55 protein-coding genes (1 of these 55 running past the window's edge) are annotated in these 55,715 nt (G+C 73.3%); 19 read left to right on the forward strand and 36 right to left on the reverse strand.

Annotation, left to right across the window (positions count from 1 at the left end; genetic code table 11):
• Nucleotides 1-149: 149 nt before the first annotated feature.
• Nucleotides 150-806, reverse strand: a complete 657-nt coding sequence (locus ACTMS9_RS29565) for a DedA family protein (RefSeq protein WP_441149461.1) — start codon at nt 804-806, stop codon at nt 150-152.
• A 126-nt stretch (nt 807-932) separates the two neighbouring features.
• Entirely contained in the window at nt 933-1,292 is a 360-nt protein-coding gene (locus ACTMS9_RS29570; protein WP_441149462.1) for a VOC family protein, read from the reverse strand.
• Between the two features lie 160 nt (nt 1,293-1,452).
• Here ACTMS9_RS29570 and ACTMS9_RS29575 point away from each other — a divergent pair, with 160 nt between their 5' ends.
• A complete protein-coding gene (locus ACTMS9_RS29575) occupies nt 1,453-4,305 on the forward strand; it encodes an aconitate hydratase (RefSeq protein WP_441166549.1) in 2,853 nt (950 codons plus the stop codon).
• A 71-nt stretch (nt 4,306-4,376) separates the two neighbouring features.
• Here ACTMS9_RS29575 and ACTMS9_RS29580 read toward each other — a convergent pair whose 3' ends face one another.
• Nucleotides 4,377-4,580 carry a hypothetical protein gene (locus ACTMS9_RS29580; protein ID WP_441149464.1) on the reverse strand — a complete coding sequence of 68 codons (204 nt, stop codon included), beginning with the start codon at nt 4,578-4,580 and terminating at the stop codon, nt 4,377-4,379.
• A gap of 92 nt (nt 4,581-4,672) precedes the next feature.
• Nucleotides 4,673-5,104 (reverse strand): hypothetical protein, encoded by a 432-nt coding sequence (locus ACTMS9_RS29585; RefSeq protein ID WP_441166550.1) that lies wholly within the window; start codon nt 5,102-5,104, stop codon nt 4,673-4,675.
• Between the two features lie 112 nt (nt 5,105-5,216).
• Here ACTMS9_RS29585 and ACTMS9_RS29590 point away from each other — a divergent pair, with 112 nt between their 5' ends.
• Together ACTMS9_RS29590 and ACTMS9_RS29595 are read left to right on the forward strand one after the other, a co-directional pair.
• Entirely contained in the window at nt 5,217-5,984 is a 768-nt protein-coding gene (locus tag ACTMS9_RS29590) for a DUF5753 domain-containing protein (RefSeq protein WP_441166551.1), read from the forward strand.
• Nucleotides 5,975-6,163, forward strand: a complete 189-nt coding sequence (locus tag ACTMS9_RS29595; RefSeq protein WP_377608346.1) for a DUF397 domain-containing protein — start codon at nt 5,975-5,977, stop codon at nt 6,161-6,163. Before ACTMS9_RS29590 ends, ACTMS9_RS29595 begins: the two co-directional genes overlap by 10 nt.
• Before the next feature lie 176 nt (nt 6,164-6,339).
• Here ACTMS9_RS29595 and ACTMS9_RS29600 read toward each other — a convergent pair whose 3' ends face one another.
• The 8 genes from ACTMS9_RS29600 to ACTMS9_RS29635 form a co-directional block, all read right to left on the reverse strand.
• Entirely contained in the window at nt 6,340-6,942 is a 603-nt protein-coding gene (locus tag ACTMS9_RS29600; RefSeq protein ID WP_346533119.1) for a GTP-binding protein, read from the reverse strand.
• Complete coding sequence (locus tag ACTMS9_RS29605) at nt 6,923-7,306, reverse strand: DUF742 domain-containing protein (RefSeq protein ID WP_441149467.1); 384 nt, start codon at nt 7,304-7,306, stop codon at nt 6,923-6,925. The genes ACTMS9_RS29600 and ACTMS9_RS29605 overlap by 20 nt, the downstream gene beginning before the upstream one ends.
• Nucleotides 7,307-7,311: 5 nt before the next feature.
• Nucleotides 7,312-7,734: a roadblock/LC7 domain-containing protein gene (locus ACTMS9_RS29610; protein WP_088961283.1), complete on the reverse strand. Its 423-nt coding sequence runs from the start codon at nt 7,732-7,734 to the stop codon at nt 7,312-7,314.
• Nucleotides 7,735-7,820: 86 nt separating this feature from the next.
• Complete coding sequence (locus tag ACTMS9_RS29615) at nt 7,821-10,427, reverse strand: nitrate- and nitrite sensing domain-containing protein (protein ID WP_441166552.1); 2,607 nt, start codon at nt 10,425-10,427, stop codon at nt 7,821-7,823.
• Nucleotides 10,428-10,518: 91 nt separating this feature from the next.
• Nucleotides 10,519-12,132, reverse strand: coding sequence for a prenyltransferase (locus ACTMS9_RS29620; protein WP_441149469.1), 1,614 nt, complete (start codon nt 12,130-12,132; stop codon nt 10,519-10,521).
• Entirely contained in the window at nt 12,129-13,031 is a 903-nt protein-coding gene (locus ACTMS9_RS29625; RefSeq protein WP_441166553.1) for a terpene synthase family protein, read from the reverse strand. Before ACTMS9_RS29625 ends, ACTMS9_RS29620 begins: the two co-directional genes overlap by 4 nt.
• A gap of 5 nt (nt 13,032-13,036) precedes the next feature.
• Nucleotides 13,037-14,419 carry a cytochrome P450 gene (locus ACTMS9_RS29630; protein WP_441166554.1) on the reverse strand — a complete coding sequence of 461 codons (1,383 nt, stop codon included), beginning with the start codon at nt 14,417-14,419 and terminating at the stop codon, nt 13,037-13,039.
• A gap of 181 nt (nt 14,420-14,600) precedes the next feature.
• The gene (locus tag ACTMS9_RS29635; RefSeq protein WP_441166555.1) at nt 14,601-15,521 is read right to left on the reverse strand and encodes an N-acetyltransferase family protein; all 921 of its coding nucleotides are present in this window, start codon (nt 15,519-15,521) and stop codon (nt 14,601-14,603) included.
• Between the two features lie 84 nt (nt 15,522-15,605).
• Between ACTMS9_RS29635 and ACTMS9_RS29640 the strand changes: the two genes are divergently transcribed.
• Entirely contained in the window at nt 15,606-15,854 is a 249-nt protein-coding gene (locus ACTMS9_RS29640; RefSeq protein ID WP_210776296.1) for a DUF2630 family protein, read from the forward strand.
• Nucleotides 15,855-15,936: 82 nt separating this feature from the next.
• On the opposite strand, the gene ACTMS9_RS29645 is transcribed toward ACTMS9_RS29640, so the two are convergent.
• From ACTMS9_RS29645 to ACTMS9_RS29655, 3 genes are all read right to left on the reverse strand, one after another.
• A complete protein-coding gene (locus ACTMS9_RS29645) occupies nt 15,937-16,866 on the reverse strand; it encodes a serine protein kinase RIO (RefSeq protein ID WP_441149473.1) in 930 nt (309 codons plus the stop codon).
• 186 nt (nt 16,867-17,052) lie between these two features.
• Nucleotides 17,053-17,697: an HAD family hydrolase gene (locus ACTMS9_RS29650; RefSeq protein ID WP_441149474.1), complete on the reverse strand. Its 645-nt coding sequence runs from the start codon at nt 17,695-17,697 to the stop codon at nt 17,053-17,055.
• Nucleotides 17,698-17,757: 60 nt separating this feature from the next.
• A complete protein-coding gene (locus ACTMS9_RS29655; protein ID WP_441149475.1) occupies nt 17,758-18,630 on the reverse strand; it encodes a carbon-nitrogen hydrolase family protein in 873 nt (290 codons plus the stop codon).
• Nucleotides 18,631-18,735: 105 nt separating this feature from the next.
• Here ACTMS9_RS29655 and ACTMS9_RS29660 point away from each other — a divergent pair, with 105 nt between their 5' ends.
• The 6 genes from ACTMS9_RS29660 (at nt 18,736) to mug (ending at nt 23,162) form a co-directional block, all read left to right on the forward strand.
• Nucleotides 18,736-19,308, forward strand: coding sequence for a TetR/AcrR family transcriptional regulator (locus ACTMS9_RS29660; protein ID WP_154936047.1), 573 nt, complete (start codon nt 18,736-18,738; stop codon nt 19,306-19,308).
• 108 nt (nt 19,309-19,416) lie between these two features.
• Nucleotides 19,417-20,325 (forward strand): TIGR04222 domain-containing membrane protein, encoded by a 909-nt coding sequence (locus ACTMS9_RS29665; protein WP_441166565.1) that lies wholly within the window; start codon nt 19,417-19,419, stop codon nt 20,323-20,325.
• Nucleotides 20,322-21,140 (forward strand): DUF692 domain-containing protein, encoded by an 819-nt coding sequence (locus ACTMS9_RS29670; RefSeq protein ID WP_441166556.1) that lies wholly within the window; start codon nt 20,322-20,324, stop codon nt 21,138-21,140. The genes ACTMS9_RS29665 and ACTMS9_RS29670 overlap by 4 nt, the downstream gene beginning before the upstream one ends.
• A complete protein-coding gene (locus ACTMS9_RS29675) occupies nt 21,137-21,622 on the forward strand; it encodes a hypothetical protein (protein ID WP_441166557.1) in 486 nt (161 codons plus the stop codon). The genes ACTMS9_RS29670 and ACTMS9_RS29675 overlap by 4 nt, the downstream gene beginning before the upstream one ends.
• 47 nt (nt 21,623-21,669) lie before the next feature.
• A complete protein-coding gene (locus ACTMS9_RS29680) occupies nt 21,670-22,431 on the forward strand; it encodes an SDR family oxidoreductase (protein ID WP_441149478.1) in 762 nt (253 codons plus the stop codon).
• Nucleotides 22,432-22,640: 209 nt separating this feature from the next.
• Nucleotides 22,641-23,162, forward strand: a complete 522-nt coding sequence (gene mug / locus ACTMS9_RS29685) for a G/U mismatch-specific DNA glycosylase (RefSeq protein ID WP_441166558.1) — start codon at nt 22,641-22,643, stop codon at nt 23,160-23,162.
• On the opposite strand, the gene ACTMS9_RS29690 is transcribed toward mug, so the two are convergent.
• The 4 genes from ACTMS9_RS29690 to ACTMS9_RS29705 all read right to left on the reverse strand — a co-directional run bounded on the left by ACTMS9_RS29690 (nt 23,159) and on the right by ACTMS9_RS29705 (nt 28,449).
• On the reverse strand, nt 23,159-25,138 hold the full coding sequence (locus ACTMS9_RS29690; RefSeq protein WP_358009880.1) for an ABC transporter ATP-binding protein: 1,980 nt from the start codon (nt 25,136-25,138) through the stop codon (nt 23,159-23,161). The genes mug and ACTMS9_RS29690 overlap by 4 nt on opposite strands.
• A gap of 114 nt (nt 25,139-25,252) precedes the next feature.
• Nucleotides 25,253-26,020 carry an enoyl-CoA hydratase/isomerase family protein gene (locus ACTMS9_RS29695; protein WP_441149480.1) on the reverse strand — a complete coding sequence of 256 codons (768 nt, stop codon included), beginning with the start codon at nt 26,018-26,020 and terminating at the stop codon, nt 25,253-25,255.
• 46 nt (nt 26,021-26,066) lie between these two features.
• Nucleotides 26,067-26,294 carry a helix-turn-helix domain-containing protein gene (locus tag ACTMS9_RS29700; protein WP_007462679.1) on the reverse strand — a complete coding sequence of 76 codons (228 nt, stop codon included), beginning with the start codon at nt 26,292-26,294 and terminating at the stop codon, nt 26,067-26,069.
• 550 nt (nt 26,295-26,844) lie between these two features.
• The gene (locus ACTMS9_RS29705) at nt 26,845-28,449 is read right to left on the reverse strand and encodes an ABC-F family ATP-binding cassette domain-containing protein (RefSeq protein ID WP_280840736.1); all 1,605 of its coding nucleotides are present in this window, start codon (nt 28,447-28,449) and stop codon (nt 26,845-26,847) included.
• Nucleotides 28,450-28,693: 244 nt separating this feature from the next.
• Between ACTMS9_RS29705 and ypfJ the strand changes: the two genes are divergently transcribed.
• Nucleotides 28,694-29,608, forward strand: coding sequence for a KPN_02809 family neutral zinc metallopeptidase (gene ypfJ, locus ACTMS9_RS29710; protein WP_441166566.1), 915 nt, complete (start codon nt 28,694-28,696; stop codon nt 29,606-29,608).
• 114 nt (nt 29,609-29,722) lie between these two features.
• Here the strand turns inward: ypfJ and ACTMS9_RS29715 are convergent, their stop codons facing one another.
• Together ACTMS9_RS29715 and ACTMS9_RS29720 are read right to left on the reverse strand one after the other, a co-directional pair.
• Complete coding sequence (locus ACTMS9_RS29715; protein ID WP_441166559.1) at nt 29,723-30,406, reverse strand: TMEM175 family protein; 684 nt, start codon at nt 30,404-30,406, stop codon at nt 29,723-29,725.
• A 57-nt stretch (nt 30,407-30,463) separates the two neighbouring features.
• Nucleotides 30,464-31,123: an acVLRF1 family peptidyl-tRNA hydrolase gene (locus ACTMS9_RS29720; RefSeq protein ID WP_441149482.1), complete on the reverse strand. Its 660-nt coding sequence runs from the start codon at nt 31,121-31,123 to the stop codon at nt 30,464-30,466.
• A 128-nt stretch (nt 31,124-31,251) separates the two neighbouring features.
• On the opposite strand from ACTMS9_RS29720, the gene ACTMS9_RS29725 reads away from it, so the two are divergent.
• The gene (locus tag ACTMS9_RS29725; RefSeq protein ID WP_441166560.1) at nt 31,252-34,530 is read left to right on the forward strand and encodes a penicillin acylase family protein; all 3,279 of its coding nucleotides are present in this window, start codon (nt 31,252-31,254) and stop codon (nt 34,528-34,530) included.
• A 10-nt stretch (nt 34,531-34,540) separates the two neighbouring features.
• Here the strand turns inward: ACTMS9_RS29725 and ACTMS9_RS29730 are convergent, their stop codons facing one another.
• The 9 genes from ACTMS9_RS29730 to ACTMS9_RS29770 form a co-directional block, all read right to left on the reverse strand.
• Nucleotides 34,541-35,164, reverse strand: a complete 624-nt coding sequence (locus ACTMS9_RS29730; protein WP_441166561.1) for a LysE family transporter — start codon at nt 35,162-35,164, stop codon at nt 34,541-34,543.
• A 230-nt stretch (nt 35,165-35,394) separates the two neighbouring features.
• Complete coding sequence (locus ACTMS9_RS29735) at nt 35,395-35,829, reverse strand: metal-sulfur cluster assembly factor (protein WP_210776281.1); 435 nt, start codon at nt 35,827-35,829, stop codon at nt 35,395-35,397.
• Nucleotides 35,826-36,299 carry a Fe-S cluster assembly sulfur transfer protein SufU gene (gene sufU / locus ACTMS9_RS29740; RefSeq protein WP_154943622.1) on the reverse strand — a complete coding sequence of 158 codons (474 nt, stop codon included), beginning with the start codon at nt 36,297-36,299 and terminating at the stop codon, nt 35,826-35,828. The genes ACTMS9_RS29735 and sufU overlap by 4 nt, the downstream gene beginning before the upstream one ends.
• On the reverse strand, nt 36,299-37,603 hold the full coding sequence (locus tag ACTMS9_RS29745) for a cysteine desulfurase (protein WP_210776280.1): 1,305 nt from the start codon (nt 37,601-37,603) through the stop codon (nt 36,299-36,301). The genes sufU and ACTMS9_RS29745 overlap by 1 nt, the downstream gene beginning before the upstream one ends.
• A 20-nt stretch (nt 37,604-37,623) precedes the next feature.
• Entirely contained in the window at nt 37,624-38,397 is a 774-nt protein-coding gene (sufC, locus tag ACTMS9_RS29750) for a Fe-S cluster assembly ATPase SufC (protein ID WP_179805760.1), read from the reverse strand.
• Nucleotides 38,397-38,723, reverse strand: coding sequence for a non-heme iron oxygenase ferredoxin subunit (locus tag ACTMS9_RS29755; protein WP_441166562.1), 327 nt, complete (start codon nt 38,721-38,723; stop codon nt 38,397-38,399). The genes sufC and ACTMS9_RS29755 overlap by 1 nt, the downstream gene beginning before the upstream one ends.
• The gene (gene sufD / locus ACTMS9_RS29760; protein WP_441149485.1) at nt 38,723-39,865 is read right to left on the reverse strand and encodes a Fe-S cluster assembly protein SufD; all 1,143 of its coding nucleotides are present in this window, start codon (nt 39,863-39,865) and stop codon (nt 38,723-38,725) included. The genes ACTMS9_RS29755 and sufD overlap by 1 nt, the downstream gene beginning before the upstream one ends.
• 90 nt (nt 39,866-39,955) lie before the next feature.
• Nucleotides 39,956-41,386, reverse strand: a complete 1,431-nt coding sequence (sufB, locus tag ACTMS9_RS29765) for a Fe-S cluster assembly protein SufB (RefSeq protein ID WP_210776277.1) — start codon at nt 41,384-41,386, stop codon at nt 39,956-39,958.
• A complete protein-coding gene (locus ACTMS9_RS29770) occupies nt 41,383-42,105 on the reverse strand; it encodes a helix-turn-helix transcriptional regulator (protein ID WP_346539861.1) in 723 nt (240 codons plus the stop codon). The genes sufB and ACTMS9_RS29770 overlap by 4 nt, the downstream gene beginning before the upstream one ends.
• Before the next feature lie 128 nt (nt 42,106-42,233).
• Between ACTMS9_RS29770 and ACTMS9_RS29775 the strand changes: the two genes are divergently transcribed.
• A complete protein-coding gene (locus ACTMS9_RS29775; RefSeq protein ID WP_441149486.1) occupies nt 42,234-43,193 on the forward strand; it encodes a COX15/CtaA family protein in 960 nt (319 codons plus the stop codon).
• Nucleotides 43,194-43,503: 310 nt separating this feature from the next.
• Here ACTMS9_RS29775 and ACTMS9_RS29780 read toward each other — a convergent pair whose 3' ends face one another.
• The 3 genes from ACTMS9_RS29780 to ACTMS9_RS29790 all read right to left on the reverse strand — a co-directional run bounded on the left by ACTMS9_RS29780 (nt 43,504) and on the right by ACTMS9_RS29790 (nt 45,972).
• Nucleotides 43,504-44,427, reverse strand: coding sequence for an ATP-grasp domain-containing protein (locus tag ACTMS9_RS29780; RefSeq protein ID WP_441149487.1), 924 nt, complete (start codon nt 44,425-44,427; stop codon nt 43,504-43,506).
• 6 nt (nt 44,428-44,433) lie between these two features.
• Entirely contained in the window at nt 44,434-44,766 is a 333-nt protein-coding gene (locus tag ACTMS9_RS29785) for a hypothetical protein (RefSeq protein ID WP_210779747.1), read from the reverse strand.
• 252 nt (nt 44,767-45,018) lie between these two features.
• On the reverse strand, nt 45,019-45,972 hold the full coding sequence (locus tag ACTMS9_RS29790; RefSeq protein WP_441149488.1) for a heme o synthase: 954 nt from the start codon (nt 45,970-45,972) through the stop codon (nt 45,019-45,021).
• Nucleotides 45,973-46,237: 265 nt separating this feature from the next.
• Here ACTMS9_RS29790 and tkt point away from each other — a divergent pair, with 265 nt between their 5' ends.
• From tkt to pgl, 6 genes are all read left to right on the forward strand, one after another.
• Nucleotides 46,238-48,376: a transketolase gene (gene tkt, locus ACTMS9_RS29795; protein WP_441149489.1), complete on the forward strand. Its 2,139-nt coding sequence runs from the start codon at nt 46,238-46,240 to the stop codon at nt 48,374-48,376.
• Nucleotides 48,377-48,392: 16 nt separating this feature from the next.
• Nucleotides 48,393-49,571: a transaldolase gene (gene tal, locus ACTMS9_RS29800; RefSeq protein ID WP_441149490.1), complete on the forward strand. Its 1,179-nt coding sequence runs from the start codon at nt 48,393-48,395 to the stop codon at nt 49,569-49,571.
• A gap of 72 nt (nt 49,572-49,643) precedes the next feature.
• Nucleotides 49,644-51,293 carry a glucose-6-phosphate isomerase gene (locus tag ACTMS9_RS29805; protein ID WP_441166563.1) on the forward strand — a complete coding sequence of 550 codons (1,650 nt, stop codon included), beginning with the start codon at nt 49,644-49,646 and terminating at the stop codon, nt 51,291-51,293.
• 10 nt (nt 51,294-51,303) lie between these two features.
• Nucleotides 51,304-52,845, forward strand: coding sequence for a glucose-6-phosphate dehydrogenase (gene zwf, locus ACTMS9_RS29810; protein ID WP_441149492.1), 1,542 nt, complete (start codon nt 51,304-51,306; stop codon nt 52,843-52,845).
• Nucleotides 52,846-52,906: 61 nt separating this feature from the next.
• Nucleotides 52,907-53,923, forward strand: coding sequence for a glucose-6-phosphate dehydrogenase assembly protein OpcA (locus ACTMS9_RS29815; protein ID WP_334574529.1), 1,017 nt, complete (start codon nt 52,907-52,909; stop codon nt 53,921-53,923).
• A 124-nt stretch (nt 53,924-54,047) separates the two neighbouring features.
• Nucleotides 54,048-54,818: a 6-phosphogluconolactonase gene (gene pgl / locus ACTMS9_RS29820; protein ID WP_280840720.1), complete on the forward strand. Its 771-nt coding sequence runs from the start codon at nt 54,048-54,050 to the stop codon at nt 54,816-54,818.
• Between the two features lie 52 nt (nt 54,819-54,870).
• On the opposite strand, the gene ACTMS9_RS29825 is transcribed toward pgl, so the two are convergent.
• The 3 genes from ACTMS9_RS29825 to tpiA all read right to left on the reverse strand — a co-directional run.
• A complete protein-coding gene (locus tag ACTMS9_RS29825; protein ID WP_441149493.1) occupies nt 54,871-55,215 on the reverse strand; it encodes an RNA polymerase-binding protein RbpA in 345 nt (114 codons plus the stop codon).
• 130 nt (nt 55,216-55,345) lie between these two features.
• Complete coding sequence (gene secG, locus ACTMS9_RS29830; RefSeq protein WP_441149494.1) at nt 55,346-55,606, reverse strand: preprotein translocase subunit SecG; 261 nt, start codon at nt 55,604-55,606, stop codon at nt 55,346-55,348.
• Nucleotides 55,607-55,701: 95 nt separating this feature from the next.
• Nucleotides 55,702-55,715, reverse strand: partial view of a triose-phosphate isomerase gene (gene tpiA, locus ACTMS9_RS29835; RefSeq protein WP_154943656.1) — the end only. Its footprint extends 778 nt past the window's final position; 14 of the gene's 792 nt are visible here — the last part of the coding sequence; its start codon lies off the right edge, out of view; the stop codon is at nt 55,702-55,704.

Here is a 55,715-nt window from a genome sequence, read left to right on the forward strand (position 1 = left end):
CCAGGCCTCCTACCGGATGAGCGTCGACAACCTCGCCGACTGGATCGCCACCCGCGGCTACTCCGCCACCGCCTGACACCAGCACCACCGACAAGGGCCGGCCCCACCCGGGGCCGGCCCTTGTCGTCGTCTCTGGTGGTGGCGGCGGGTCAGCCGTCGCGGCCGGCCGGGACCGGCTCGGCCGGCTCCAACGCGGGCTCCTGGTCCAGGTGCCGGGCCCGGCGCCGCAGCCACCAGGTGCTGCCCAGTCCGGCGAGCACCGCGAGGACCAGGCCCGCCCAGGAGATGTCCTTGAGCCAGTGCTCGGCGGCCCGGCCGACGGTGTAGAGCAGGTACGTCGTGCCGAAGGCCCAGACCAGGCCGCCGGCCGCGTTGGCGACCAGGAACCGGCGGTACGGCACGTGCAACGCGCCCGCGAGGGGCCCGGCCAGGATGCGCAGCAGCGCGACGAACCGGCCGAAGAAGACCGCCCAGACGCCGTGCCGGGCGAAGCTCTGCTCGGCCCGGGCGAGCTGCGCGGGGCCGAGGTGTCGGGGGAAGCGCCGCCCCAACCGGGCCAGCAGCGGACGGCCGCCGCGCCGGCCCACCGCGTACCCGATGGAGTCGCCGACGATGGCGCCGAACGCCGCGGCGCAGGCCACCCACTCCGGCTCGACCACCCCGGCGGCGGCCAGCAGGGCGGAGCTGACCAGCACGATCTCCCCGGGGAGCGGGACACCCATGCTCTCGACACCGATCACCCCGGCGACGATCAGATAGACCGCGACCGGGGGCAGCGCGGAGAGCCAGTGCTGTACGTCGACCACCCGCCACCCCTTCCGATCCGACCCCGAACCCTACCCGCGCCGCCTCGGCCGGGTGGGGTGCTCGGCGGCCCGGCCGTCCCGCTCACCCCCGTCGGAGCGGGACGGCCGGTGCGGACCGGGCGGCGGTCAGCCGGTGATCGGGGCGACGAACTCCAGCCGGTTGCCGTGCGGGTCCTCGGTGTGGAACCGCCGCATCCCGGGCAGCTCGTCGTCACCCCAGGTGACCGGGTGTCCGCTGGCGGCCAGCCGGGCGGCGAGCTCGTCGAGGTCGGGGCGGAGCAGGGCCGGGTGCGCCTTGCGGGCGGGGCGGAAGCCGTCCTCGACGCCCAGGTGCAGCTCCGCGCCGTACCCGGTGAACCAGCAACCACCGCGGGCGGCGAGGGCCGGCGGTTTGGGCTTCTCGACCAGGCCGAGCAGGCCGGCGTAGAAGGCCCGGGAGGCCTCCTCGGAGCCGCGTGGGCAGGCGAGCAGGACGTGATGGATCATGGTGGCACCTCCTCGTCCCGAACCCTGGCACGAGGTTGCGCGGATAGCAAGACGGACGTACGGTTTTGTTGACGACGAGAATCGGCGGTAAGTGTCACCTAACCTGGGCGGCGCTCCGGCCGGTGCGACAGACTGCTCAGGACTACTCACGGTCGCTGGTGTGAAGGAGTACGACGTGGCGAGCCTCGACACCTTCGGTGCGAAGACCCAGCTACGCGTCGGAGACGCGAGCTACGAGATTTTCAGGATTGACAAGGTGCAGGGCCACGACCGGCTGCCCTACAGCTTGAAGATCCTGCTGGAGAACCTGCTGCGGACCGAGGACGGCGCGAACATCACCGCCGACCACATCCGCCAGCTCGGCGGCTGGGACCCGACCGCCGCCCCCAGCGTGGAGATCCAGTTCACCCCGGCGCGGGTGCTCATGCAGGACTTCACCGGCGTGCCCTGCGTCGTGGACCTGGCCACCATGCGGGAGGCCGTCCGCGACCTCGGCGGCGACGCCGCCAAGGTCAACCCGCTCGCCCCGGCCGAGCTGGTCATCGACCACTCCGTCATCGCCGACCTGTTCGGCCGCGAGGACGCCTTCGCGCGCAACGTCGAGCTGGAGTACGAGCGCAACAAGGAGCGCTACCAGTTCCTGCGCTGGGGCCAGACCGCGTTCAACGAGTTCAAGGTCGTCCCGCCGGGCACCGGCATCGTGCACCAGGTCAACATCGAGTACCTGGCCCGCACGGTCATGGAGCGCAACGGCCAGGCGTACCCGGACACCGTGGTCGGCACCGACTCGCACACCACCATGGTCAACGGCCTGGGCGTGCTGGGCTGGGGCGTCGGCGGCATCGAGGCCGAGGCCGCGATGCTCGGCCAGCCGGTCAGCATGCTGATCCCGCGGGTCGTCGGCTTCAAGCTGCACGGCGAGATGCCGGCCGGCACCACCGCCACCGACCTGGTGCTGACCATCACCGAGATGCTGCGCAAGCACGGTGTGGTCGGCAAGTTCGTCGAGTTCTACGGCCCCGGCGTCAGCGCCGTGCCGCTGGCCAACCGGGCCACCATCGGCAACATGTCCCCGGAGTACGGCTCGACCGTGGCGATCTTCCCGATCGACGCCGAGACCGTCCGCTACCTGGAGCTGACCGGCCGCGACCCGCAGCAGGTCGCGCTCGTCGAGGCGTACGCCAAGGAGCAGGGCCTCTGGCACGACCCGGAGCGCGAGCCGGAGTACTCCGAGCGACTGGAGCTGGACCTCTCCACCATCGAGCCGTCGCTGGCCGGGCCGAAGCGCCCGCAGGACCGGGTGCCGCTGGGCAGCGCCAAGACGCTGTTCCGCTCCGCGCTGACCGACTACGTCGCCGACGACTCCGCGGGTGAGCGTGACCTCAAGCCGGGCGTCGCCCGCGAGCAGCTGCCACGCGGCGCCAACGGCCCGGCCGACGAGGCCAGCGCCGAGTCCTTCCCGGCCAGCGACCCGCCGGCCAACGAGTTCAGCGACCCGGCCGACGAGCCGCGCGACCTGGAGACCGCCGCGGCGGGCGCCGGCGGGCGTGCCACCAACCCGGTCCGGGTGACCAGCGCCGACGGCGTCGAGTACGAGCTGGACCACGGCGCCGTGGTGATCGCCGCCATCACCTCCTGCACCAACACCTCCAACCCGCAGGTGATGATCGGCGCGGCGCTGCTCGCCCGCAACGCGGTCGACAAGGGCCTGGCCCGCAAGCCGTGGGTCAAGACCACCCTGGCGCCGGGCTCCAAGGTCGTCATGGACTACTACGACCGCGCCGGCCTCACGCCCTACCTGGACAAGCTCGGCTTCAACCTGGTCGGCTACGGCTGCACCACCTGCATCGGCAACTCCGGCCCGCTGCCGGAGGAGGTCTCCGCCGCGGTCAACGAGGGCGACCTCGCCGTCGTCTCGGTGCTCTCCGGCAACCGGAACTTCGAGGGCCGGATCAACCCGGACGTCAAGATGAACTACCTGGCGTCCCCGCCGCTGGTGGTCGCGTACGCGCTCGCCGGCACGATGGACATCGACCTGGCCAACGAGCCGCTCGGCGAGGACAACGAGGGCAACCCCGTCTTCCTGCGCGACATCTGGCCGAACAGCGCCGAGATCCAGGACGTCATCGCGCAGGCGATCGGCGCCACCGGCTTCAGCGCCGCGTACGCCGACGTCTTCGCCGGCGACGAGCGCTGGCAGTCGCTGCCCACCCCGACCGGCGACACCTTCGCCTGGGCGGACGACTCCACCTACGTCCGCAAGCCCCCGTACTTCGAGGGGATGCAGCGGGAGCCGAAGGCCGTCGTCGACATCGCCGACGCGCGGGTGCTGGCCAAGCTGGGTGACTCGGTGACCACCGACCACATCTCCCCGGCCGGCTCGATCAAGGCCGACTCCCCCGCCGGAAAGTACCTCGCCGAGCACGGCGTGCCGCGCCACGAGTTCAACTCGTACGGCTCGCGCCGGGGCAACCACGAGGTGATGATCCGGGGCACCTTCGCCAACATCCGGCTGCGCAACCAGCTGGTCCCGGGCGTCGAGGGCGGCTTCACGGTCAACCACCTGACCGGCGAGCAGACCTCCATCTACGACGCCTCGATGGCGTACCAGGAGGCGGGCGTCCCGCTGGTCATCCTGGCCGGCAAGGAGTACGGCTCCGGCTCGTCGCGCGACTGGGCGGCCAAGGGCACCATGCTGCTCGGCGTCCGGGCGGTCATCGCCGAGTCGTACGAGCGGATCCACCGCTCCAACCTGATCGGCATGGGCGTGCTGCCGCTGCAGTTCCCGGTGGACACCACCGCGGAGTCGCTCGGCCTCACCGGCACGGAGACCTTCTCCATCAGCGGCGTGACCGCGCTCAACGACGGCGACACCCCGCGCACGGTGAAGGTCACCACGGACACCGGCGTGGAGTTCGACGCCGTGGTCCGGATCGACACCCCGGGCGAGGCGGACTACTACCGGCACGGCGGCATCCTGCAGTACGTGCTGCGCCGGATGATCGCGAGCTGACTTCGTACCGCCGAAGGGCCGCTCCCCGCGGGGAGCGGCCCTTCGGGCATTCTCCGGTCGCCAGGCGGGCCTCACTCCTCCGCTCGCGCCGAGAGCCGGATGGCCGGTCGGCATCGCGTGGGACCGGTCGGCGCGGGCCCAGCAGCCCGGCGCACCCCCTCGACCAGCACGAACAGCTCACGCTTGGTGGTCGCGAGGCCCCGGGAGTCGAGCTGGTAGCCCTCGATCCAGGTCCACCCGTGGGGCGGGTGCCGGTCGCGCATCTCGCGAATCACGCGGACGATGATCGGTGCCACGAACTGCGGAGAGGCGGCCCGGGACAGCAGAACCACGTCGCCGGCACCGAACCTCGCACGCGGCCCGCTGCTCATCGCAACCTCAGCGCGACCGCACGGGCCTCCTCATCGGTGAGGGGCAGGAACCAGAGGAAGCGGCGGACGACGGCGATCGGGTCCAGGCCGCCGGGCCGGCCGCGAAGGTCGCGGATCGCGCGGCGGGTGATCCGGGAGAACTCGGGGATCAGGGTCGCCCGTCGGGACGCGTCCGTCGGAGTCGCGCGCAGCGTCGGACAGGGCCAGTCCCGACCGCAGGCGTCGCACCTCCACCACGGTCCGCCTGCGGTGTGCGCGGCGAGCGGACCACTCCCGGTCCGCCAGCGCGGTCCGGGCACGACGTCCGTCACCCCGCCGGGGCCACGGTACGCAGGGGTGAGCGGCCCGATCGACCCGGGCACGATCGGGCGGGCCGGTGGCGAATCGCTTCTCGGCTTCGGAACCGGCCGCAGCTTGTCCTCAGGCATCGTCTTTGCTCCTCGACATCGGCTAACCCGCAGCTTGCCGAGGGTTGTCGGACAATCACACAGCGTTCGCTAATCTTCTTCGGACGGTTGTTTTGTTCCTGAGAGGACAGGCATGAACCATGCGTTTGTCACCGCGCTGGCCGAGGCGGGCCACACGGCCGAGAGCCTGGCGGGCCGCCTGGGGGTGCACCCGAAGACCGTCGCCCGGTGGGCCAACCCCGGGCACATCCCGCAGAGCCGGCACCGCGCCACGGTCGCGAGCCTCCTCGGACAGCACCCCGACACGCTCTGGCCGGACGCGACTCACCGGCGCGAGCCCGTGTGGTTCCGGCCGTGGGTCGACATCGAGCGTGACGCCGTCGCACTGCGTGCTTTTCAACTCGCCTGGGTGCCGGGGTTGCTTCAGACCGAGGCGTACGCGCGCGCCACGTTCATCGGCCAACCGCTCACGCCGGACGAAGTCGCCAACCTGGTCGCGGCGCGGATGGATCGGCAAGCGATCCTCACTCGTGAACGAGGGCCCTTGTTCGTCGCGGTGCTCGACGAGCAGATCCTCCGGCGCCCGGCCGCCGGGGACCGGCAACTGATGGCCGCGCAACTGTCCCACCTCGTGGCCTGCGCCGAACTGCCCAACGTTCAGCTACACGTGGTTCCGCGCGACACGCCGACGTATCCCGGGTTGGACGGACCCTTCACGCTCGCGGAGCTACCGGACGGGACGCGGGTCGGGCACGTCGACAGTCAGGCGCGTGCGCAGATCATCGAGCAGGCGTCCGAGATTGCTACATTGGAACGACGGTGGGAACGCATCCGGGGTGAGGCTCTTCCCCGCGGGCGCTCCCTGGACCTCCTCAGAGAAGCGGCAGAGGCATGGACCTGAGCGGTGCCCGGTGGCGCAAGAGCACCAAGAGCGGCGGCAACGGCGGCGACTGCGTGGAGGTCGCGGACAACCTCGCGGGCGTCGTGGGCGTACGCGACTCCAAGGACCCGGCCGGTCCGGCTCTCACCTTCGCGCCGGCCGCCTGGCGGCGGTTCGTGGAGACGACCAAGCGCGGCTGATCCGCCGGCTCCCGACGGCCCCCGGCGATCCGCCGGGAGCCGTCGACGCTTTCCGGGCGCGTACGCGGGTCCCCGCCCGCCCGGCCACGCGCTGTGCCGCACGCGGAATGCGGCGTGTCGCCGTATCCGGGTAGCCGGACACCGCGACACGCCGCAAACGGTGTCGATCGCGCGGGTCAGTCCTCCCGGCGGCGGGCCTCCCGGGTCTTCATGGCGTGCTCCATGAGCGTGACCAGCACGTCCCGGCTGGACTCCCGCTGCCGGGCGTCGCAGAGCAGCACCGGCACGCCCGGGTCCAGGTTGAGCGCCGCCTGCACCTCGTGCAGCTGGTAGCGCCGGGCATCCTCGAAGCAGTTCACCGCCACCACGAACGGGGTGCCCCGCTCCTCAAAGTAGTCGATCGAGGGGAAGCAATCGGCCAGCCGGCGGGTGTCCGCCAGCACCACCGCCCCGATCGCGCCCAGGGCCAGCTCGTCCCAGACGAACCAGAACCGGTCCTGGCCGGGGGTGCCGAAGAGGTAGAGCACCAGGTCGTCGCTGATGGTGATCCGGCCGAAGTCCATCGCCACCGTGGTGGTGGTCTTGTCCTCCACGCCGGACAGGTCGTCGACCCCGATACCCGTCTCGGTCAGCACCTCCTCGGTGCGCAGCGGCCTGGTCTCGCTCACCGAGCCGACCATGGTGGTCTTGCCCGCGCCGAAGCCGCCGGCGATCAAGATCTTGATCGCGGTGGGCAGCGGCGGCGCTCCCGCCGGCCGGTCAGAGTGCCCGTAGTCCATTGATCACCGCCTCGAAGACGCTCTCGTCAGGTAGGTTGGCGCTGCCGCGCGGCGGCCGCACCAAAACCAGTTCGCGGGCCATCAGGTCGCCCAGGAGGACCCGGACGGTCCCCACCGGCAGGTCCAGATGGGCGGCGACCTCCGCCACCGACTGGATCCGCTGGCAGAGCGCGACGATCGCCAGGTGTTCCGGGCCCAGCCCGGACTCCGCGCCGGCGTCCGCGCGGGTCGCCGTCACCAGGGAGATGAGGTCGAACGTGCCGGTGACCGGGCGGGCCCGGCCGCGGGTGACCGCGTACGGCCGGACCACCGGCCCGGCGTGGTCGTCCACCCACCTGTCCTCGGAACCGCCCTCGACCCTCATCGCCGCTACTTCCCGCCGGCCGGCTGGTCGAGCCCCCGGGTCGGCGACGCGACGAACTTGCCCACCCGGGTCACCAGCATCGCCATCTCGTAGGCGATCAGGCCGACGTCGGCGTCCTCGGCGGCGAGCACCGCCAGGCAGGCGTTGCGCCCGGCCGCCGTCACGAACAGGAACGACGACTGCATCTCGATGATGGTCTGCTGAACCTGCCCGCCGCCGAACCGCTTGCCCGCGCCCCGGGCCAGGCTCTGGATCCCGGCCGCCATCGCCGCCAGGTGCTCACCGTCGTCCCGGCTCAGCCCCCGCGACGAGGCCATCAGCAGGCCGTCGGAGGAGAGCGCCACGGCGTGTTCGGCCTGCTTCACCCGACCGACCAGATCGTCCAGCAGCCACGTCAGGTCGGCACTCGAAGCCGTCTTCTGCCCCACTCGTCGTCCTCTTCTCCCCCGGCTGGTGTCGCCGTACGTCGGTGTTGCCGTGCCCCGTCGCGCGGTCGCTTCTCCTCGCGCCGCCGTCAGGTCGCCTGACCGTCCCCGTTCTCCTGCCCGTTGCCGGACCGCGCCCCGGTGGCGGCGCCTCCCAGCAGGCGGGCGGCATCGGTCCGGCCACGCCGGGTGCCCGTCTGGTAGGAGCTCATCATCTTGCGCACCTGCTCCGGCAGGCGCGCCGCCTGCTCGTCGGGCTCGTCGTCGGCCGCCGCCTGCTCAGCGCGCAGCTCCGGCACGATGTTGGCCTGCCGTACCCGCACCGGCAGGCCGGAATCCGTCACCCGGCCGTCCGTGCCGGCCGGCGTCCGCTCGTCCGTGCCGGCGGGCGTCCGGTCGTCCGTGCCGGCGGGCGTCCGGTCGTCCGTGCCGGCGGGCGTCCGGTCGTCCGTGCCGGCGGGCGTCCGCTCGTCAGTGCTCGCGTCCGGCACGGCCGCGTCGACCCGGGTCGGGACCGTCGCGGGCCGCTGCGGCGCGGCGGGCCGGGCCACGGTGGTCGGCAGGCCGGTCGGCACGGTGGGACCGGTCAGGGCACCCTGTCCCGCCCCGGTCCGGGACCGGGTGGGCAGCCCCGACGTGGACGGCGACGGCGCGGTCCCGGCCCGGACCGGCAGCGCCGGAGTGTCCACCGGATCGCCGTCCCCGGCGGTGTCGCTGTCGGCCGCCGGGACCCCGGCCGGCGGCGTGCCCTCGCCTGCGGCGATCGGCGGGGCCGACCCGGTGCCGACCGGGAAGCCGCCGGAGGTGTTCGCGTCCTGGCCGCTCTCCACCAGGTCGAGGGGGATCAGCACGATGGCGGTGGTGCCGCCGTACGCGGACTCCTTGAGCTGCACCTTCACCCCGTGCCGCTCGGTCAGCCGGCTGACCACGTAGAGGCCCAGGCGGGCGGCGTTGGCCAGGTTCAGCTCGGAGCGGTCCGCGATGCGGTCGTTGGCGGCGGCCAGGTCCTCCTCGGTCATGCCGAGGCCGCGGTCCTCGATCTCGAGGGCGAAGCCGTTGGCGACCAGCTGGCCCCGCACCTCCACCGAGGTGTGCGGCGGGGAGAAGGAGAGCCCGTTCTCGATCAGCTCGGCCAGCAGGTGGATCACGTCACCGACCGCCCGGCCGGCGAGCGAGACGGGCCCCAGCGGCAGCACGTTGACCCGGGTGTAGTCCTCGACCTCGGCGACCGCGCCGCGCACCACGTCCACCATGGGCACGTTGCGTCGCCAGGCGCGGCCCGGGGTCGAGCCGGAGAGCACGATCAGGTTCTCGGCGTTGCGCCGCATCCGGGTGGCCAGGTGGTCCACCCGGAACAGGTCCTCCAGCTCCTCGGCGTCCTGCTCGCGGCGCTCCATCGCGTCGAGCAGGGTGAGCTGGCGATGGACCAGGGCCTGGGTGCGCCGGGCCAGGCTGAGGAAGACCTCGCGGACGTTGCGGCGCAGCTCGGCCTGCTCGACCGCGGTCCGCACGGCGGTCTCCTGCACCACGTTGAACGCCTTGCCGACCTGGCCGATCTCGTCGTCGCCGAACTCCAGCGGTGGCGCCTCCGTGGCGACGTCGACCTGCTCGCCGTGCCCGAGCCGCTCCACGACGCCGGGCAGCCGCTCGTTGGCCAGCCGGAAGGCGGCCTCGCGCAGCCGTTCGAGCTGACGGACCAGGGCGCGGGCGGTGGTGATCGAGACGATCACCGAGGCGATGACGGCGATCAGGCCGAGGCCGGCGGCGAGCACCATCCGGACGATCACCCAGATCGCCACCGGGGTGGCCCGGTCGACCAGCGCGTCGCCGCTGGCCAGCACCGTGGCCTCCTGCTCCTGCAACGCCGGCGTGATGGCGGCCTGCCAGTCGTCGGCCTCGACGGGCAGTGGCGCGTTGGGGCGGCCGTCCCGGACCAGCCGGTCCTCCATCGACCGCAGCCGGACGAAGGACTGCCCGTCGGTCATCCGCACGTAGCGTTCGCGGTCGGCGTCGGGCAGCTCGGCCAGCGCCTCGCCGGCGAGGAACCGTTGCGCGCCGACCAGGTGGGCGAACTGGGCGTACTCCCGGTCGTTGATCCGGCCGGCGGCGGCCACCCCGGCGAAGAGGGCGTCCTCCTGCGACATCAGCTCCCGCACCCGGACCAGCTGGGTGAGCGTGGCGGTGTCCTTGGCGATCTGCTCGTCGTCCAGTTTGCCCAGGGAGGCGTACACCCGGAACAGCGAGTCGAGCACCCCCGTGTACGAGTCGACGGCGCCGGCCCGGTCGACGGCCCGGGTGGCCACCGCGTCCCGCACCGCGCCCAGGGCGTCCAGCCGGGTGACCACCTCGTCGATCCGCTCCATCAGCTCGTCGCTGGAGGCGAGCCGGGCCCGCGAGCTGCGGGCCGACTCGGCGAAGTCGGCGGCCCGCTCCTCGCTGCGCCGGCGCTGCTCGCGCAGCTGCTCCGCCTGCTCCTGGCTCGGGCGGCCGAGGTAGGCCGCCGACATCCGGCGTTCCCGCTGGAGTTCGGTGAGCAGCGACTCACTCGGCTCGGCGATCTGCGCGTCGAGCGTCTGCACGCCGAGCACGTTGAGACCGTCGCGCAGGGTCACCCAGGCCGCGAAAGCCCAGAGCGCGGCCAGCGAGACCAGCAGGGCCACAACCTTGGTGCGCAGACTTGCACTGCGGGAACCCATCACACCCGTCCCTCGCCGGTCCTGATTCACGTTTCGGATTGGCCGAATAGCGCGACCCCGGCCCCGGCGCACGCTAGCAGTGTCCGGAAGTTCACTCAAGCAGTGCAGACCAGGGGTCTGTCGGGGTATGGGCGCCATCGCGCAGTCGGTCGCCAGCCGCCTTGCGCGCGGCGATCACGGCCGCCCGTACGATCTGTCCAGGATGGTACAGGTCCTTGTCGTGCCACAGTGGAGGGCGTTCGCCTTGATCGTCCATCACGGACAGTCGGCCCGCCGCTGCCGCCACGGCCGCGTCGAGCGAGGGCGAGGGCCGCCCCGCCAGGAGCACGAGCAGGCCGTACGCGGTCTCCTCCGCCGTGCCGGCCCACCGCCCCCAGGAGCCGTCGGGCTGCTGACTGTCGAGCACCCAGCCGACCGCCCGCTCCACCGCCGGCCGGGCCGACGGGCCGCCGTGGTCGCGCAGGGCGAGCACCGCGCAGCAGGTGGCGTAGTAGGGCGAGGCGTGCCAGCGGTCGGACCACCGGCCGTCGGCCTCCTGCCGGTCGAGCAGCCAGCCGGTGAGCCGGCGCACCACTCCCGCCGCCCGGGGGCCACCGTCGCCGAGTTGCCGGCCCAGCGCCTCCAGCACGTGCGCGTTGGTGGTCACCGACGCGCCGTTCTCCCCCTGCCAGGTGCAGAAGTGCTCCCCGGTGTCGTACCCGGCCAAGCACGCCGGGTCGGCCGGCTGGCCCAGCCGCGCCAGCGCGTAGAGGGTGACCGCGGTGGTGTCGGCGTCGGTGGGCAGGCCCGGCCCGGTGGCGGCGCCGTCCGGGCCGAGCGCGGCCCGCAGCTCGGCGAGGATCCCAGCCGGCACCGACAGGGGTACGCCGACCCGGGCCAGGGTGGCGAGCACCCAGGAGCGTTCGAAGACGGTGATCGGGGTGGCGCAGGGCACCGGGCCCCCGTGGCCGGCGATCGCCTGGCGCAGGTAGTCCACGCTGGCCGGTGGGCTCCCGTCGGGGCCGCCGAACCAGGCGGCCGTGGCGGCCGGGGAGGCGCCGACCGCCCCCGACCCGGTGGGGGTCACGGTGGGCAGCCGCCGCGCCGCCGGGCCGAGCACCTCCAACGCGTGCAACAGCTTCGGCGGCATCGGACGGCCGGACCGGGCGAGCCGGCGTACCCGGTCGAGGCGCTGCGAGTCCATGCCGGCCGGCAGCGGTGGCGGGCCGGCGGCGCGCCAGCCGGCGAGCGCCGCCGGCGGCTCGGCCAGCCGGTCGCCGATCCGCTCGACCAGCGCCGGGACGATCAGGTCCGCGGCCGGCAGGTCCGGCACGGGGTACGTCGCCGGGCCGGCCGCCGGGTCGTACAGCAGGCGCAGCGCCCGATCCACGGCGTTGCGCACGCCGTCGTGGGACCAGCCGACGGGGGCGTCCCGCTCCAGCGCGGCGAGCAGCCCCTCGACGGCGCTCAGCGTGGGCACCAGCGCGTAGCCCTCCGGCCCGCCCCAGCCGCCGTCCGGGCGCTGCCCGGCGAGCAGGAAGCGGATCCGCTCGGCGTGCTGCGGCAGCCAGGGCGCCAGGGAGACCAGCCGGCCGGTCTCGTACGGCGACGCGGACGTACGGCCCGCCGGACGGACGGTCAGCCCGGCGACCAGCTCGCCCGCCGCCATCGCGTACCCGGGATCCTCCGGCGGTGCGGCGTCCCGGGCCAGAGCCTCCGTGCTCACGCCACCCCCCAGAAGTCGGTCGACCGGTAGAAGCCGCTGGTGTAGCCGAGCTGCCGGGTGAGGTAGGCCGCCTCCCGGGGGCAGTCGGGGCGCAGTTCGTCGAGGAGTTCGGTGGCCCGCGCGAGAAGGCGGGTCAGTTCCCGCTCGACGACGGCACGGTCCTCGACCAGCAGGATCGCGTTGAGGTCGCCCCAGCGCAGGTCCCGCTCGTAGGTGGCCAGGTCGTTGACCAGCCGCAGGGCGCGTTGCACCGCGTCGCTGGCGGCGACCAGCCGATCGAGCCGGTCGGGTACGTCCGGGTCGCCGGTGGAGATCCAGTGCCCCACGTTCACCACCGTGCAGGCCAGGTTGTCGGCGTTGGCCAGGTAGTCGGCGAGCGACGGCAGCGGCAGCAGGCCGTCGCGGCCGGCCGTCCGCCAGTGCCATTCCCGCCGCATCGCCTCCAGCGTCCGGCGCACCGCCTCCCGCCACGCCCCGCCCAGCGTCGCGAAGGCCGGCGCGGCGGCCAGGTCGGCGCGGAACTCGGCGAGGAACCGGCCCAGCGGGTCGTTCGCCGTCGCGGGTGCCCCGGCGGCGACCGCGAGCTGCCGGCGCACCAGTTGGTCGACTTCGGCGGCCGAGGTGGCCAGGTGGTCCACCTGCCAGTCCAGCGCGAACCCCCAGAGCACCGCCCGGTTGGTCAACCGCAGCTCGGCGGCGTCGCACTCGGGGGCGCTGAACGCGATGGCCAGGGCGACGCTGCTGGCCAGGGCCGCGTCGAAGGGCCCGACGGCGAAGAGGGCCGGGTGGGCGGCCAGGCAGCGTTGCAGGTCCCGCTGGCCGTGCGCGGCGAGGGCGCAGATCCGTCCGTGCTCGGCGGCCTCCCGCAGCTCGTCGACCGCCCGGATGTCAGGTGCCACGGCGGTCAGGCCAGGGCCGGTTGCCGGTGCGGGGTGAGCATCAGCGGCACCGGCCCCCCGGCTCGCAGGGACGCGGCGAGCTGCGGTGCCGGCATCCCGGGCTCGCAGAGCCGGTACCGGAACCGGCTGAACAGGGTCGCCAGGATCAGCGTCGCCTCCAGCTGGAACAGGTACTGCCCGATGCACTGGTGGGCGCCGCCGCCGAACGGGAAGTAGGCGTACCGGTGCGCGCGCCGGGGCGCGTCGGGGGCGAAGCGCTCCGGGTCGAAGACCTCCGGGCGGTCCCAGAACCGGGCCAGCCGCTGGGTGACGTAGGGGCTGAGGGCGATCGTCGCGCCGGCGGAGATCCGGGTGCCGCCGATGACGTCGTCGGCGACCGCCGTCCGCGGGACCAGCCAGCCCGACGGATACGCGCGGAGCAGCTCGTCCAGCACCATCCGGGTGTAGCGCAGCTCGCCGACCTGCTTCCGGGTGACCACGTCGCCGGGGCCGACCACCCGGTCGATCTCCTCGTAGAGCCGGGCGGCGACGTCGGGCACCTGCTCCAGCAGCGGGAAGAGCCAGGTGAGCACGGTGTACGTGGTCTCGGTGGTGGTGGCGAAGGTGGACACCACGTCGTCGCGGACCCGCCGCTCGTCCAGCTTGTTGCCGTCGGCGTCCCTGGCCCGGGCCAGCGCGGCGAGGATGTCGTCGCCGCCCTCGGGGCTGGCGCGCTCGGCGCGGACCAGTGGGAGCAGGATCTCGTCGATGTTCCGCACGGCCCGACGGAAAGCCCGGTCCCCGGGCATCGGCACGGCGTCCGGCAGGAACGGGGCGAGCAGCCGGAACCGCAGCGCGGTCGCGACGGTGTTCTGCTCGACGACCACCCGTCTGGCGTCGGCAGTGTCGATCTTGGCGCCGAAGAAGACCCGGCTGACGGCCGCGCAGATGATCCGGGAGACCTCGGCGGCCGCGTCGACCGGGGTGCCGTCGCGCGCCGGGCCGGCCAGCTCGCCCACGGCGTCGCTGATCGCCCGGCTCATGTCGGCCACGGCGGCGTCGAGCCGCTTGGGGGTGAAGTGCGGCTGGAGCCGCCGCCGGCTCGCCTCCCACTTCGGGCCCTCGGAGAGGATCCCGTCGCCGCCCAGCTTCCGGACCGACCGCCACAGCATGCTGTCGCCGGCCCGGGTGTAGTTCGCGGCGTTGTCGCGCAGCACGTGCTGGACGTGCGCCGGCTCGGTGACCAGGTACGGCCGGATGGTGCCCAGGTTCAGCCGGACGACCTGCCCGGGCGTCGCGTCGGCGAGACCGACCAGGGTGCCCAGCGGGTCGCGGAGCAGCTTGGGCAACGTGTGGCGGAGGGTGGCGACGTGCGGCTTGCGGTGAACCGGGGCGGTCGATTCAGTCATGGCTCACCTGCACGGGTCCTCCTCCGGTGCTGCGCCGCCTCGCGCTGCGTGGTGCCATGGTGATGGCGCGTGACGGTTGCGGTGAGCATGTCACTGATGAAAAGGCTTTTCCAGATTTTGCGTCCGGAGAAATTCTCACAGTCAACGAAAGCCGTCCACTGTGCACGGTCCCAACCGGACGTTAGCCTGACAGATCGCGCAGGTAGCGCCACTCCGCAGCCACCGGCCGGTAACCTAATCCGCGGTTCAGCGTGAGCATCGGCACATTACCGGCGTCGTTGCTGGTGTACGCGTACCGCAGCCCGGCCGCCCGGGCCCGGCTCAGCGAGCGGTGCTTGACCGCGCGGGCCAGCCCCCGGCCCCGGTGCCCGCGCCGGGTGCCGGTCATCCCCGACCGGTAGCGGGTCCGGCCGTCGGTGAGCGCGAAGCCGAACGCGAGCACCTCCCCGTCCCGGACGGCCACCGTGGTCAGGTCCCGGTCCAGCTCGGGGCGCTCCCAGTAGGCGGTCCGCCAGTCGGCGTAGCTGATCTCGTCCATCGTCACCTCGCCCGGCTCGTCCCGGGAGGCGTCGAGGTCGGCCAGGTAGAGCGGGTGCGGGTCGGGCAGCTCGGCCGCGGCGAGCAGCCGCACCCCGGCCGGCAGCGCCGGGGCCGAAGGCAGCTCCACCTCGGCCAGGTCCAGCAGCAGGAACTCGGCCCGCCGTCCGCGCCGGTAGCCGCGCCGCTCGGCGAAGCCGGTGCTGGCCGGGTCGTCGGCCACCTTCGCGTACGCGGCCACCGCCCCCAGCTCGGCGAGCCGCCGCTCGGCGGCGACGAGCAGGGCGGTGCCCGCACCCCCGCCGCGCCACTGCGGATGCACGGAGATGTTGGCGAAGCCCAGCCCCGGATCCGCGCTCTCGTGCAGCAGCCCGGTCCGCGCCTCGCCGACCACTCTCCCGGCGCTCTCGGCGACCAGCACGCCGAACCGCTCGGCGGCCGGCGCGCCGGTGAGGCGCCAACCCAGCCACTCCTCGGTGATCATCTGGTACGGCGCGGCGGCGGCCAGCACCTCGGCGACCGCCGGCACGTCGGCGGGTCGCAGTGGGCGTACGACAGGGGCCATGGTGGCCGAACCTACCCCGACGCGGCGCCGTCCGGGGGGTGCGAATCCGGGCGCGCCGGGGCGCCCTGTGCCAGGCTCAGGGGCATGGACGACACCACCATCCTGAACCGGATCTCCGAACTCGTCGACGAGGAGCACCGGCTGCGCTCCGCGGCGCAGGCCAACGAGTCCGGCACCGACGACGAGGCGCGCGAGCGGCTGCGCGCGTTGGAGGAGTCCCTGGACCAGTGCTGGGACCTGCTGCGCCGCCGCCGGGCGGCCCGGAGCGCGCACGGCGACCCGGACGCCCAGGGTGAGCGGCCGATCCCGGCGGTCGAGCGCTACCTCCAGTAGCGCGGCACGCCGGGCGGCGATGCCCGGCGGGCGAGGCGGGTACGCCCCGGACGGTCCACGGACCGTCCGGGGCGTGCGCGGCTCAGCGGATCCCCGCCTCGCGCAGCAGCAGACCGGTCAGCTCGGCCGGGTCCACCTCGGCCGCCGGCAGCCCCCGCGCGGCGAACCAGGCGCCCACCACCTTCACGTCCCGGGCCAGGAACTCCGGCCCCTGCGGGTTGGCCACCACGTCGACCACCTGCGGCAGGTCGATCATGACGAGGCGCCCCCGGTGCACCAGCAGGTTGTACGGCGACAGGTCGCCGTGGGCGTATCCGGCGCGGGCCAGCACGACCAGCGCGTCCACCATCTGCTCCCACAGCGAGCGCAGCTCGCCCGCCTCGGGGCGCAGCTGGGCCAGCCGGGGCGCCGCCGCTCCCTCGTCGGCGTCGCCGACGAACTCCAGCATCAGCTCGGTGCCGATCAACTGGACCGGGTAGGGCACGGCGATCCGCCCGGAGTCCGCGCCGATCTCCCAGAGCCGGCTGAGGGCGGCGAACTCGGCCGCGGCCCACTGCCCGGCGATCATCTGCCGGCCGAACGCGGTACGCCCGGCCATCGCCCGGTTCTCCCGGGACCGCCGCACCCGGCGCCCCTCCAGGTAGCCGGCATCGCGGTGGAAGAGCCGGTGCTGGGCGTCCCGGTAGCGCTTGACGGCCAGCAGGCAGGACCGGTCGGTGTCCGGCACCGCGCGGCGGACGAGGTGGACGTCCGCCTCCTTGCCGGTCTTGAGCACACCGAGTTCGGTGTCCCGGGCGGCCAGTTCGGTGACCAGCCACTCGGGGTGAGGTTCGGGGCCGTGGACGGCCTCGTCCCAGGAGGACCAGCGGTCCTCGGGCTCGGGCTCGTCGTCGGGCTCGACGAGGGCCGGCTCGACGTGCCGGCCGTGCTTCAGGAAGTGTGGTTCGTCGTCGTCGAAGCGGCTCTTGCCGCGGCCACGGCGCTGCGGCGCCGGGAGGTCGTGTTCGCGCACGGAAGTGGTGATCCCTTGATCGAGGCTGATGGAGGCAGGTGGAACGACCCTGCAAAGACGGCCATGACCGACCTCCTTCTCCTCGACCGGGCTCGACCCGGCTGCGCACCCGCGCGGGACCATGCTGAACCGACGCCCGATCCGGCGGCAACCGAATTACCGGACCCCGCCCGGGCCGCCCGTGCCTCAGCCGGCGAGCACCGTGGCGACGGCCGCGATCAGCGAGTCGACGGTGCGGGTCGGGGCGAACCGGTTGTCCGGCCAGGTACGCCCCCGGTGCAGCCAGACGCTGGGCAGGCCGACGGCGGCGGCCCCGCCGATGTCCGCCTCCGGGCTGTCCCCCACCACCCACGCCCCGCGCAGCGGCATCCGGGCCCGCTGGGCGGCCAGCGCGAAGATCCGCGGATTGGGCTTGCTGACCCCGGCCTCCTCCGAGATCACCCAGTCGGCGACGTACCGGTCCAGCCCGGTCCGCCGGATCTTGGCGTCCTGCTGGCGGACCGAGCCGTTGGTGACCACCACCGGCACCCAGCCGGCGTCGTCGGCGATCCGCAGCGCGCAGGCGACCAGCGGGTCGAGGCGGGTGTTCGCCACCACCCCGTCGTGCAGTTCCTCCACCAGGTCGATCGAGGGGATGCGCAGCGCGTACCGGTCGCGGATGGCGTCGGCGACGTCCCACCGGTCGGTGAGCCCGTCGGCGTCGATGGAGAGCAGCCAGTCGATGTCGGTGTGGGGCGCGCCGATGCTGTCCAGGAACCGCTCACCCCAGGCGCGGAACGGGCCCGCCCGGTCGAGCAGGGTGTTGTCCAGGTCGAGCAGGAGCAGCGGCACGCGGGCACCTTACGGGAGAGGGGGTCGCCGTCGACAGGGCCGGGCGGTCGGCGACGTCCGTCAGGCCGGCAGCGCCGTTCGGGGGAGCCCCTGGTCGGCGGGCCGGTCGGCGAGCATCGAGTGGGCCGAGCGGGTGGCCGCCAGCGCGGCCGGGTCCAGGGTGGCGACCAGCACGGCCTCGCCGTCGTCGGCGCCGCGCACCAGCGGCCGCCCCTCCGGGTCGTAGACCGCCGCGCCACCGTTGAACCGCCACGGTTCGGCGCCCCCGACGGCGTTGGCGAAGACGACGTACATGGTGTTGTCCAGGGCCCGGGCGGCGTAGTAGAGGTCGCGCCGGTGCGCCGACCCGGCGAGGTAGCCGCTCGGGCAGAGGTAGCCGTGCGCGCCGTCGGCCGCGGCGGCCCGGGCGTGCTCCGGGAAGCACCCGTCGTAGCAGATGCCCAGCCCGAGCCGCCAGTCGTCGACCAGCAGGGTGGCGCCCCGCCGGCCGGCGTCGAACAGCTCCCGCTCGCCGCCCCAGAGCTGCTGCTTGTCGTACCCGACCCGGATCACGCCGGTCGGGTCGGCGATCAGGGCGGAGATGGTCCGGCGGTCGTCCGGGTGGCGGACCGCGGCACCGACGACCAGGGTGATCCGGTTGTCGTGGGCGGCGGCCCGCAGCGGGTCGAGCCGGGGGTCGTCGACCGCGCCGTCGCCGGTCGCGGCCACGTCCGTGCCGGCCGGATCGGCGGCCAGCGTCGGCGGATGGTACGCCGGCAGGAACAGCTCCGGCAGCACCGCGACCCGGGCGCCGGCACCGGCGGCCCGGGCGGCCAGGCCGGCGGCGACCCGCGCGTTGCCGGGCACGTCGCCGGGGACCGGGTCGGCCTGCACGGCGGCGACGGTCAGCGGGGCGGACGGAAGGGGGGCGGAGGCGACCGGGGGCGTCGTCACCCGCCGATCCTAACCGGAGCGCCCCGGCCGGCCCGTCCCACCACGCAAGATCCCAAGCCGTACGTACGGTTTGCGTAACGCAGGGTCAGCTGGAACGATCGACCCGTGCCCAGAGTAAGTCAGGACCAGCTCGACGCGCGCCGACAGGAGATCCTCGCCGCGGCGCGGGCCTGTTTCGCCCGGCACGGCTACGAGGGAGCCACCGTGCGCCGGCTGGAGGAGGCCACCGGGCTGTCCCGGGGCGCCATCTTCCACCACTTCCGTGACAAGGACTCGCTCTTCCTCGCCGTGGCCGAGGACGACGCGGCGGCCATGGTGGAGACCGTGGCCCGCAACGGCCTCGTCCAGGTCATGCGGGACCTGCTGGCCCGGGCGATCTCGCCGGACACCACCGGCTGGCTGGGCAGCCAGCTGGAGGTCTCCCGCCGGCTGCGCACCGACCCGGCGTTCGCCCGCCGCTGGGCCGAGCGCTCGGCCGCCATCGCCGAGGCCACCCGGGACCGGCTGGTCCGGCAGCGGGAGGCCGGGGTGCTGCGCGAGGACGTCCCGATCGACGTGCTGGCCCAGTTCCTGGAGCTGGCGTACGACGGCCTGGTGCTGCACCTGGCGATGGGCCGGCCGGCCGGCGACCTGGGACCGGTGCTGGACCTGGTCGAGGAGGCCGTACGCCGGCGCTGACCGCCGGACGTATCGGCTTGGTAACTCGGTCCGCACGGCGGTCGGCGCGTGGCGGCCCTGCTCCACAATGAGGCCGCGGTCCCCTCGCGTGACAGGAGCAGAGCCATGATGCTGGCGGCCGACACCTGGGGCATTTCCGGCCCGACGTTCCTCCGGTTCTATCTGCTGGCGGCCCTGGTGGTCGTCGTCGGCTCGATCGTGTACCGGTCCCGGATCCTCGCCGGTCAGCCGGCGGCCGGGGCCGGCCAGCTCGGGCCGCAGCAGGTCGCGTACCTCAACGGCGGCGACCAGCTCGCGATCTGGACGGCGCTGGGCGGCCTGCGCGGCTGCGGCGCGGTCGGGGTGCGCCCCGACCGGCGGCTCACCACCGGCGGCCCGCCGCCCAGCGGCCTCACTCCGCTCGACCAGGCGGTCCTGCACGCCGCCCGGAACGGTCTGCACACCCGGGAGCTGGCCCGCGAACAGCGGGTGTCCCGCGCCCTCACCGAGCTGCGCGAGGGCCTGCAGCGGCAGGGCCTGGCGCTGCACCCCGAGCAGCGCACCGCGGCCCGACGCGGCGCGTGGCTGGTGGTCGCCCTGATGGCGCTCGGCGCGGCCCGGATCGCCGCCGGGCTGGCCAACGGCCGACCGGTCGGCTTCCTGCTGCTCGCCGTCCTCGCCCTGATCGTCCCGCTGGTGCTGCTCTCCCGGATGCCGTGGCGGACCCGGGCGGCCGACGCCGCGCTGCGTGAGCTGCGCCGGAGCAACATCCACCTCTCCCCCGCGTCCGCACCCGCCTACGCCACCTACGGCGCGGCCGGGGCGGCCATGGGGGTGGCTCTGTTCGGCACCGCCTCGCTCTGGGCCCTGGACCCGGGCTTCGCCGAGCAGGCGGAGATCCAGCGGCAGGCACTGAACAGCAGCGGTGGCAGCGGCGGCGGCGGGTGTGGCGGCGGCAGCTCCTGCGGTGGTGGCGGCAGCTCCTGCGGTGGTGGTGGCGGCGGTGGCGGCTGCGGCGGCGGTGGGTGCGGCGGATGACCGGTCCGAGCGGGGTGGGCATCGGCTGGCGGCCGGAGATCGCCGGGTTCGTCGCCGAGCTGCCCGGGCTGCGCTTCGTCGAGGTGGTGGCCGAGTCGATCCCGTCGACCGGCCCGCTCCCGCCGGGGCTCGCCGAGCTGCGCGGACGCGACGTCACCGTCGTACCGCACGGGGTGCGGCTCTCCCTCGGCGGCGCGGAACCGGTCGACCCGGCCCGGGTGACCCACCTGGCCCGGATCGCCGAACTCCTCGACGCGCCGCTGGTCAGCGAGCACATCGCGTTCGTCCGGGCCGGCGGCCTGGAGGCCGGCCACCTGCTGCCGCTGCCGCGCACCCGGGAGGCGGTGGCCGCCGTGGTGGCCAACGTCCGACGGGCGCAGGCGCAGTTGCCGGTGCCGATCGCCCTGGAGCCGATCGCCGCGCTCTTCGACTGGCCCGACGACGAGCTGGACGAGGCGGACTTCCTCACCGAGATCCTGGACGCCACCGGAGCGACGCTGCTGCTCGACGTCGCCAACGTGCACGCCAACGCCCGCAACCGGGGCGGCGACCCGCTCGCCCTGCTCGACCGGCTCCCGCTGGACCGGGTCGCCTACGTGCACGTGGCCGGCGGTGCCGAGCGGGGCGGCTTCTACCACGACACGCACACCGACCCGGTGCCGCCGGAGGTGCTCGACCTGGTCGGCGCGCTCTGCGCCCGCCGCCGGCCCCCGGCGCTGCTGCTCGAACGCGACGGGCACTACCCGCCCGCGCCCGCCCTGCGGGTCGAGCTGGATGCGCTCGCCGCCGCCTCCGGATTCCCGGTGGTCACATGAGCGACCGGACGGTCGCCGGTCCGCCCAGCGCAGCGCCGGGCGGCGAACTGGGCGCCCGGCAGGCGGCGCTGGTGGCGGCGCTGGTCGCCGGGGCGCCGCTCCCGGCCGGCTTCGCGCCCGAGCCGGTGCGGGCCGCCCGGGTCGCGCTGCTCGGCAAGCGGGCCGGCGAGGTGGCCCGGCACTGGCCGCTGCTCGCCGCCGCCCTCGGCGACGCCTGGTGGGACACCTTCCGCGAGTGGGCGGCCGACCGCCCCAGCAACGGCTCGCTGCGCGACGGCTGGGACCTGGCCCGCACGCTGCGCGAACGGGGCACGCTGCCCCCGCTCGGCGCGGAGGAGCTGGTCGCCCGCGAGGCGGGCAGCCGCTACGACGGGCACCACCCGCCGCGACCCCGCCGGCTGCCGGCCGTCGCCCGCGCCGGCGGCGCCGTCGCGGTGCAGCTCGCCGGTCGGGTACGCCTGCTGCGCCCCGCCCGACGCTGACCGCCCACCTGGTGCGGCCGGTAGGCGGGTACGGCAGGATCGGCGGCATGGATCTCGGACTCACCGACCGGGTGTACGTGCTGACCGGCGCCTCCCGCGGCCTCGGCTTCGCCACCGCCGAGTGCCTCGTGGCCGACGGCGCGCGGGTGGTCCTCTCGGCCCGCGCCCCGGAGCGCGTCGCCGAGGCCGTCGAGCGGCTCGGCGGTCCCCGGCACGCCATCGGGCTCACCGCCGACCTGGCCGACCCGGAGACGCCGCAGCGGCTCGTGGTGGCGGCGCGGGAGCACTTCGGCCGGCTTGACGGCGCGCTGGTCTCGGTCGGCGGCCCGCCCCGTGGCACCGCCGCTCAGGTGACCGACGAGCAGTGGCGGCAGTCCTTCGAGACGGTCTTCCTCGGCAGCGTCCGGGCCGCCCGTACGGTGGCCGGCGCGCTCACCGACGGCGGCGCGATCGGGCTGGTGCTCTCCACCTCGGCCCGCGGCCCGGTGCCGGGCCTCGGCATCTCCAACGGCCTGCGTCCCGGCCTGGCCGGGGTGGCCAAGGACATGGCCGACGAGTACGGCCCGCGCGGCGTGCGGGTGCTCGGCCTGCTGCCCGGACGGATCATGACCGACCGCAACCGGGAACTCTTCGCCGCCACCGGGGACGCCGAGGCGGCCCGGGCCGAGGCGGAGGCCGGCATCCCGCTGCGCCGGATCGGTGACCCCGCGGAGTTCGGGCGGGCCGCCGCGTTCCTGCTCTCCCCCGCCGCGAGCTACGTCACCGGGGTCACCGTGCCGGTCGACGGCGGCGCGCTGCGCGGCCTGTGAGCCCCGCCGACCGCTCCGACGACCCGGCCGGTGCCCGGCCGGGTCGCCCGGCTGCCCGGGCCGGGTCCGGGCCTCGGGGCCACCAGTCCGGCCGACGGCCGGGGCCGACGTCCGGTCGGCCGCCCGCCGGCGCGCAGCCGGACGCGACGCTAGGGGCCTCCGGCGCGACGCGGGGAGCCTCCGGCGCGGGACGGCCGACGAAGGACGAGTTGGCGACCGCGGCCGACCGGACCATCCCGGACCTGATCGCGCCCGGGCTGGACGTGCTCTTCGTCGGCATCAACCCCGGGCTCTGGTCGGCGGCCACCGGCTGGCACTTCGCCCGACCCGGCAACCGATTCTGGCCGGCCCTGCACCGGGGCGGCTTCACCCCACGCCAGCTGCACCCGAGCGAGCAGGACCAGCTCCCCGGCCTCGGCCTGGGCATCACCAACATGGTGGCCCGGGCCAGCGCCCGCGCCGACGAGCTGACCCCGGCGGAGCTGGTGGCCGGGGCGGAGGTCCTGACCGGCAAGGTCGCCCACTACCGGCCGGCCTGGGTGGCGGTGGTCGGGGTGACCGCGTACCGGATCGGGTTCGCCCGGCCGAAGGCCGGTTTCGGCCCGCAGCCGGAGACGCTGGCCGGGGCCCGGCTCTGGGTGCTGCCGAACCCGAGCGGCCTGAACGCGCACTTCACCCCGGAGACGCTCGGGGCGGCCTTCGGAGAGCTGCGGGCGGCCGTCGCCGGTTAGTTGGCTGCGGCCGGGGGCAGCGCCTCCTGGGCGACGTACGTGCCCAGCGGCACCGTGGTGATCACCGGCTCGGGCTCCGTCGCCGCGTACGGCGCCGGCGAGTCGGCGACCGCGAACTGGGTGCGGTACAGCTCGGCGTAGAGCCCGCCGACCGCGACCAGCTCCTCGTGCCGGCCCCGCTCCACGATCCGGCCGTCGTCGAGGACCAGGATCTGGTCGGCGTCGCGGACGGTGGAGAGCCGGTGCGCGATGACCAGCGCGGTACGCCCGGTCAGCGCGACCGCCAGCGCCCGCTGCACCGCGGCCTCGCTCTCCGAGTCCAGGTGGGCGGTGGCCTCGTCGAGGATCACGATCGACGGCGCCTTGAGCAGCAGCCGGGCGATGGCGATGCGCTGCTTCTCGCCGCCGGAGAAGCGGTAGCCGCGCTCACCGACCATCGTCTCCAGCCCCTCGGGCAGCGCCCGGACCAGGTCGGCGACCTGCGCGCCGGCCAGCGCCGCCCAGATCTCGTCGTCGGTGGCGTCCGGCTTGGCGTAGCGCAGGTTCTCGGCGATCGTCTCGTGGAACAGGTGCGAGTCCTGGGTGACCACGCCGATCTCGTCGCGCAGCGAGGCGAGGGTGGCGTCGCGGACGTCCACGCCGCCGACGCGCACCTCGCCGTCGGTGACGTCGTAGATCCGGGAGATCAGCATGGACAGCGTCGACTTGCCGGCGCCGGAGGGCCCGACCAGGGCCACCATCTGACCCGGCTCGACGGCGAACGACACGCCCTTGAGCACCGGTTCGTTGACCGTACGGTCCAGGGTGGCGACCTCCTCCAGCGAGGCCAGCGACACCTCGGCGGCGGCCGGGTAGCGGAACCGCACGTCGCGGAACTCGACCCGCCCGTTGCCGCGCGGCACCGGCACCGCGTCCGGCTTCTCCTCGATGCCGGGGCGCAGGTCCAGCACCTCGAAGACCCGGTCGAACGAGACCAGCGCGCTCATCACGTCCACCCGGACGTTGGACAGCGCGGTCAGCGGGCCGTAGAGGCGGGTGAGCAGCAGCGCGAGGGTGACCACGGTGCCGGCGCTGACCGCGCCGGTGACCGCGAGCCAGCCGCCGAGCCCGTAGGTCAGGGCCTGTGCCAGCGAGGCGACCAGCAGCATCGCCACGAAGAACGTCCGCGAGTACATGGCCGACTGGATGCCGATGTCGCGGACCCGCTCGGCCCGGCCGGCGAAGCGGCGGGCCTCGATCTCGGGCGAGCCGAAGAGCTTGACCAGCAGCGCCCCGGCCACGCCGAACCGCTCGGTCATCGTCGCGTTCATCTTGGCGTCGAGGTTGTACGACTCCCGGGTGATCTCGGCCAGCCGCTTGCCGACCCGCCGGGCCGGGATGATGAAGATCGGCAGCAGGACCAGCGAGAGCGTGGTGATCTGCCAGGAGAGGGTGAACATCACCCCGGCGGTCAGCACCAGCTGGATGACGTTGCTGACCACCCCGGAGAGGGTGGAGGTGAACGCCCGCTGGGCGCCCATCACGTCGTTGTTGAGCCGGCTGACCAGGGCGCCGGTCTGGGTGCGGGTGAAGAACTGCAACGGCATCCGCTGCACGTGGTCGTAGACCCGGGTGCGCAGGTCGAGGATGATCCCCTCGCCGATCCGGGCGGAGTACCACCGCTGGGCGAGGGAGAAGAGGGCGTCGGCGACCGCCAGCGCGGCGATCACCAGCGCCAGGCGGACCACTGTCGCCCCGGCCTCGGCGCCGCCCCGGGTGATGGCGTTGATGACCTTTCCGGCCAGCACCGGGGTGGCCACCCCGATGATCGCGGCGATCACCACCGTGATCAGGAAGACGACGATGTCCCGCCGGTACGGCCCCGCGAAGGCGACGATCCGCCGGGCGGTGCCCCGCTTGAGCCGGTGCGCGGAGACCTCGTCGCTGCTGCGCATCGACCGGAGCATGCTCCACCCGGCCATGCCCCCACCGGACATCGGGTTGGACATCGGTCACCTCCGGGATCTGCGGCAGCGCGCACCGTCGGGTTCGATTCTCCCGACGACTACGACAACCTCAGTAGTAACCCGGATCTTCCCGAACGGTCCTTACTATTCTCCCCGTCCGGCGAGGTCGCGCAGGCGGCGGGTCTGCGCCTCCCGCTCGGCGCGCTGCTGGTCGGCGTGCGAGCGGCCGGCCGCGCCGGCGAGCAACGCCTTGATCTCGACCACCGCGTCGCGGTTGTTGGCCAGCAGCCCGGCGGTGAGGTCCCGTACCGCGCCGTCCAGGTCGGGGGTGGGCACCACCAGCGTGGCCAGCCCGATGCGGTCCGCCTCGGCGGCGTCCATCCGCCGGCCGGTCGCGCAGATCTCCAGGGCCCGCGAGTAGCCGACCAGCTCGACGAGGCGCTTCGTCCCGGCGAGGTCGGGCACCAGGCCCAGGGTCACCTCGGCCATGGAGAGCTTGGCGTCCTCGGCGAGCACCCGCAGGTCGCAGGCGAGCGCCAGCTGGAAGCCGGCGCCGATGGCGTGCCCCTGCACGGCCGCCACGGAGATCACGTCGGGGCGGTGCAGCCAGCTGAAGCCGCCCTGGAACTCGGCGATCCGGTCGGCGCACTCCTGCTCGGGCAGGGTCGCCAGCTCGGCGAACGAACCCGGCCCGGACGCTCCGGCCACCGACAGGTCGAGGCCGGCGGAGAAGGACCGCCCCTCGCCGCGCACCACGACGACGCGCACGTCGCCAGGGAGATCCCGCGAGAAGTCGCTCATCGCGCGCCACATCGCCGGGATCTGGGCGTTGAGCACGTCGGGCCGGCACAACGTCACCGTCGCCACCGGCCCGTCGCAGTCGAGTCGTACCCCGGTCGTCTCGGCGGTCACCGGACGGCCCGGAACACGACGCTGATGGACGACGCTGGTGGGCGGGTCACGCCTTCTTGCGGCGCCGGGCGCCGCCGCGCTGCCGCAGCTGGACGCCGGACTCGGTGAGCACCCGGTGGATGAACCCGTAGGAACGTCCGGTCGAGGCCGCGAGCGCGCGGATGCTCTCACCCGAGGTGTACCGCTTTACCAGGTCCTTGGCGAGCGTCTGACGCTCGGCTCCGACGATCCGGCGACCCTTCTCAGTGCTGGTGGCTGTGCCAGTGGCTGCCATGCTGATTCCTCACGTCCCAGACTGTGCGGTTCGGATACGGTCCCACCTATTAGACCGCCTCGAACGATCATGCGCCAGATATCAACTCTTCGCCAACCGACACGCTATGCGATGTCAGCTTCCCGATAGAGTGATCCTTCCGACCGGCCCCGCAGGACGTGCGCGCCGGGGCCGGTCGGAGCCCGCAACGCGGCCCGTACCCTGCCTGGCGTCACCGACCCGCTCACCGCCGCGGCCGGCGCGGCCCTGGTGTTCGCCGCGACCAACGTGGACGACATCGTCGTGCTCACCGTGCTCTTCGTGGCCGCCCGCGCCACCGGCCGGCCCCGGCCCTGGCGGATCGTGGCGGGCCAGTACCTGGGCATCGGCGCGCTGGTCGCGACCGCCCTGGGGCCATTTGAGCCCGCCCGTCGGGCGCGGCCCCGTCCGGCCGCCGTGATCGACCCCGTTACGGCGAGGTGGCGGGGTCGGGACGCTACCGACACCGCCACGTCGCCGTCATGGAGTCGATCATGCTGGCGGGCGACGACAGCGGCGCCGGACGGGCCCGTCAGGCCAGTTCGACCAGTTCGAGCAGGTCGTCGCTCCAGGCGTCCTCGTCGCCGTCGGGGAGCAGGATCGCGCGGTCGGGCTTGAGCGCGAGCACCGCGCCGGGGTCGTGGGTGACCAGCACGATCGCGCCCGGGTAGTTGGCGATGGCGTCGAGCACCTGCTCCCGGCTGACCGGGTCGAGGTTGTTGGTCGGCTCGTCCAGCAGCAGCACGTTGGCCCCGGAACAGACCAGGGTGGAGAGGGCGAGCCGGGTCTTCTCGCCGCCGGAGAGCACCCCGGCCGGCTTGTCCACGTCCTCCCCGGAGAAGAGGAACGCACCGAGGATCTTGCGCAGGTCGGTGTCGGACTGCTCGATGGCGGCGGCCCGCATGTTCTCCAGCACGGTCCGCTCGACGTCCAGGGTCTCGTGCTCCTGGGCGTAGTAGCCCAGCCGCAGGCCGTGCCCGGCGTGCACCTCGCCGGTGTCCGGCGTGAGCAGGCCGCCGAGCATCCGCAGCAGGGTGGTCTTGCCGGCGCCGTTGAGCCCGAGGATGGCGACCCGGGAACCACGGTCCACCGCGACGTTCACGTCGGTGAAGATCTCCAGCGAGCCGTACGACTTGGAGAGGCCGGTCGCGGTCAGCGGGGTCTTGCCGCACGGCGCCGGGGTGGGGAAGCGCACCTTCGCCACCTTGTCGGAGACGCGCACCTCCTCCAGGCCGGAGATCAGCTTCTCGGCGCGGCGGGCCATGTTCTGCGCGGCGACGGTCTTGGTGGCCTTCGCCCGCATCTTGTCGGCCTGCGCCATCAGGGCGCCGGCTTTCTTCTCGGCGTTGGCCCGTTCGCGGCGGCGGCGCCGCTCGTCGGTCTCCCGCGCCTCCAGGTACGCCTTCCACCCCAGGTTGTAGACGTCGACCACGGAGCGGGTGGCGTCAAGGAACCACACCTTGTTGACCACCGACTCCAGCAGCGCGCCGTCGTGGGAGATGACGATCAGGCCGCCCTTGTGGTTGGCGAGGAAGTTGCGCAACCAGGTGATCGAGTCGGCGTCGAGGTGGTTGGTCGGCTCGTCGAGCAGCAGGATGCCGCCGCCGTTCTCGCCGGCGTCGCGGAACAGGATCCGGGCCAGCTCGATGCGGCGGCGCTGGCCGCCGGAGAGGGTGCCGATGGTCTGGGCGAGCGCCCGGTCGGGCAGCCCGAGGTTGGCGCAGATCCGGGCCGCCTCGGCCTCGGCGGCGTACCCGCCGAGGGCGGCGAACTGGTCCTCCAGCGCGCCGTAGCGGCGGACCAGCTTGTCGTCGGCGTCGTCGGCCAGCTTGGCCTCGATCTCCGTCATCTGGGCCATGAGCACGTCCAGGCCGCGGGCGGAGAGCACCCGGTCCCGCCCGGTGACCTCCAGGTCGCCGGTACGCGGGTCCTGCGGCAGGTAGCCGATCGCGCTGCGCCGGTCGATCTGGCCGGCGTACGGCTGCCCCTCCCCCGCCAGCACCTTCAGGGTGGTGGTCTTGCCGGCGCCGTTGCGGCCCACGAGGCCGATCCGGTCACCGGGCTGCACCCGCAGGGTGGTGTCGGACAGCAGGATCCGGGCGCCGGCACGCAGCTCCAGGCCGGTGGCAGTGATCATTTTCCGGTACTCGCTCTCGGGGTCTGGAAGGGCTGACTCAGGGCACGCGAAACGGCCGGCGGGCCCGATGGACCGTCGGCGCGGGGCGGTTCAGCCTTCGCAGAGCAGCACGAGGCAAGTGTACCGGGCCGGCTTCGGCGCCCCGCCCGGATTACCGAGCAAGATCATCGGGTACCGAAACGCCGTCCGGACCCGGTCCGGTACCGCAACCACCAAACGTGATGAATCGGTGATCGGGGTCAACATGGAGCTGAACGAGAACGCGCAGATCGACACCAGTCAGGTGGACGATCGGCGAGGGTCCGGCGGGGGCGGCGGGATGGGCATCCCCATCCCGATCGGCGGCGGTCGCGGAGGGATCGTCGGCATCATCATCGCCGTACTGGTCGCGCTGGTCGGCGGCGGCTTCGGACTGAACGCCGCGACCAACGGCGGCGGCGGTGAGCAGGGCGACAACACGTCGCTGCAGCAGAAGTGCTCGGCCGACGACGCGCTCCAGCAGCTGGACTGCCGCAACACCGCGTACGTCAACTCGATCCAGGCCTACTGGCAGGCCGCGCTGCCGGAGAAGTTCGGCGAGCAGTACCGGCCGTCGAAGACGGTCTTCTTCAGCCAGGGCGTGAACACCGGCTGCGGCCAGGCCGACTCCGGCGTGGGCCCGTTCTACTGCCCGGCCGACGACCTGGTCTACATCGACCTGACCTTCTACCGGGTGCTGGCCGACCAGCTCGGCGCGGAGGGCGAGTTCGCCCAGCCGTACGTGCTGGCCCACGAGTACGGCCACCACGTGCAGGACCTGCTCGGCACCGAGGCGCAGATGCGCCGCCAGCAGCAGCGCGACCCGGACAACGCCAACGCGCTGTCGGTGAAGCTGGAGCTGCAGGCCGACTGCTACGCGGGCGCCTGGGCGAAGAACGCCACCGGCACCGCCGACGCGAAGGGCCAGAAGATCTTCAAGAGCGTCAGCGAGCAGGACATCGCGCAGGCGATCGACACCGCCGAGAAGATCGGCGACGACGCCATCTCGCAGCGGGCGAACCGCCCGGTGAACCCCGAGGAGTTCACCCACGGCTCCTCCGCGCAGCGCAAGGAGTGGTTCAGCCGTGGCTACGACAGCGGCGACCCGAAGTCCTGCGACACCTTCGGCGGCAGCCTCTGAGCGCCCCGGTCCGAGGCACCCGGCGGCGGCCGGTGGGTTCCCCACCCACCGGCCGCCGTGGCGTTTCCGGGTCACCGGTTCCGGCCGCGTCCGGCCAGCATGGCTGTCGTCGAGTCAGGTTCGCCGTCGACCCGGCAGCCGGTGACTGCGCCGCTTGCGGCCCTGGCTCGTGACGGCGTGGTAGATGATCATGACGATGATCCCGATCAGGCCCGCTACGGGGTTGACGAACCAGCCGACTGCGGCGCTGCCGCCGTAGAGGATCATGCCGGTGATGGGGCGGGCCCGTTGGGCGTGGAGGTGCTCGGGGGAGATCTCGGGTGCCAGCAGTGCGGGGTGGCGTTCCAGGTAGGCGAAGAAGGCCAGCCAGGGCACCGACATCAGCGCGGCGGACAGTGCGTACAGGACCACCGCCACCCGCTGGTCGGCGGTGCCCGCATGGGCGAATGCCGACGCGAGCACCGCGGTGGGAAACGGGATGATCACGGCGCCGAGCAGGAGGGCGAGGTTGATCCAGTTGAGTGCGAGGTTCGTCCGGCCGACCAGGAGCAGCAGCGCGTGGTGGTTCAGCCAGAGCACACCGATGTAGACGAACGAGATCACGAAGGCGAGATAGGCGGCCTTCTCGTGCAGGAGCGCGTCGAGCAGCCCACCGGATTCGTACGCCGGTGGGCGAAGTTCCAGCACCAGCAGGGTGATGACGATGGCGAACACCCCGTCGCTGAACGCCGTCATCCGGTCGGTCTCGGTCGTCGTCGTGCCCCGCGCCGCCGGCACGGCCCCCTCGCGTGCGGCCATTTCCGCAGGCTAGCGGCCGGAACGCAACGAGTTGGCCACGCCACACCGAGCAGCGGTTCAGTCGGCTTCGGGCGCGGCGTCGCGGACCAGGATCCGCACCGCGCGGGCCGCGGCGATCGCGGCGACCAGCACCGCGTGCCGGGGTTCGGGGACGTCGAGCAGCCGCTCGGCCCGCAGCGCGGCGAGCGGGGCCAACCGCCGGTCGGCGAGCACGGTGTCGACGGCCCGCCGGTCACCGCCGCAGACCAGCGCGCGCAGCGTCGCCGCCTCCGGCAGCAGCAGCCGTACGGCCAGCTCGGCCGCGTCGCCGAGGGCCGCCTTCGCCTGGTTGTCCCGCCGCCGGGCGAAGCGCTGCTGCGACCACCCGCCGGCGGCGGTGCGGCCCTGCACGTAGCGGGTGTCCACCTTGGAGACCACCAGGTCCTCCCCGACCGCGATGCCGACCGCCACCGCGCCCTTGCGGGCCAGCAGCAGGCCGATCCGGCGCGGCTCGGCCGCGGCGGCCACGAATTCGGGTACGTCCCGGGTGGGCGACGCCCCGGGCGGGGTGTGCAGCTCGGCGGTCGCGCCGTCCGGGGCGGCGAGCAGCAGGCCGTACCCGGTGAGGGTGGTGGTGGGCGGGCCGTGCCGGTCGGCGAAGCCCTCGACCCAGCGGGCGACGCGGGTCGGGTCGACCTCGACCCACCGGCCACCCCCGGCTGCGGGTCGACTGGTCATGGCCGAACGGTACCGAATTGCCGGACCACGGGCGGCACCCCACTCCGGGCCTTTCATGGGCATCGATGAACGCTTACCATCCGGTAACCGAATGTTTCTCGGATCCATCCTCCGTCTGCGAGGTACCCATGCAGCCACGCGGTCCCGTCCCACCGCACCCCGCCCGCCGCGCCGTCGCCCGCCGGTTGACCGCCGCCGCCGCGGCGTCGGTCACCGCGGCGGCCCTGCTCACCGTCTCCCCCACCGCCCCGGCCGCCGCCGCGCCCGCCGCCACCAACGCCACCACCAACGCCACCACCAGCGGTTTCGCCGCGGGCGACCACTGTCTCGGCGAGTGCTCGGACATCCTGCCGCCGGGGCAGAACGGCAACGCCACCCTCGTCGAGGTGCTCGCCAACCAGACCCTCGGCACCCTGCCCCGGCACGCCGGTGACCAGCTCGGCCGGTACGCCGACCTGGTCTACGGCTACGCGGGGCTGCGCGAGGACCAGCTCGGCGCGTTCTTCAACGACGCCGGCTTCGGGGTGCCGGCCGATCAGGTCGAGCGCCGCTACTCGCCGCGCGCCGACGTGACCATCGTGCGCGACCGGGCGACCGGCGTCCCGCACGTCACCGGCAGCACCCGCGGCGGCACCATGTTCGGGGCCGGCTACGCCGGCGCCGAGGACCGACTGTTCACCATCGACCTGCTGCGCCACGTCGGACGGGGCACCCTCACCCCGTTCGCCGGGGGCGCGCCCGGCAACCGGGCGCTGGAGCAGAGCGTCTGGCGCAACTCGCCGTACACCGAGGCGGACCTGGCGGCGCAGGTGGAGGCGCTGCGGCGCAAGGGCCCCCGGGGCGAGCAGCTCTACGCCGACGTGCAGGAGTACATCGCCGGTATCAACGCCTACATCGGGCACTGCATGGCGCACCGCAACTGCCCCGGCGAGTACGTGCTCACCGGGCACCTGGACGCGGTCACCAACGCCGGCGGGCCCGAGCCGTTCCGGATGACCGACCTGATCGCCATCGCCGGGGTGGTGGGCGGGCTGTTCGGCGGCGGGGGCGGCAACGAGATGCAGTCGGCGCTGGTCCGGCTGGCCGCGCGGGCCCGCTACGGCGTGGTCGAGGGTGACCGGGTCTGGACCGCCTTCCGCAGCCAGGAGAACCCGGAGGCGGTGCTGACCCTGCACGACGGGCAGAGCTTCCCGTACGGTGGCGCCCCCGCGAACGCGTCCAGCGTGGTGCTGCCGGACGGCGGCTCGGCCCGGATGGAACCCGTCGTCAGCGACGCCACCGGCGCGGCCACCGGTGCCGCCGCCGGCGGGCCGTCCGAGCTGGCCGCCGCGTTGTCCGGGCTGACCATCGGCCGGGCCAACCGGGGCATGTCGAACGCGGCGGTGATCTCGGCCGAGCACTCCGCCACCGGCCACCCGATCGCCGTGTTCGGCCCGCAGACCGGCTACTTCTCACCCCAGCTGCTGATGGTGCAGGAGTTGCAGGGGCCGGGGATCAGCGCGCGCGGCGCCGCCTTCGCCGGGCTCAACCTCTACGTGCTGCTCGGCCGGGGCCAGGACTACGCCTGGAGCGCCACCTCGTCGGCCCACGACATCACCGACACCTACGCGCTGCCGCTGTGCACGGTGGACGGCAGCGCACCCACCCTGGCCAGCAACCACTACCGCTACCGGGGCCGGTGCCAGCCGATGGAGGAGATCTCGCACGTCAACGCCTGGCGGCCCACCCTCGCCGACGGCACCGCCGCCGGGTCGTACCGGCTGGTCGCCCGGCGCACCGCGCTCGGCCTGGTCGCCTGGCGGGGCACCGTGGGCGGCCAGCCGCACGCCTTCACCCACCTGCGCTCCACCTACCGGCACGAGGCGGACTCGGCGATCGGCTTCCAGATGTTCAACGACCCGGCCGCGATGGGCGACGCCGCGGCGTTCCGCGAGTCCGCCGGCACCATCGGGTACGCGTTCAACTGGTTCTATGTGAACTCCACCCAGTCGGCGTACGCCAACTCGGGGCTCAACCCGGTGCGCGCGGCCGGGTCCGACCCGAACCTGCCGATGAAGGCCGATCCGGCGTACGAGTGGCGCGACTTCGACCCGGTCGCCAACACCGCCGCGTACCAGCCGCTGGCCGAGCATCCGTACTCGGTGGACCAGGACTACTACGTGAGCTGGAACAACAAGCAGGCCAAGGACTTCGGCGCCGCCGACGGCAACTTCAGCTTCGGTCCGGTGCACCGGGCGAACCTGCTGGACCGGCCGATCCGGGCGGCGCTGGCGGACGGGCGCACCTTCGACCGGGCCACGCTGACCTCGCTGGTCGAGCGGGCCGGCCTGACCGACCTGCGCGGCGCCGAGGTGCTCGACGAGCTGATCCGGGTGCTGGAGAGCCAGCCGGTCACCGACGCCGACCTGGCCGCCGTGGTGGGCAAGCTCCGGGCCTGGCGTGCCGACGGCGCACTGCGGGTCGAGACGGCCCCCGGCGCCAAGGTGTACCGGCACGCGGACGCGATCCGGATCTTCGACGCCTGGTGGCCGCTGCTGGTCAACGGCCAGTTCAAGGCACCCCTCGGCCCGGAGCTGTACCAGGCGCTGGTCAACGCCATGCAGATCAACGAGTCGCCGTCCGGGCAGCAGCGCGGCGACGAGTCCACCCTGCCCACCTCGGCCAACGAGGCGCAGGGGCACAAGGGCTCGTCGTTCCAGTACGGCTGGTGGGGGTACGTCGACGCCGACCTGCGGGCCGTGCTCGGCGAGCCGGTGCCCGGCGGGTCGGACCGCCGGTACTGCGGCGGCGGTGACCTCGCCACCTGCCGGCAGATCCTGCTGGACACGCTGCGCGGCGCCGCCGCCCGGCCGGCGACCGAGGTCTATCCCGGCGACGCGAGCTGCGCGGCCGGCGACCAGTGGTGCGCCGACGCCATCGTGCAGTCCCCGCTCGGCGGGCTGAAGCAGCCCGTGATCGCCTGGCAGAACCGGCCGACCTACCAGCAGGTGGTGTCCTTCCCGGCCCGCCGCGGCGACGACCTGACCAACCTGGCCGCCGGCCGCCCGGTCACCGCCTCCAGCAGCCAGCTCTTCCTCCCGGCCAGCCGGGCGGTGGACGGCGATCCGGGCACCCGGTGGTCGAGCGGCTGGTCGGACCACCAGTCGATCACCGTGGACCTCGGTGCGGTCCGGCCGGTGGCCCGCGCGGTGCTGCGCTGGGAGGCGGCGCACGCCCGGTCGTACCGGATCGACGTCTCCACCGACGGCGTCGCCTGGCGGACGGTCTGGTCCACCACCGCCGGGGACGGCGGCACCGACAACGACCGGTTCGCCGCGACAAGCGCCCGCTACGTGCGGATGGTCGGGCTGACCCGGGCCACCTCCTACGGCTTCTCGCTCTGGGAACTGGAGGTGTACCCGCACTGAGCCGGCCGGCTCACCAGACCATCCGCAGCGCCAGCAGCACGATCAGCACGCTGGCCAGCAGCGCGGAGACCAGCCGGCCACGGTCGGAGGTGAGCAGCCGGCCGAGCAGCGAGCCGCCGCCGGCGACCAGCAGTTGCCAGCTCGCCGAGGCGGCGAACGCCGCGGCCACGAAGACCACCTGGCCGGCGGGCGTCCAGCCACCGGACGCCTGCCGGCCGATCACCAGGGCCACGAAGTAGACGATGGTCATCGGGTTGAGCAGGGTGAGCGCCAGCAGCCCGGCGAAGGCCCGGCCGGGCGTGGCCAGACCCCGCTCGGCCGGCGCCGGGCCGGGCGGGCGACGGTGCCGGCGCACCGCGCCCACGGCGAGCTGCCCGGCGAGGAGGAGCAGGATCACGACGGCCGCCCAGCGCAACGGGGTCGCCACCGGGCGCACCAGGCCGGCGAGGGCCGCGCCGCCGAGCACGGCCAGCGCGGCGTAGAGGCCGTCCGCGGCGGCCACCCCGAGGGCGGCGGCGGCGCCGACCCGCAACGACGTACGGGCGGTGAGCCCGATGACCAGGATGGCGATCGCCCCGACCGGCACCGCCACCCCGTAGCCGGCGAGCAGGCCGGCGAGCAGCGCGTCACCCATGGCGGCGGGTACCGGGTCGCAGTCGCCGCGGCACCGGCCGCTGTCGCCCGGCGGCGATGGCCGCGGCGACAGGGACGGTGCGGGAGGACGTCGACTCGATCACGCGGCGATTGTCGCCGGACGCCGTCCGGGCACGCCACCGGTTATCCGTCGGTGCGTACGGGCCGCACCTACGACAAAGGCCCCGACCTGAGGTCGGGGCCTTTCGTCCGGCCAGCCGGCGCGGTGGGTCAGACGTTGAAGCCGAGCGAGCGGAGCTGGTCGCGCCCCTCGTCGGTGATCTTGTCGGGGCCCCACGGCGGCAGCCAGACCCAGTTGATCCGGATGTCGTTGACCAGTCCCCCGCCGGGGCCGGTGGTCAGCGCCTGCCGGGCCTGGTCCTCGATCACGTCGGTGAGCGGGCAGGCCGCCGAGGTGAGCGTCATGTCCAGCGTCGCGACGTTCTCGTCGTCGACGTGCACGCCGTACACCAGGCCGAGGTCGACCACGTTGATGCCGAGCTCCGGGTCGACGACGTCCTTCATCGCCTCCTCGATGTCGGCGACGACGGCCTTGCCGCCCGCCGGCGTCGGAGCGCCGTCGGTCGCCACGGCGCCGGTCGCCGGCGTCGTGGCGGCGTCACCGGCCTCCGGCGTCGCCGCGGTGGCGGTGTCCTCGCTGTTCATGCCTTCACCTCCGTCGGGCTCACGCCCACGCCGGCGCGTGCCGCGGCGTCCTTGAACGCCATCCACGGCAGCAGCGCGCACTTGACCCGGGCGGGGTAGCGGGCGACGCCCGCGAAAGCCACCCCGTCACCGAGTACGTCCTCGTCCGGGGTGACCTGGCCACGCCCGGACATCAACTCGACGAACGCCTCGTGCACGGCGAACGCCTCACCCGCACCCCGACCGCGCAGCAGCTCGTGCAGCACGCTCGCCGACGCCTGGCTGATCGAGCAGCCCATCCCGTCGTACGAGATGTCGTCGAGCGTGTCGCCGTCGGTCGCCACCCGGACGGTGATCTCGTCACCGCAGGTCGGGTTGACGTGGTGCGCCTCGGCGACCCGGGCGTCCGGGTCGGCGTCGCGCAGGCCACGCCCGTGCGGGTGCTTGTAGTGGTCCAGGATGATCTCCTGGTAGAGCTGGTCGAGCTGCATCAGTCGAACACCTTCCGTGCCTGCTCGAGCCCCGCCACCAGGGCGTCGATCTCCTCCGTGGTGGTGTACAGGTAGAACGACGCCCGCGTCATGGCCGGCACGCGGAACCGCGTGCACACCGGCTTCGCGCAGTGGTGCCCCACCCGCACCTGCACGCCGAGCGAGTCGAGGACCTGCCCCACGTCGTGCGGGTGGATGTCACCGAGCGCGAACGAGATCGTCCCACCCCGGCCGACCGGCACCGTCGGTCCGAAGATCCGCAGCCCCGGCACGGTGGCGAGGGCGTCCAGCGCGTACGCCGTCAGCTCCTTCTCGTGCCACTGGATGGCGCGCATCCCGATGCCGGTGAGGTAGTCCACCGCCGCGCCGAGCGCGACCGCCTCGGCGATCGGCGGGGTGCCGGCCTCGAACCGGGCCGGCGGCGCGGCGAACGTCGAGCCCGCCATCGACACCGTCTCGATCATCGACCCGCCGCCGAGCACCGGGGGCATCGCGGCGAGCAACTCGCCCCGGCCCCAGAGCACGCCGATGCCGGTCGGGCCGCACATCTTGTGGCCGGTGAAGACGATGAAGTCGGCGTCGTAGTCGACCACGTCCATCGGCATGTGCGGCACCGACTGCGAGCAGTCGAGCAGCAGCAGCGCACCCACCTCACGGACCCGCTGGGTGATCCGGGAGGTGGCGTTGACCGTGCCGAGGATGTTGGACATGTGCACCAGCGAGACGATCTTCGTCCGCTCGGTGACCAGCTCCTCCAGCCCCGACTCGTCCAGCCGCCCGTTGTCGGTGACCGGGAACCAGCGCAGGGTCGCGCCGGTGCGCTCGCAGAGCAGCTGCCACGGGACGATGTTCGAGTGGTGCTCCATCTCGGAGATCACCACCTCGTCGCCGGGGCCGAGCCGGAACCGGGGGTCGGCGTCGGGCCGCAGCGAGGCGTTGGAGAACGCGTACGCCACGATGTTGATCGCCTCGGTGGAGTTCTTGGTGAACACCACCTCGTCCACGCTCGGCGCGTTGATGAACGCGGCGATCTTCGCCCGCGCCCCCTCGTACGCCTCGGTCGCCTCGGTGCCCAGGGTGTGCACCGAGCGCGACACGTTGGCGTTGTGCATCGCGTAGTGCTCGGCGAGCACGTCGAGCACCTGACGCGGCTTGTGCGAGGTGTTGGCGCTGTCGAGATAGACCAGCCGGTGCCCGTTGATCTCCCGGTCCAGGATCGGGAAGTCGGCGCGCACTCCTGCCACGTCGAACCGTGGCACGTCGTCGTACTGCGGCATCCCGGACGGGATCGCGATGGTGGTCATCTCAGCCAGCCCCTGTCGTGTCAGGCCCGCGCCGAACCGGCCCCGGCGGCGTACCGCTCGTAGCCCTCGGCCTCGAGCTTGTCGGCCAGCTCCGGCCCGCCCTGCTCGACGATCCGGCCGGCGACGAAGACGTGCACGAAGTCCGGCTTGATGTAGCGCAGGATGCGGGTGTAGTGGGTGATCAGCAGCACGCCGGTGTCGCCGGTGTCCCGGACCCGGTTCACGCCCTCGCTGACCACGCGCAGCGCGTCCACGTCGAGGCCGGAGTCGGTCTCGTCGAGGATGGCGATCTTCGGCTTGAGCAGCTCCAGCTGCACGATCTCGTGCCGCTTCTTCTCACCGCCGGAGAAGCCCTCGTTGACGTTGCGCTGGGCGAACGCCGGGTCCATCTGCAGGCGCTCCATGGCGCCGCGCAGCTCGCCGCCCCAGGTGCGCAGCTTCGGCGCCTCGCCGTCGATGGCGGTCTTGGCGGTACGCAGGAAGTTGGCCACCGAGACGCCGGGGACCTCGACCGGGTACTGCATGGCCAGGAAGAGGCCGGCGCGGGCCCGCTCGTCGACGGACATGGCCAGCACGTCCTCGCCGTCGAGGGTCACCGAGCCGCCGGTGATCTCGTACTTGGGGTGGCCGGCGATCGAGTACGCCAGGGTGGACTTGCCGGAACCGTTCGGCCCCATGATCGCGTGCGTCTCACCCGAGCGGACGGTCAGGTCGACACCGGCCAGGATCGGCTTGAGCTCACCCTCGGGCAGCTTGACCGACACCTTCAGGTCGCGGATCTCCAGGGTGCTCATTATCGGGTCACTCCATTGCTCGGCGTCAGGCTGACGTGGATGTCGCCGTCGCGGACTTCGACGGGATAGACGGGGACGGGTTCGGTGGCGGGCAGCCCGGTGGGCTCGCCCGTCCGCAGGTCGAAACGGGATCCGTGCAGCCAGCATTCCAGCGTGCACCCGTCGACCTCGCCCTCGGACAGGGCCACCGCGGCGTGCGAGCACTCGTCGTACACGGCGTAGAAGTTGTCGTCCTCGCCGTGCACGACGGCGATCTGGGTGCCGTCCACGTCGGCGCTGATCGCGGTGCCCTTCGGCACGTCCTCGGTCGAGCAGATCTTGATCATCAGGCGCCCGCCTTGGCCAGCCGGGCCTCGATCGCGTCGCCGAGCCGCTCGCGCAGCTCCTCGACCGGGATCTTGTTGATCAGCTCGGCGAAGAAGCCGCGCACCACCAGGCGGCGGGCCTCGCCCTCCGGGATGCCCCGGGCCATCAGGTAGAACAGCTGCTCGTCGTCGAAGCGGCCGGTCGCGCTCGCGTGGCCGGCGCCGGCGATCTCGCCGGTCTCGATCTCCAGATTGGGTACGGAGTCGGCCCGCGCGCCGTCGGAGAGCAGCAGGTTCCGGTTGATCTCGTACGTGTCGGTGCCGGTCGCCTCGGCGCGGATCAGCACGTCGCCCACCCAGACGGTGTGCGCGTCGTCGCCCTGCAGGGCGCCCCGGTAGCCGACGTAGCTGCGGCAGTCCGGCACGTTGTGGTCGACCAGCTGGCGGTGCTCCAGGTGCTGGCCGCCGTCGGCGAAGTAGACGCCGTACAGCTCGGCCTCGCCGCCCCGGCCGGTGTACTCCACCGAGGTGTACTGCCGGACCAGGTCGCCGCCGAGGCTGACCTGGATGTGCGTCACCTTGGCGTCGCGACCCAGCTTGACCTTGAGGTGCTGGGCCTGCACCGCGTCGGCGGCCCAGTCGGCGACGGTGACCAGGATCAGCTTCGCACCCTCGGCCACCGACACCTCGACGTTGTCGGCCAGCGTGGCCGAGCCGACGTGCTCCAGCACCAGGGTGACCTCGGCGAACCGGCCCACGTCGACGAAGGTGTGCCCGAAGGCCAGCCCCTCGGCGCCGTCGCCGACCACCCGCAGGGTCACCGGCGCGCCGACCACGGCGTCCCGGGCGACCTCCACCAGCAGCGCGTCCCCCGCGCCGCCGTACGCCAGGGCGCTGACCCGGTCGACCGGGGTGAGCACGCTGCCCACCCGCGGGTCGTCCGCGCCGATCCGCCCGACGGTGACGCCCTCGGGCAGGTCGCCGTACTCGTGCCGGAGCGTGGCGGTGGTGGCCTGCGCCTCACCGACCAGCCCGCGCAGCCGCTTGAGCGGGGTGAAGCGCCACTCCTCCTCCAGGCCGGTGAGGGCCGGGAAGTCGGCGACGTCGTACGAGCGGAGCGCCTGCGTCTTGGTGCTGGGCGGCGCGGAAGCCTGGGTAGTCATCTCTTCCTTGGTCTGTCTGTTCCGGGACGACGAGGTCGGGGCCTGGTGCGGCGGGCCGGGGTTGCCAGCCCGCCACGCGGGGCGGCGGCGTCAGCCGACCGCGCCCTCCATCTGGAGCTCGATCAGGCGGTTGAGCTCCAGGGCGTACTCCATCGGGAGCTCCTTGGCGATCGGCTCGATGAAGCCGCGCACGATCATCGCCATCGCCTCGTCCTCGCTCAGACCGCGGCTCATGAGGTAGAAGAGCTGGTCGTCGCTGATCTTGGAGACGGTCGCCTCGTGCCCCATCGACACGTCGTCCTCGCGGATGTCGACGTAGGGGTAGGTGTCCGAGCGGGAGATGGTGTCGACCAGCAGCGCGTCGCACTTGACCGTGCTCCGGCTGTGGTGCGAGCCCTCCAGCACCTGGACCAGGCCCCGGTACGAGGTGCGGCCGCCGCCCCGGGCGATCGACTTCGACACGATGGTGGAGGAGGTGTGCGGCGCGGCGTGCACCATCTTGGCGCCGGCGTCCTGGTGCTGGCCCTCGCCGGCCATCGCCACCGAGAGCACCTCGCCCTTGGCGTGCTCGCCGGTCATGTAGACCGCCGGGTACTTCATGGTCACCTTGGAGCCGATGTTGCCGTCGACCCACTCCATGGTCGCGCCCTCGTGGCAGACGGCGCGCTTGGTCACCAGGTTGTACACGTTGTTCGACCAGTTCTGGATGGTCGTGTAGCGGCAGCGCGCGTTCTTCTTGACGATGATCTCCACCACCGCGCTGTGCAGCGAGTCGGAGGAGTAGAGCGGCGCGGTGCAGCCCTCGACGTAGTGCACGTACGCGCCCTCGTCGACGATGATCAGCGTGCGCTCGAACTGGCCCATGTTCTCCGTGTTGATCCGGAAGTAGGCCTGCAGCGGGATCTCCACCTGCACGCCCTTCGGCACGTAGATGAACGAGCCACCGGACCACACGGAGGTGTTCAGCGCGGCGAACTTGTTGTCGCCGACCGGGATCACCGTGCCGAAGTACTCCTTGAAGATGTCCTCGTGCTCGCGCAGGGCGGTGTCGGTGTCCAGGAAGATGACACCCTGCTCCTCGAGGTCCTCACGGATCTTGTGGTAGACCACCTCGGACTCGTACTGCGCCGCGACACCGGCGACCAGGCGCTGCTTCTCCGCCTCCGGGATGCCCAGCCGGTCGTAGGTGTTCTTGATGTCCTCGGGCAGGTCCTCCCAGCTGGTGGCCTGCTTCTCGGTGGACCGGACGAAGTACTTGATGTTGTCGAAGTCGATCCCGGTGAGGTCCGCGCCCCAGGCCGGCATCGGCTTGCGACCGAACAGTCGCAGGCCCTTCAGCCGCAGGTCGAGCATCCAGGCCGGCTCGTTCTTCTTCGCCGAGATGTCCCGTACCACCGCCTCGTTGAGACCGCGCTGGGCGACCGCCCCGGCGACGTCGGGGTCGGACCAGCCGTACTCGTAGCGACCCAGGGCGGCGAGCTGCTCTTCCTGGGTCAGGGGCTGGACGATCTGCTCGGTCATCTATCTGTCCTCACAGTGGTGACGGTGTTACCGGACTGGGCACGCGGCTGGGCGGGAATGTGTGTGGTGCACACCCCGTCGCCGTGCGCGATGGTGGCCAGGCGCTGCACGTGGGTGCCGACCAGGCGGGAGATCACCGCGGTCTCGGCCTCGCACAGCTGGGGAAACTCGGCGGCCACGTGCGCCACCGGGCAGTGGTGCTGGCAGAGCTGGCCGCCGGAGGCGATCGTGGACGCGTTGGCAGCGTATCCCTCGGCGGTCAGCGCTCCCGCGAGCGCCTCCGCCCGGGCCATCGGATCGTCGCCGGCGCCCTCCATGGCGGCCCGGCAGCGGGCCTCCAGGGCGGCCACCTGGTCGGCGGCGAACGCCGCGACCGCCTCCGGCCCGCCGTTGCCGGCGATCCAGCGCAGCGCGGCGGTGGCCATGTTGTCGTAGTGGTGGGTGCCGCAGCGGACCCGGGCCGCCTCGGTCAGCAGGAAGACCTTCGCCGGGCGACCGCGCCCGCGGCTGCCGCGCACGGCCTGCTCGCGGGCGACCACGTCACCGTCGGCGAGCATCGCGTCGAGGTGCCGGCGGATCGCGGCCGGGCTGAGCCCCAGCGCCGAGCCGAGCTGGGCGGCGGTGGTCGCCCCCCGCTCCAGCAGCAGCTGGGTGACCCGGTCCCGGGTGGAGAGGTCGGTGGACGCGGCGGTACCGGCGACCGGGGCGGTCGCCGACAGGTGCTCAGGGAGCGCCGACGCGTTTTTCACAACGCCAACGTTACGTAATTCGCCGGAGGCCCGCAAACCCGGCGCCCGGTGATCCCTGACACCGGGCCGGCGGAGTCACCCGATCGTGCTCCACTACGGTGCGTAGGATTCGCTCCGTGAAGCGATCCGTCCGGTTCCCGGTCTCCACCGCTCTGCTGCGCCGCCTCGCGTACGCCTCGATCGTGGCGAACGTGGCCATCGTCGTGACCGGTGGGGCCGTCCGGCTCACCGCCTCCGGGCTCGGCTGCCCGACCTGGCCGCGGTGCACGGACGAGTCGTACCACACCACCGCCGAGATGGGCGTGCACGGGGTGATCGAGTTCGGCAACCGGCTGCTCACCTTCGCCGTCGGCCTCATCGCGCTGGCCACCCTGCTGGCGGTACTGGCGCACCGGCCGCGCCGCAAGGGGCTGCTGGGGCTGGCGGTGGCGGTGTTCCTCGGCATCCCCGCGCAGGCGGTGATCGGCGGGATCACCGTGCTGACCAACCTCAACCCGTGGGTGGTCGGGCTGCACTTCCTCGCCTCGATGGCGGTCATCGCGGCCGCGTACGCGCTCTGGCGGCGGATCAAGGACCCGGACGGCCCGGCGGTCGCCGTGGTGCCCGGCCCGCTGCGCACCCTGGCGGCGCTCACCACGGTGGTCAGCGTCACGGTGCTGGTCGTGGGCACCTGGGTGACCGGCAGCGGCCCGCACGCCGGCGACGGCGGCGCGGCGCGCAACGGCCTCGACCCGGAACAGATCTCGCAGGTGCACGCCGACGCGGTGTTCCTGCTGCTCGGGCTCTCGGTGGCGCTCGTCTTCGCGTTCCGGGCGGTCGGCGCGACCGGCCCGGCCCGGGCCGCCGTGGTGCTGGTCGCGGTGGAGCTGGGTCAGGGCGTGATCGGCTTCGTGCAGTACTTCACCGACCTGCCGGCGCTGCTGGTCGGCGCGCACATGCTCGGCTCCTGCCTGGTGCTGCTGGCCACCCTGTCGGTGCTCTGGTCGACCCGCGAACGCCGCCCGGCCCCCGTCCCGGCCACCACCTCCCCCGAGCAACGCATCCCCGCCACCGCCTGACGGCGCGCACCGCCCCTCTTCCCCTGCCGCCGCCACCGCATACCTTCTCTCGCACGCCAAGCCGCCCAGGCATCGCCACGCCGGCCGCATCCCGCCCAGCCCCACCACGCGCCGAACTCGCCCCGGTCCCACCGGCTCGCGCCGGCGCCCCGTTTGCGGCATGTTGCGGTATCCCAGGTGCCGGACACCCCAACACGCCGCAAACGGAGTCGATCACCAGCAGCACGCCGGGATGAGAAAGAGCGGGTGCGTCCGTCGTCGGTGAGGGACGACGGCCGCACCCGCTGCAGGGTCGGACGGGGGTAGGCGGTCAGGGGTGGCGGCGGGCCAGGTGGGTGAGCACGGCGTCGGCGAGGCGTTCGGCGGCGCCGTCGGCGTAGCCGAGGAAGAGCGACGGCTCGGTCAGCTCCAGCTCCACCAGGACGGGCGCGCCGTCCGGGCCGGGGATCAGGTCCACCCGGGCGTAGAGCAGGCGCTCGGTCCCGCCCGGCACCTCGGCCAGGACCCGCTCCGCGACGGCCAACTGCTCGGCACCGGCGGCGCGGGCGCTGATCTCCTCGGGCTTGTAGAGCCCGTCCACGCCGAGATCCGGGCCGTCCAGCATCGCGCCCTTGCGGATCGCGTGGCTGAACGCCAGCCCCTGCGGGCCGGCCAGGAACAGCAGCGCCGTCTCACCGGCGGTGTCCACGGCATCGAGGTACGGCTGCACCATGGTCAGCCGGCCGGCGTCCGACAGCCGCCGCACGTGCGCGGCGGCCAGCTCGCGGTGCCCCGGGTCGGCCAGGTCGTAGCGGCCGGTGTCCTGGCTGCCGGCGCTGATCGCCGGCTTGATGACGTACTCGCCGGAGTCGGCGGGCGGTCGCCAGGACTCCCCCGGGGCCACCCACGAGGTCGGCACGACCGGCACGCCGGCCGCCGACAACGCGCCCAGGTAGCGCTTGTCGGTGTTCCAGCGGACCACGTCGGCGGGGTTGACCAGGGCCGGCACGCTCTGCGCCCAGGCGACGAACTCGTCGCGGCGCAGCGCGTAGTCCCAGGGTGAGCGGAGCACGACCAGGTCGTACCCGGCCCAGTCGACCCTCGGGTCGTCCCAGACGGCCACGTCGGCGGTGACGCCACGGGCGGCGAGCGGGGCGAGTACGAGTCGGTCGTCCGGGTCGAGGTCGGCGAGCCGGTCACAGGTGACGAGAGCGACCCGGGGTTCCCCCCGGGTCGACTGGTGGTGGTTGGTCAATTTATGTCAACGGGCCATCGTGCGCCGGGCCATCGACCGCCAGAGGTCGTTGCTCGGACGCATCTGGTCCATCAGTTCACGCTCCCAGGCGTTCTCGACGGTGACTCCCGCCTTGGCGCACGCCTGCCGCGCGACGACGGTGTCGTCCGCGAACTGGTCGGCCCACGCGCCGTCCTCGCCGACGAGGACGATCCGTGCGCCACGCTTGCCGACGTACTCGATGACCGCCTTGGCGCCACCGTGGCCGGCGGCGAACGACTTGATGCCCGAGACCAGCCCGTTGGGGGCGTTCTCGGCGGTCTGCTCAGCCGTCAGCGTCGTATCGGAACCATCTGCCATGACGCGAAGCCTAAGCAGACATGCCCCCGTACGTGCGAGAAGGATGAACTATTTGTGATGCCAATTACCCACGGGTTTAAGGAAGACCACAGGTGAATCGCCCGTACTTGTCGGATAAATGAAGGCGAATCGGGCGGACCAGATCGCCCCGATGAGTCCGAGTTGAGTCGATGGGACTCAGACGGAAAACCGACTCTGGAAATTCATCGTCCGGACCGTGCCGGACCGGCCCGGAGGGCCGCCCGACGGCGGTCAGACCAGCGCGTCGAGGGCGACGGCGGCGAAGAGGATGGTCAGGTACGTCGTCGACCAGTGGAACAGCCGCATCGGCTTGACGGCCTCGCCCCGGACCACCCGGCGGCAGAGCCGGTGCGCCTCGACCACGAAGATCCCGCCCACCACCAGGGTCGGCACGCCGTAGATCGGGCTCATCCCCATCGGCCAAAGCGCCAGCGAGAGCAGCACGGTGATCCAGGCGAAGGTCAGGATCTCGGCGTTGACCCGGCGGGCCGAGGCCACCACCGGCAGCATCGGGATGCCCGCCCGGGCGTAGTCGTCCTTGTACTTCATCGCCAGGGGGTAGAAGTGCGGCATCTGCCAGAAGAAGACCACGCCGAAGAGCACCCAGGCCTGCGGCGCCAGCGAGCCGGTCACCGCCGCCCAGCCGATCAGCACCGGGGCCGCCCCGCAGGCGCCGCCCCAGAAGGTGTTCGTCGGGGTGGTGCGCTTGAGCCAGAGCGTGTAGACGACGTCGTAGTAGACGATCGCCGCCAGGGTCAGCCCGGCCGCCAGCAGGTTGGTGAAGGCCGCCATCAGGACCACCGACACCGCCGCCAGCACCAGGCCGAAGACGAGCGCGTTGCGCGGCGAGACGGTGTGCGCCGGCAGCGGGCGGCGCTTCGTACGCCGCATCAGCTGGTCGATGTCCCGGTCGATGTAGCAGTTGATCACGCTGGCCGCGCCGGCCGCGAGCGAGCCGCCGACCAGCACCACGGCCACCAGCCAGAGCGAGGGCAGGCCCCCGTCGGCGAGCATCATCGCCGGCACCGTGGTGACCAGCAGCAGCTCGACGATGCGGGGCTTGGTCAGCGCGACGTACGCGGCGACGACCGCCCGAACGTCGCGGCGGGCCGGCTCCGCGACCACCGTGCGCACCGGCGGCTGCCCGGCAGAGTTGCTGACGGGGCGCTCGGTGATCATGCTCACGGATTGCCACCTTCCGGCATCGGCAGGGGTGATCAGGTCGGCGGGACCGGGAAGGGTCCACACACCGACCCACAGACTACGCGTCGTCGTTTTGGCTGCCCGGGCGACCCGACAACGGTGCGGGCCGTCACACCGAGTCCCCTGAACGACCAGACGGGTCCGACCCGTACCCAACAGGGTGGAGTGATCCCCGGGCGGACGTTTAGGGCCGCTCGATAGGGTCATCAGTGAGGGTTCCGCCCATCTGCCGAGGAGCACAACCATCGTGCCTGCCAACCGACCCGAGCACCCCGCACTCAACTGGACCGACCTCGACCGCCGGGCCGTCGACACCGTCCGCGTGCTGGCCATGGACGCCGTGGAGAAATCCGGCAACGGCCACCCGGGCACCGCGATGAGCCTGGCGCCCGCGGCGTACCTGCTCTTCAACCGGGTGATGCGCCACAACCCGGCCGACCCGAACTGGCCCGGTCGGGACCGGTTCGTCCTCTCCGCCGGGCACTCCAGCCTGACCCTCTACATCCAGCTCTTCCTCTCCGGCTACCCCCTCGCGCTGGAGGACCTGAAGTCCCTGCGGCAGTGGGGCTCGCTCACCCCCGGCCACCCGGAGCACGGGCACACCCCCGGCGTGGAGACCACCACCGGCCCGCTCGGCCAGGGCCTGGGCAACGCGGTCGGCATGGCGATGGCCGCCCGCCGCGAGCGGGGCCTGTTCGACCCGGAGAGCGAGCCGGGCGGCTCGGTCTTCGACCACGACATCTGGTGCATCGCCTCCGACGGCGACATCGAGGAGGGCATCAGCCACGAGGCCAGCGCGCTCGCCGGGCACCAGCAGCTGGGCAACCTCACGGTGATCTACGACGACAACGAGATCTCCATCGAGGACGACACCCGGATCGCCAAGAGCGAGGACGTGGCGGCCCGCTACGAGGCGTACGGCTGGCACGTGCAGACCGTCGACTGGCGGACCGGCGACGCCGACCAGGGCGACTACCACGAGGACGTGGCGGCGCTGCACCAGGCGCTGCTGGCCGCCAAGGCGGAGACCGGACGTCCCTCCTTCATCGCGCTGCGCACCATCATCGGCTGGCCCGCGCCCAACAAGAAGAACACCGGCAAGATCCACGGCTCGGCGCTCGGCGCCGACGAGGTGGCCGCCACCAAGCAGCTGCTCGGCTTCGACCCGGCGCAGAGCTTCGAGGTCGACGAAAAGGTGCTCGGCCACGCCCGCCAGGTGATGAGCCGCGGCGAGGCCGCCCAGCGGGAGTGGACCACCGCGTTCGACGCCTGGTCGCAGGCCAACCCCGAGCGCAAGGCGCTCTGGGAGCGGATGGCCGGCCGGGTGCTGCCGCAGGGCTGGACCGAGGCCCTGCCGACCTTCCCCGCCGACGCCAAGGGCGTGGCCACCCGGGCCGCCTCCGGCAAGGTGCTGGAGGCGCTCGCCCCGGTGCTGCCGGAGCTCTGGGGCGGCTCGGCCGACCTGGCGGAGAGCAACAACACCACCATGAAGGGCGAGCCGTCGTTCATCCCGGCCACCCACGCCACCAAGGACTTCCCGGGCCACGAGTACGGCCGCACGCTGCACTTCGGCATCCGTGAGCACGCCATGGGAGCGATCCTCAACGGCATCGCCCTGCACGGCGGCACCCGCCCGTACGGCGGCACCTTCCTGGTGTTCAGCGACTACATGCGCCCTTCGGTGCGGCTGGCGGCGCTGATGAAGCTGCCGGTGGTCTACGTCTGGACGCACGACTCGATCGGCCTGGGCGAGGACGGCCCGACCCACCAGCCGGTGGAGCACCTGACCGCGCTGCGGGCCATCCCCGGCCTGGACGTGGTCCGCCCGGCGGACGCCAACGAGACCGCCTGGGCCTGGCGGCAGGCGCTGGAGCACACCGACCGGCCGACCGCGCTGGCGCTGAGCCGTCAGGCGCTGCCGACGCTGGACCGGGAGACGCTGGGCAGCGCCGAGGGCGTGGCCAAGGGCGGCTACGTGCTGGCCGAGGCGTCCACCGGCAAGCCGCAGGTGATCATCGTCGGCACCGGCTCCGAGGTGCAGCTCTGCCTCACCGCCCGGGAGCGGCTGGAGGCCGACGGCACCCCCACCCGGGTCGTCTCGATGCCCTGCCAGGAGTGGTTCTACGAGCAGGACGAGGCGTACCGGGAGTCGGTGCTGCCGCGCGGGGTAAAGGCACGGGTGAGCGTGGAGGCAGGCATCGCCATGTCCTGGCGTGGGATCGTCGGCGAGTGCGGCGAGACCGTGAGCCTGGAGCACTACGGCGCGAGCGCCCCGCACACCGTGCTCTTCGAGCAGTTCGGGTTCACCCCCGACCGGATCGTGGCCGCCGCGCACGCGGCGCTGACCCGGGTGGGCGACATCACCGGTTTCACGACCGGCAACTGAGGGGAGCGTGGACGGCATGACTGACAGGCTGGGTGAGCTCAGCGCCGCGGGTGTGGCGATCTGGCTCGACGACCTTTCCCGGACCCGACTGAGCTCCGGCGGGCTGGACCAGCTGCGCCGAGAGAAGCACCTGGTCGGGGTGACCTCCAACCCGACCATCTTCGCCAAGGCGCTGAGCGACGCGGACGAGTACAACTGGCAACTGAAGGACCTCGCCATCCGTGGGGTGGACGTCGAGGAGTCCGTCCGCATGCTCACCACGTACGACGTGCGGTGGGCCTGTGACGTGATGCGCCCGGCGTACGACGCGAGCGCGGGTGTCGACGGCCGGGTTTCCATCGAGGTGGATCCGCGGCTGGCCCACGAGACGGAGAAGACGGTCGCCGAGGCCGGGGCGCTGTGGTGGCTGATCGACCGGCCCAACCTCTTCATCAAGATCCCGGCCACCGAGGCGGGACTGCCGGCGATCACCGCGACCCTCGCCCAGGGGATCAGCGTGAACGTGACGCTGATCTTCGGTCTGGACCGCTACTCGCAGGTCATGGAGGCGTTCCTCGCCGGTCTGGAGCAGGCGAAGGCGAACGGCCACGACCTGTCCAAGATCGGCTCGGTGGCGTCGTTCTTCGTCTCCCGCGTCGACACCGAGGTCGACAAGCGGCTGGAGAAGATCGGCTCCGACGAGGCCAAGGCGCTGCGCGGCAAGGCGGCCGTCGCCAACGCCCGGCTGGCGTACGAGCGCTACGGCAAGGTCTTCTCCTCCGACCGCTGGCAGGCCCTGGCCGACGCGGGCGCCCACCCGCAGCGGCCGCTGTGGGCGTCCACCTCGACGAAGAACCCGGACTACCGGGACGTCATCTACGTCGAGGAGCTGATCGCCCCCGGCACGGTCAACACCATGCCGGAATCGGTCATCCACGCCTACGCCGACCACGGCGAGACCCGGGGCGACACCATCACCGGGGCGTACGACGAGGCCCGCAAGGTCTTCACCGACCTGGAGTCGGTGGGCGTCGACATGTCCGACGTGATCGCCACCCTGGAGCGGGAGGGCGTGGAGAAGTTCGAGGCCAGCTGGCTGGAGCTGCTCGACGGGGTGCGTAAGTCCCTCACCGCCGCCGCCAAGGGCACCGGCGCCCCGAACAAGGCCGCCAAGGACAACGCGCAGGCCGCCGAGCAGGCCGGGGGCAACGCGTGACGGAATGCGTCGGACGCGTCGCGGGGCCCCGCCCCGCGACGCTCCACGCCGCCATCCACCCCGGGTGGCGACATGGGTGACCTGCTGGCCGGCCCGGCGGACGTCGCCGCCGGGCTGGCCGTGCACGGCGCGGACGCGGTCGACAGGTCCGCGCCCGCGTCCGTGCGGGACGCGCTGGCCGGCCGGGACGTCCCGGCCCGGCTGGCCGCCGGGGACCCCGGACTCTGGGGGCCGGCCGTCGAGGAGGAGGCGACGACCCACCTCGGCTGGCTGGACAGCCACCGCCGCAGCCGGGAGCTACTCCCCCAGCTCGCCGAGCTGGCGGCGGAGTTGGAGGACCTTGACCACGTGGTGCTCGCCGGGATGGGCGGTTCCTCGCTCGCCGCCGAGACCATCACGCGCACCCTGGGCCGGCCGTTGACCGTGCTCGACACCACCGACCCGGGCCGGGTCCGGGCGGCGTTGGCCGACCGGCTGGAGCGCACGGTCGTCGTGGTGGCCAGCAAGTCCGGCACGACGGTGGAGACCGACAGCCACCGCCGGGCGTACTGGCAGGCGTTCCTGGACGCCGGGATGACCGAGGCCGAGGCGGCCCGGCACTTCGTGGTGGTCACCGACCCGGGCTCCCCGCTGGAGGCCACCGCCGACGAGATGGGCGTGGTGGTGCTGCCGGCCGACCCGCAGGTGGGCGGGCGGTACTCGGCGCTGACCGCGTTCGGCCTGGTCCCCGCCGCGCTGGCCGGGGTGGAGGTGACCGAGCTGCTGGACGACGCCGAGGCGGTGTCGGCCGCGCTGGGCGGGGACCGGGACAATCCGGGCCTGGCGCTCGGCGCGGCGCTCGCCGCGGCGGCCACCACCGGCCGGGACAAGGTCGCCCTGGTCCCCGACGGCACCGGCCTGGACGGCCTGGGTGACTGGATCGAGCAGCTGCTCGCCGAGTCGACCGGCAAGGCCGGGCTCGGCGTCCTGCCCGTGGTGGTGGAGTCCCCGCAGGCGCCGGGGGCCACCGGACCGGACGTGCTGACCGTCAGCCACGGCGGCGCGCTGACCGCGGGGGACGTCCCCGGCGGCGGCTGCGAACCCGACCTGGCGGTGAACGGGCCCCTCGGGGCCCAGTTCCTGACCTGGGAGTACGCGACCGCGGTCGCGGCGGTGGTGCTCGGCGTCGACCCGTTCGACCAGCCGGACGTCGCCGCGAGCAAGGACAACACCCGGCGGATCCTGGAATCCGGACCGCCGGCGCAGGCGCCCTCGTCCACCGAGGGCGCGATCGAGGTGTACGCCCCGCCGGGCACGCCCGCCGACCTCACCGGCGCGCTGCGCCACCTGCTGGACGGCGTGGGCGACGCGGGCTACCTCGCCGTCACGGCGTACCTGGACCGGGTGGACGACGCGGCGGCGGCGCGGCTGCGGCCGCTGCTGGCGCAGGCCGCCGGGCGGCCGGTCACCTTCGGCTGGGGCCCCCGCTACCTGCACTCCACGGGGCAGTACCACAAGGGCGGCCCGCCGGTCGGCAGCTACCTTCAGCTCACCGGCGCGGTGCACGTTGATCTCCCGGTACCGGGTCGGCCGTACTCCTTCGGAGAGCTGCAGGCGGCGCAGGCCGCCGGCGACCGGCAGGCGCTGGCCGACGGGGGCCGGCCCGTGCTACGCCTGCACCTGACCGACAGGTCGGCGGGCCTGGCCCAGCTGCTGGATGCGATCGAACGATGGCGGGCGTGAGATGAGCGACATGGACCAGACGGAGCGAGGAGGCGGCGTGAACCCGCTGCGCGACGCGCAGGACCGGCGACTGCCCCGGATCCCGGAGCCCTGCGCTCTGGTGATCTTCGGAGTCACCGGTGACCTGGCGCGCAAGAAGTTGCTGCCAGCGGTCTACGACCTGGCCAACCGGGGGCTGCTGCCGCCCGGGTTCGTGGTGCTGGGCTTCGCCCGGCGGGACTGGGGCGACGGCGACTTCGAGTCGCTGGCCCACGACGCGGCCAAGAAGCACGCCCGTACCCCCTGGCGGGAGGAGGTCTGGTCGCGGCTCGCCGGCAACATCAAGTTCGTCGGTGGCTCGTTCGACGACGACTCCGCCTTCGACCACCTCGCCGCCACCCTCGACGAGCTGCGGGACAGCCACGGCATCCACGGCAACGCCGCGTTCTACTTCTCCATCCCCCCGGCGGCCTTCCCGGTGGTGCTCAAGCAACTGGCCCGCACCGGGATGGCCGACAACGCCAAGTCCGGTGGCTGGCGCCGGGTGGTGGTGGAGAAGCCGTTCGGCAACGACCTGCCGTCGGCCAAGGAGCTCAACGACCTGGTCGACGACGTCTTCACCCGCCAGGACGTCTTCCGGATCGACCACTACCTCGGCAAGGAGACGGTCCAGAACATCCTCGCCCTGCGGTTCGCCAACAACCTGTTCGAGCCGCTGTGGAACTCCAAGTACGTCGACTCGGTGCAGATCACCATGGCCGAGGACGTCGGCATCGGCACCCGGGCCGGCTTCTACGACTCCGTCGGCACCGCCCGGGACGTGCTCCAGAACCACCTCCTCCAGCTGCTCGCCCTGGTGGCGATGGAGGAGCCGACCAGCTTCGACGCCGACGAGATCCGGACCGAGAAGCTGAAGGTGCTCAAGGCGATCACCCTGCCCGAGGACATCTCCCAGGGCACCGTGCGCGGGCAGTACCTGCCCGGCTGGGTCGGCGGCGAGCGGGCGCTCGGCTACCTGGAGGAGGAGGGCGTCCCGGAGGACTCGACCACCGAGACGTACGTCGCCGTGGAGCTGGGCATCCAGAACCGCCGCTGGGCGGGGGTGCCGTTCTACATCCGGGCCGGCAAGCGGCTGCCCCGCCGGGTCACCGAGGTGGCGGTCGTGTTCAAGAAGGCGCCGCACCTGCCGTTCAACGCGGCCGACATGGAGTCGCTCGGCCCCAACCAGCTCGTCATCCGGGTGCAGCCGGACGAGGGCGTGGTGCTGAAGTTCGGCTCCAAGGTGCCGGGCACGACCATGGAGGTCCGGGACATCGCGATGGACTTCCAGTACGGCGAGGCGTTCACGGAGTCCAGCCCCGAGGCGTACGAGCGGCTGGTGCTGGACGTGCTGATCGGCGACCGGACGCTCTTCCCGGACGCCGCCGAGGTGGAGCAGAGCTGGCAGGTGGTGGACCCGCTGGAGCACGCCTGGGCGGGCACGAAGCCGGAGCCGTACCGGGCCGGCGAGTGGGGGCCCCGGGCGGCCGACGAGATGCTGGCGCGCGGGGGCCGCGCCTGGCGGCGGGCATGAGCGCGCGGATGATCGGACACAGCGGCGTGCGCGGGCACAGCCAGCGGACCGGGAGGCTCCAGTGATCGGCCTGTGGGACACCACCGGGAACGAGGTGGTCAAGGCGCTCGCCGCCGAGCGGCGCAGCGCGGGCGGGGTGGCCAGCGGCATGGCGCTGACCCTCATCGTGGTGGTGGACGAGAAGCGGGTCCGCGAGGCGGAGGCGGCGGCGACCATCGCCGCGGCGGCCCACCCGTGCCGGCTGCTGGTGGTCGTGCGCACCGACGTGGAACGGGAGCGCAACCGGCTGGACGCGGAGATCGTCGTCGGCGGGCGGCTCGGCCCGTGCGAGGCGGTGGTGACCCGGATGTACGGCCGGCTGGCCCTGCACGCGGAGTCCGTGGTGATGCCGCTGCTGGTGCCGGACGTCCCGGTGGTGACCTGGTGGCACGCCGACCCGCCGGCGGAGATCGCCACCGACTTCCTCGGCGTGGTCGCCGACCGGCGGATCACCGACGCCGCCCAGGCGGTCGACCCGATCGAGGCGCTGCGCCAGCGGGCCCACGACTACGCCCCCGGCGACACCGACCTGGCGTGGACCCGGATCACCCCGTGGCGCACCCTGGTCGCCGGGGCGTTCGACACCACCGAGGCCCGGGTCACCGAGGCGACGGTGGTCGCGCCGCGCACCGACCCGACCGCGGCGCTGATGCGCGGCTGGCTGGCGGCCCGGCTCGGCATCGACCCGGTGTGGGAGCACACCGACGAGTACCCGCGCATGCGCGAGGTGCAGCTGCGCTGCGCCAACGGCGACGAGCTGACGCTGACCCGCGACGACAACATGGCGGTGTTCCGCCGGACCGGTCAGGAGGACCGGGCCCTGCCGCTGGTGCGCCGCCCGCTCGGCGACGAGCTGGCCGAGGAGCTGCGCCGGCTCGACGCCGACCAGGTGTACGCCGAGGCGCTGGGCGCGGCGGCCGGCATCTCCGGCCTGGACCAGCAGCCCGCCGGGCGGGTGCACGTCTGGAAGGACCCGGCGACCGCGCAGCGGGCCGAGGCCGGGGTCACCGCCCACGCCGGCACCAGCGCGACCCCCTGACCGCTGTCCCCGGGGGGCCGACACGGTTCCCCGAGGCGCGGGAGGGGGCGACGGACGGGCCGACCGGCCCCCGGGCACGACGAACACGGACCGCGCGTGCGCGGTCGGGAGACGAAGGCACAACATGAGTGAGGCGAGTGTCGCCGTACACGCCGATGCCGACCTGCTGGCGCAGGCGGTGGCGGCCCGGCTGGTGGTGAAGCTGCTCGACGCGCAGGCGGACCGGGGTCAGGCGTCGGTGGTGCTGACCGGGGGGCGGATCGCCGCCGCGGTGTACCGGGCGGTGGCCGCGCTGCCGGCCCGGGACGCGGTCGACTGGGCGCGGGTGGACGTCTGGTGGGGCGACGAGCGGTTCCTGCCCGCCGGCGACCCGGAGCGCAACGAGACGCAGGCCCGGGCGGCGCTGCTGGACTCCGTGCCGCTGGACCCGGCCCGGGTGCACCCCATGCCGGCCTCCGACGGCCCGCTGGGCGCCGACCCGGAGGCCGGGGCCGCCGCGTACGCCGAGGAGCTGGCCCGGGCCGCGCGGCCCGGCCACGCCGCGCTGCCCCACTTCGACGTGCTGATGCTCGGCGTCGGCGAGGACGGGCACGTGGCGTCGGTCTTCCCCGAGCACCCGGTGCACTACGACAACCGGCCGGTCAGCGCGGTGCGAGGCAGCCCGAAGCCGCCGCCGCTGCGGACCACGCTCACCCTGCCGGCGATCAACACCGCCGAGGAGGTCTGGCTGGTGGCCAGCGGCGCCGACAAGGCCCGGGCGGTCGGCATGGCGCTGGCCGGGGCGGGCCCGGTGCAACTGCCGGCGGCCGGCGCGCGGGGCGTGTCGCGTACCCTCTGGCTGCTGGACCGGTCGGCGGCGGCCGACGTGCCACCCCGGTCGCGCAGCCTGCGCTGAGCCATCACGACGATGAGCCCCGGCCCCCGGTGGGGGTCGGGGCTCCGGCGTGTCACTCCCGGCCGCGACGGCGGCGCAGCGCGGCGAGGGCCTCGGCCAGGATGGCCGCCCCCTCCTCCTCGCTGCGCCGCTCCTTCACGTACGCCAGGTGGGTCTTGTAGGGCTCGGGACGGGTGCGGCCGGGCGGGTTCTCCGCGTCCCGGCCGGCGGGCAAGCCGCAGCGGGGACAGTCCCAGAGCGAGGGTGCCTCGGCGTCCACCGCCATCCTGATCTCGGTGGCGTGCCCGTTGCGGCACCAGTAGGTCACCGGCTGGCGGGGTGCGGGCTCGTAGCGCTCGGCGGGGCGTTCCGGGGCGGACCCGATGCGTGAGCCACGGATGACGTTGCCACTGGGCACGGCTGCTCGCTCCTGTCGTCGGAGGGACCGCCGCCCGGGAGGGGGCGGGCGGCGGCGAGGCGGTGCACAAGGAACTGCGCGCGGTCCGTGACGGACCGCGCGCAGATTGTACGCCGAGACTCCGACGGGCTCAGGCCCCGGTGTTGAGCTGGAGCTTGAGCCAGAGGCCGAGCCCCACGATGCAGGCGAACCAGACGATGCTCACCAGGACGGTGTAGCGGTCGAGGTTCTTCTCGGCCACCGACGAGCCGGCCAGGCTGGAGCTGACGCCGCCGCCGAACATGCTCGACAGCCCGCCGCCCTTACCCCGGTGCAGCAGGATCAGCATGGTGAGCAGAACGCTCGTGATGACCAGCAACACGATCAACGTGTATGCGAACCAGATCGGCATGGCTGGGGTCAGTCCTCTCGTTACGATCCTCGCCCGGACAGATCGGGCACGGTGGCACCGACCGGTGGACGGGCGGCCTCAAGGATAGCGAGCGATCAGCGGGCGGTGT

The sequence above is a fragment of the Micromonospora sp. L31 genome (genome assembly GCF_052068075.1).
GTDB classification, from domain to species: domain Bacteria; phylum Actinomycetota; class Actinomycetes; order Mycobacteriales; family Micromonosporaceae; genus Micromonospora; species Micromonospora purpureochromogenes.

What these genes read in the sequence shown, in the direction of transcription:
- ACTMS9_RS29570 (WP_441149462.1), bottom strand. Translation starts at nt 1,292, where the DNA reads ATGATCCATCACGTCCTGCTCGCCTGCCCACGCGGCTCCGAGGAGGCC.
- ACTMS9_RS29585 (WP_441166550.1), bottom strand. Translation starts at nt 5,104, where the DNA reads ATGCCTGAGGACAAGCTGCGGCCGGTTCCGAAGCCGAGAAGCGATTCG.
- ACTMS9_RS29590 (WP_441166551.1), top strand. Translation starts at nt 5,217, where the DNA reads ATGAACCATGCGTTTGTCACCGCGCTGGCCGAGGCGGGCCACACGGCC.
- ACTMS9_RS29595 (WP_377608346.1), top strand. Translation starts at nt 5,975, where the DNA reads ATGGACCTGAGCGGTGCCCGGTGGCGCAAGAGCACCAAGAGCGGCGGC.
- ACTMS9_RS29600 (WP_346533119.1), bottom strand. Translation starts at nt 6,942, where the DNA reads ATGGACTACGGGCACTCTGACCGGCCGGCGGGAGCGCCGCCGCTGCCC.
- ACTMS9_RS29605 (WP_441149467.1), bottom strand. Translation starts at nt 7,306, where the DNA reads ATGAGGGTCGAGGGCGGTTCCGAGGACAGGTGGGTGGACGACCACGCC.
- ACTMS9_RS29615 (WP_441166552.1), bottom strand. Translation starts at nt 10,427, where the DNA reads ATGGGTTCCCGCAGTGCAAGTCTGCGCACCAAGGTTGTGGCCCTGCTG.
- ACTMS9_RS29630 (WP_441166554.1), bottom strand. Translation starts at nt 14,419, where the DNA reads ATGACTGAATCGACCGCCCCGGTTCACCGCAAGCCGCACGTCGCCACC.
- ACTMS9_RS29635 (WP_441166555.1), bottom strand. Translation starts at nt 15,521, where the DNA reads ATGGCCCCTGTCGTACGCCCACTGCGACCCGCCGACGTGCCGGCGGTC.
- ACTMS9_RS29640 (WP_210776296.1), top strand. Translation starts at nt 15,606, where the DNA reads ATGGACGACACCACCATCCTGAACCGGATCTCCGAACTCGTCGACGAG.
- ACTMS9_RS29665 (WP_441166565.1), top strand. Translation starts at nt 19,417, where the DNA reads ATGCTGGCGGCCGACACCTGGGGCATTTCCGGCCCGACGTTCCTCCGG.
- ACTMS9_RS29670 (WP_441166556.1), top strand. Translation starts at nt 20,322, where the DNA reads ATGACCGGTCCGAGCGGGGTGGGCATCGGCTGGCGGCCGGAGATCGCC.
- ACTMS9_RS29675 (WP_441166557.1), top strand. Translation starts at nt 21,137, where the DNA reads ATGAGCGACCGGACGGTCGCCGGTCCGCCCAGCGCAGCGCCGGGCGGC.
- ACTMS9_RS29680 (WP_441149478.1), top strand. Translation starts at nt 21,670, where the DNA reads ATGGATCTCGGACTCACCGACCGGGTGTACGTGCTGACCGGCGCCTCC.
- ACTMS9_RS29690 (WP_358009880.1), bottom strand. Translation starts at nt 25,138, where the DNA reads ATGTCCGGTGGGGGCATGGCCGGGTGGAGCATGCTCCGGTCGATGCGC.
- ACTMS9_RS29700 (WP_007462679.1), bottom strand. Translation starts at nt 26,294, where the DNA reads ATGGCAGCCACTGGCACAGCCACCAGCACTGAGAAGGGTCGCCGGATC.
- ACTMS9_RS29705 (WP_280840736.1), bottom strand. Translation starts at nt 28,449, where the DNA reads ATGATCACTGCCACCGGCCTGGAGCTGCGTGCCGGCGCCCGGATCCTG.
- ypfJ (WP_441166566.1), top strand. Translation starts at nt 28,694, where the DNA reads ATGGAGCTGAACGAGAACGCGCAGATCGACACCAGTCAGGTGGACGAT.
- ACTMS9_RS29715 (WP_441166559.1), bottom strand. Translation starts at nt 30,406, where the DNA reads ATGGCCGCACGCGAGGGGGCCGTGCCGGCGGCGCGGGGCACGACGACG.
- ACTMS9_RS29720 (WP_441149482.1), bottom strand. Translation starts at nt 31,123, where the DNA reads ATGACCAGTCGACCCGCAGCCGGGGGTGGCCGGTGGGTCGAGGTCGAC.
- ACTMS9_RS29725 (WP_441166560.1), top strand. Translation starts at nt 31,252, where the DNA reads ATGCAGCCACGCGGTCCCGTCCCACCGCACCCCGCCCGCCGCGCCGTC.
- ACTMS9_RS29730 (WP_441166561.1), bottom strand. Translation starts at nt 35,164, where the DNA reads ATGGGTGACGCGCTGCTCGCCGGCCTGCTCGCCGGCTACGGGGTGGCG.
- ACTMS9_RS29735 (WP_210776281.1), bottom strand. Translation starts at nt 35,829, where the DNA reads ATGAACAGCGAGGACACCGCCACCGCGGCGACGCCGGAGGCCGGTGAC.
- sufU (WP_154943622.1), bottom strand. Translation starts at nt 36,299, where the DNA reads ATGCAGCTCGACCAGCTCTACCAGGAGATCATCCTGGACCACTACAAG.
- ACTMS9_RS29745 (WP_210776280.1), bottom strand. Translation starts at nt 37,603, where the DNA reads ATGACCACCATCGCGATCCCGTCCGGGATGCCGCAGTACGACGACGTG.
- sufC (WP_179805760.1), bottom strand. Translation starts at nt 38,397, where the DNA reads ATGAGCACCCTGGAGATCCGCGACCTGAAGGTGTCGGTCAAGCTGCCC.
- ACTMS9_RS29755 (WP_441166562.1), bottom strand. Translation starts at nt 38,723, where the DNA reads ATGATCAAGATCTGCTCGACCGAGGACGTGCCGAAGGGCACCGCGATC.
- sufD (WP_441149485.1), bottom strand. Translation starts at nt 39,865, where the DNA reads ATGACTACCCAGGCTTCCGCGCCGCCCAGCACCAAGACGCAGGCGCTC.
- sufB (WP_210776277.1), bottom strand. Translation starts at nt 41,386, where the DNA reads ATGACCGAGCAGATCGTCCAGCCCCTGACCCAGGAAGAGCAGCTCGCC.
- ACTMS9_RS29785 (WP_210779747.1), bottom strand. Translation starts at nt 44,766, where the DNA reads ATGGCAGATGGTTCCGATACGACGCTGACGGCTGAGCAGACCGCCGAG.
- tal (WP_441149490.1), top strand. Translation starts at nt 48,393, where the DNA reads ATGACTGACAGGCTGGGTGAGCTCAGCGCCGCGGGTGTGGCGATCTGG.
- ACTMS9_RS29805 (WP_441166563.1), top strand. Translation starts at nt 49,644, where the DNA reads ATGGGTGACCTGCTGGCCGGCCCGGCGGACGTCGCCGCCGGGCTGGCC.
- zwf (WP_441149492.1), top strand. Translation starts at nt 51,304, where the DNA reads ATGGACCAGACGGAGCGAGGAGGCGGCGTGAACCCGCTGCGCGACGCG.
- pgl (WP_280840720.1), top strand. Translation starts at nt 54,048, where the DNA reads ATGAGTGAGGCGAGTGTCGCCGTACACGCCGATGCCGACCTGCTGGCG.
- secG (WP_441149494.1), bottom strand. Translation starts at nt 55,606, where the DNA reads ATGCCGATCTGGTTCGCATACACGTTGATCGTGTTGCTGGTCATCACG.